General features: G+C 41.3%; 46 protein-coding genes and 3 pseudogenes (2 of these 49 cut by a window edge). 7 read left to right on the plus strand and 42 right to left on the minus strand.

Annotated features, from left to right (window positions below; all coding sequences use genetic code 11):
- From clpX to ACFPRA_RS03350, 11 genes and pseudogenes are all read right to left on the minus strand, one after another.
- Positions 1-367, minus strand: partial view of an ATP-dependent protease ATP-binding subunit ClpX gene (gene clpX / locus ACFPRA_RS03300; RefSeq protein ID WP_381430743.1) — the start only. 899 nt of this gene lie to the left of the window's left edge; 367 of the gene's 1266 nt are visible here — the first part of the coding sequence; it begins with the start codon at positions 365-367; its stop codon lies beyond the left edge, outside the window.
- Between the two features lie 148 nt (positions 368-515).
- On the minus strand, positions 516-1802 hold the full coding sequence (gene tig / locus ACFPRA_RS03305; protein WP_381430748.1) for a trigger factor: 1287 nt from the start codon (positions 1800-1802) through the stop codon (positions 516-518).
- Positions 1803-1912: 110 nt separating this feature from the next.
- On the minus strand, positions 1913-2887 hold the full coding sequence (locus ACFPRA_RS03310; RefSeq protein ID WP_381430751.1) for a tetratricopeptide repeat protein: 975 nt from the start codon (positions 2885-2887) through the stop codon (positions 1913-1915).
- Between the two features lie 55 nt (positions 2888-2942).
- A complete protein-coding gene (locus ACFPRA_RS03315) occupies positions 2943-3512 on the minus strand; it encodes a 5' nucleotidase, NT5C type (RefSeq protein ID WP_381430754.1) in 570 nt (189 codons plus the stop codon).
- Positions 3513-3524: 12 nt separating this feature from the next.
- On the minus strand, positions 3525-4628 hold the full coding sequence (gene ribD / locus ACFPRA_RS03320) for a bifunctional diaminohydroxyphosphoribosylaminopyrimidine deaminase/5-amino-6-(5-phosphoribosylamino)uracil reductase RibD (RefSeq protein WP_381430757.1): 1104 nt from the start codon (positions 4626-4628) through the stop codon (positions 3525-3527).
- Complete coding sequence (locus tag ACFPRA_RS03325) at positions 4625-5374, minus strand: GTP cyclohydrolase II (protein WP_381430760.1); 750 nt, start codon at positions 5372-5374, stop codon at positions 4625-4627. The genes ribD and ACFPRA_RS03325 overlap by 4 nt, the downstream gene beginning before the upstream one ends.
- A 526-nt stretch (positions 5375-5900) precedes the next feature.
- Positions 5901-6893, minus strand: a pseudogene (locus tag ACFPRA_RS03330) (quinone oxidoreductase family protein).
- A gap of 198 nt (positions 6894-7091) precedes the next feature.
- On the minus strand, positions 7092-7940 hold the full coding sequence (gene ypfJ, locus ACFPRA_RS03335) for a KPN_02809 family neutral zinc metallopeptidase (protein WP_381430763.1): 849 nt from the start codon (positions 7938-7940) through the stop codon (positions 7092-7094).
- Positions 7941-8141: 201 nt separating this feature from the next.
- Entirely contained in the window at positions 8142-10157 is a 2016-nt protein-coding gene (locus tag ACFPRA_RS03340) for an oxidoreductase (protein WP_381430765.1), read from the minus strand.
- 47 nt (positions 10158-10204) lie between these two features.
- Complete coding sequence (locus ACFPRA_RS03345) at positions 10205-11803, minus strand: sodium:solute symporter family protein (RefSeq protein WP_381430768.1); 1599 nt, start codon at positions 11801-11803, stop codon at positions 10205-10207.
- Positions 11804-11806: 3 nt separating this feature from the next.
- The gene (locus tag ACFPRA_RS03350; RefSeq protein ID WP_381430771.1) at positions 11807-11971 is read right to left on the minus strand and encodes a hypothetical protein; all 165 of its coding nucleotides are present in this window, start codon (positions 11969-11971) and stop codon (positions 11807-11809) included.
- 283 nt (positions 11972-12254) lie between these two features.
- Here ACFPRA_RS03350 and ACFPRA_RS03355 point away from each other — a divergent pair, with 283 nt between their 5' ends.
- Positions 12255-12824 carry a helix-turn-helix domain-containing protein gene (locus ACFPRA_RS03355; protein WP_381430774.1) on the plus strand — a complete coding sequence of 190 codons (570 nt, stop codon included), beginning with the start codon at positions 12255-12257 and terminating at the stop codon, positions 12822-12824.
- Positions 12825-13005: 181 nt separating this feature from the next.
- On the opposite strand, the gene nadA is transcribed toward ACFPRA_RS03355, so the two are convergent.
- Genes nadA through nadB form a run of 3 tightly spaced genes read right to left on the minus strand, consistent with a single transcriptional unit; the run spans position 13006 to position 16532 of the window.
- Complete coding sequence (gene nadA / locus ACFPRA_RS03360) at positions 13006-14115, minus strand: quinolinate synthase NadA (protein ID WP_381430777.1); 1110 nt, start codon at positions 14113-14115, stop codon at positions 13006-13008.
- A 16-nt stretch (positions 14116-14131) separates the two neighbouring features.
- Entirely contained in the window at positions 14132-14971 is an 840-nt protein-coding gene (gene nadC, locus ACFPRA_RS03365) for a carboxylating nicotinate-nucleotide diphosphorylase (RefSeq protein ID WP_381430780.1), read from the minus strand.
- Positions 14940-16532 carry an L-aspartate oxidase gene (nadB, locus tag ACFPRA_RS03370; protein WP_381430783.1) on the minus strand — a complete coding sequence of 531 codons (1593 nt, stop codon included), beginning with the start codon at positions 16530-16532 and terminating at the stop codon, positions 14940-14942. Before nadB ends, nadC begins: the two co-directional genes overlap by 32 nt.
- Positions 16533-16756: 224 nt before the next feature.
- Between nadB and ACFPRA_RS03375 the strand changes: the two genes are divergently transcribed.
- Positions 16757-17911 (plus strand): IscS subfamily cysteine desulfurase, encoded by a 1155-nt coding sequence (locus tag ACFPRA_RS03375; protein WP_381430786.1) that lies wholly within the window; start codon positions 16757-16759, stop codon positions 17909-17911.
- Between the two features lie 113 nt (positions 17912-18024).
- Here the strand turns inward: ACFPRA_RS03375 and ACFPRA_RS03380 are convergent, their stop codons facing one another.
- The 3 genes from ACFPRA_RS03380 to gabT are packed head-to-tail and all read right to left on the minus strand — an operon-like array spanning position 18025 to position 22135.
- Positions 18025-19434, minus strand: coding sequence for an NAD-dependent succinate-semialdehyde dehydrogenase (locus tag ACFPRA_RS03380; protein ID WP_381430789.1), 1410 nt, complete (start codon positions 19432-19434; stop codon positions 18025-18027).
- Positions 19418-20800: an APC family permease gene (locus tag ACFPRA_RS03385; protein ID WP_381430792.1), complete on the minus strand. Its 1383-nt coding sequence runs from the start codon at positions 20798-20800 to the stop codon at positions 19418-19420. The genes ACFPRA_RS03380 and ACFPRA_RS03385 overlap by 17 nt, the downstream gene beginning before the upstream one ends.
- Positions 20801-20833: 33 nt before the next feature.
- Positions 20834-22135: a 4-aminobutyrate--2-oxoglutarate transaminase gene (gene gabT / locus ACFPRA_RS03390; RefSeq protein WP_381430795.1), complete on the minus strand. Its 1302-nt coding sequence runs from the start codon at positions 22133-22135 to the stop codon at positions 20834-20836.
- A gap of 109 nt (positions 22136-22244) precedes the next feature.
- Here gabT and gabR point away from each other — a divergent pair, with 109 nt between their 5' ends.
- A complete protein-coding gene (gabR, locus tag ACFPRA_RS03395; protein ID WP_381430798.1) occupies positions 22245-23666 on the plus strand; it encodes a MocR-like transcriptional regulator GabR in 1422 nt (473 codons plus the stop codon).
- Between the two features lie 149 nt (positions 23667-23815).
- Here the strand turns inward: gabR and ACFPRA_RS03400 are convergent, their stop codons facing one another.
- The 7 genes and pseudogenes from ACFPRA_RS03400 to ACFPRA_RS03430 all read right to left on the minus strand — a co-directional run bounded on the left by ACFPRA_RS03400 (position 23816) and on the right by ACFPRA_RS03430 (position 33575).
- Positions 23816-25069 carry an ArgE/DapE family deacylase gene (locus tag ACFPRA_RS03400; RefSeq protein WP_381430801.1) on the minus strand — a complete coding sequence of 418 codons (1254 nt, stop codon included), beginning with the start codon at positions 25067-25069 and terminating at the stop codon, positions 23816-23818.
- Between the two features lie 229 nt (positions 25070-25298).
- Positions 25299-26594: pseudogene (locus ACFPRA_RS03405) on the minus strand (APC family permease); the annotation flags it as partial.
- Positions 26595-26700: 106 nt separating this feature from the next.
- The gene (locus ACFPRA_RS03410) at positions 26701-28041 is read right to left on the minus strand and encodes an APC family permease (RefSeq protein WP_381430804.1); all 1341 of its coding nucleotides are present in this window, start codon (positions 28039-28041) and stop codon (positions 26701-26703) included.
- A gap of 121 nt (positions 28042-28162) precedes the next feature.
- Positions 28163-29908 carry an amidohydrolase gene (locus ACFPRA_RS03415; RefSeq protein ID WP_381430806.1) on the minus strand — a complete coding sequence of 582 codons (1746 nt, stop codon included), beginning with the start codon at positions 29906-29908 and terminating at the stop codon, positions 28163-28165.
- 35 nt (positions 29909-29943) lie between these two features.
- The gene (locus tag ACFPRA_RS03420; protein ID WP_381430808.1) at positions 29944-30591 is read right to left on the minus strand and encodes a GNAT family N-acetyltransferase; all 648 of its coding nucleotides are present in this window, start codon (positions 30589-30591) and stop codon (positions 29944-29946) included.
- Between the two features lie 147 nt (positions 30592-30738).
- Positions 30739-32160 carry an NAD-dependent succinate-semialdehyde dehydrogenase gene (locus tag ACFPRA_RS03425; protein ID WP_381430811.1) on the minus strand — a complete coding sequence of 474 codons (1422 nt, stop codon included), beginning with the start codon at positions 32158-32160 and terminating at the stop codon, positions 30739-30741.
- 35 nt (positions 32161-32195) lie between these two features.
- Positions 32196-33575, minus strand: coding sequence for an aminotransferase family protein (locus ACFPRA_RS03430; protein WP_381430814.1), 1380 nt, complete (start codon positions 33573-33575; stop codon positions 32196-32198).
- A gap of 180 nt (positions 33576-33755) precedes the next feature.
- Here ACFPRA_RS03430 and ACFPRA_RS03435 point away from each other — a divergent pair, with 180 nt between their 5' ends.
- Positions 33756-34667, plus strand: a complete 912-nt coding sequence (locus ACFPRA_RS03435; protein WP_381430817.1) for a LysR family transcriptional regulator — start codon at positions 33756-33758, stop codon at positions 34665-34667.
- A gap of 176 nt (positions 34668-34843) precedes the next feature.
- Here ACFPRA_RS03435 and allC read toward each other — a convergent pair whose 3' ends face one another.
- The 4 genes from allC to allW form a co-directional block, all read right to left on the minus strand.
- Positions 34844-36076: an allantoate deiminase gene (gene allC / locus ACFPRA_RS03440; protein ID WP_381430820.1), complete on the minus strand. Its 1233-nt coding sequence runs from the start codon at positions 36074-36076 to the stop codon at positions 34844-34846.
- 109 nt (positions 36077-36185) lie between these two features.
- Positions 36186-37454 carry an MFS transporter gene (locus tag ACFPRA_RS03445; RefSeq protein ID WP_381430823.1) on the minus strand — a complete coding sequence of 423 codons (1269 nt, stop codon included), beginning with the start codon at positions 37452-37454 and terminating at the stop codon, positions 36186-36188.
- 49 nt (positions 37455-37503) lie between these two features.
- A complete protein-coding gene (locus ACFPRA_RS03450; RefSeq protein WP_381430826.1) occupies positions 37504-38832 on the minus strand; it encodes an allantoinase in 1329 nt (442 codons plus the stop codon).
- Between the two features lie 187 nt (positions 38833-39019).
- The gene (gene allW / locus ACFPRA_RS03455; RefSeq protein ID WP_381430829.1) at positions 39020-40468 is read right to left on the minus strand and encodes an allantoin permease; all 1449 of its coding nucleotides are present in this window, start codon (positions 40466-40468) and stop codon (positions 39020-39022) included.
- 901 nt (positions 40469-41369) lie between these two features.
- Here allW and ACFPRA_RS03460 point away from each other — a divergent pair.
- Positions 41370-41690 (plus strand): winged helix-turn-helix transcriptional regulator, encoded by a 321-nt coding sequence (locus ACFPRA_RS03460; protein WP_381430832.1) that lies wholly within the window; start codon positions 41370-41372, stop codon positions 41688-41690.
- A gap of 138 nt (positions 41691-41828) precedes the next feature.
- Complete coding sequence (locus ACFPRA_RS03465) at positions 41829-42212, plus strand: RidA family protein (protein WP_381430834.1); 384 nt, start codon at positions 41829-41831, stop codon at positions 42210-42212.
- A 93-nt stretch (positions 42213-42305) separates the two neighbouring features.
- On the opposite strand, the pseudogene ACFPRA_RS03470 reads toward ACFPRA_RS03465, so the two are convergent.
- From ACFPRA_RS03470 to ACFPRA_RS03500, 7 genes and pseudogenes are all read right to left on the minus strand, one after another.
- A pseudogene (locus ACFPRA_RS03470) lies at positions 42306-42647 on the minus strand (heavy metal translocating P-type ATPase); the annotation flags it as partial.
- A gap of 189 nt (positions 42648-42836) precedes the next feature.
- Positions 42837-43499: an anti-sigma factor gene (locus ACFPRA_RS03475; RefSeq protein ID WP_381430836.1), complete on the minus strand. Its 663-nt coding sequence runs from the start codon at positions 43497-43499 to the stop codon at positions 42837-42839.
- Positions 43496-44044, minus strand: a complete 549-nt coding sequence (locus tag ACFPRA_RS03480) for an RNA polymerase sigma factor (protein ID WP_381430838.1) — start codon at positions 44042-44044, stop codon at positions 43496-43498. Before ACFPRA_RS03480 ends, ACFPRA_RS03475 begins: the two co-directional genes overlap by 4 nt.
- Before the next feature lie 132 nt (positions 44045-44176).
- Positions 44177-44647: a COG4315 family predicted lipoprotein gene (locus ACFPRA_RS03485; RefSeq protein ID WP_381430840.1), complete on the minus strand. Its 471-nt coding sequence runs from the start codon at positions 44645-44647 to the stop codon at positions 44177-44179.
- Between the two features lie 84 nt (positions 44648-44731).
- The gene (locus tag ACFPRA_RS03490) at positions 44732-45514 is read right to left on the minus strand and encodes a substrate-binding domain-containing protein (RefSeq protein ID WP_381430842.1); all 783 of its coding nucleotides are present in this window, start codon (positions 45512-45514) and stop codon (positions 44732-44734) included.
- Positions 45515-46016: 502 nt separating this feature from the next.
- Positions 46017-47045 carry a type 2 isopentenyl-diphosphate Delta-isomerase gene (gene fni / locus ACFPRA_RS03495; RefSeq protein WP_381430844.1) on the minus strand — a complete coding sequence of 343 codons (1029 nt, stop codon included), beginning with the start codon at positions 47043-47045 and terminating at the stop codon, positions 46017-46019.
- Between the two features lie 101 nt (positions 47046-47146).
- Positions 47147-47959: a squalene/phytoene synthase family protein gene (locus ACFPRA_RS03500; protein ID WP_381430846.1), complete on the minus strand. Its 813-nt coding sequence runs from the start codon at positions 47957-47959 to the stop codon at positions 47147-47149.
- Positions 47960-48763: 804 nt separating this feature from the next.
- Between ACFPRA_RS03500 and ACFPRA_RS03505 the strand changes: the two genes are divergently transcribed.
- A complete protein-coding gene (locus tag ACFPRA_RS03505; RefSeq protein ID WP_381430849.1) occupies positions 48764-49678 on the plus strand; it encodes a LysR family transcriptional regulator in 915 nt (304 codons plus the stop codon).
- A 100-nt stretch (positions 49679-49778) separates the two neighbouring features.
- On the opposite strand, the gene ACFPRA_RS03510 is transcribed toward ACFPRA_RS03505, so the two are convergent.
- The 7 genes in view from ACFPRA_RS03510 to ACFPRA_RS03540 are tightly spaced (at most 31 nt apart) and all read right to left on the minus strand, a layout consistent with a single transcriptional unit that may run on beyond the window.
- Positions 49779-50669, minus strand: a complete 891-nt coding sequence (locus tag ACFPRA_RS03510; RefSeq protein WP_381430851.1) for an ABC transporter permease — start codon at positions 50667-50669, stop codon at positions 49779-49781.
- 17 nt (positions 50670-50686) lie between these two features.
- Entirely contained in the window at positions 50687-51691 is a 1005-nt protein-coding gene (locus ACFPRA_RS03515; protein WP_381430853.1) for an ABC transporter permease, read from the minus strand.
- A gap of 26 nt (positions 51692-51717) precedes the next feature.
- Complete coding sequence (locus ACFPRA_RS03520; protein ID WP_381430855.1) at positions 51718-52689, minus strand: ABC transporter ATP-binding protein; 972 nt, start codon at positions 52687-52689, stop codon at positions 51718-51720.
- Entirely contained in the window at positions 52634-53662 is a 1029-nt protein-coding gene (locus ACFPRA_RS03525; protein WP_381430857.1) for an ABC transporter ATP-binding protein, read from the minus strand. Before ACFPRA_RS03525 ends, ACFPRA_RS03520 begins: the two co-directional genes overlap by 56 nt.
- 31 nt (positions 53663-53693) lie before the next feature.
- Positions 53694-55286, minus strand: a complete 1593-nt coding sequence (locus tag ACFPRA_RS03530) for an ABC transporter substrate-binding protein (protein WP_381430859.1) — start codon at positions 55284-55286, stop codon at positions 53694-53696.
- Positions 55286-56755, minus strand: a complete 1470-nt coding sequence (locus tag ACFPRA_RS03535; RefSeq protein ID WP_381430861.1) for an amidase — start codon at positions 56753-56755, stop codon at positions 55286-55288. The genes ACFPRA_RS03530 and ACFPRA_RS03535 overlap by 1 nt, the downstream gene beginning before the upstream one ends.
- Positions 56756-56777: 22 nt before the next feature.
- On the minus strand, positions 56778-57671 hold the 3' portion of the coding sequence (locus ACFPRA_RS03540; protein WP_381430863.1) for a CaiB/BaiF CoA transferase family protein. The gene runs 333 nt beyond the window's last position; only the last 894 of its 1227 coding nucleotides appear in the window; its start codon lies off the right edge, out of view; its stop codon occupies positions 56778-56780.

The raw sequence follows: 57671 nt of genomic DNA on the forward strand, positions 1-57671 counted from the left end.
TTTTCCCGCTCCCAGTAGGTCCGATAAGAACAATATTCGATTTTGACAATTCGACATCATCAATCTTACTGTTCGAATTCACACGTTTATAATGGTTATAGACAGCAACGGCAAGTGATTTTTTTGCGCGGTCCTGCCCGATTAAATATTCATCAAGGATACTTTGTATTTCTTTCGGTTTCGGAACGTCTTTTAACTCGAACCCTTCTTCAAGTCCGACTTCCTCTTCTACGATTTCAGCACAAAGTTCAACACACTCGTCGCAAATATAAACACCTTGCCCTGCGACTAATTTCCGGACCTGTTCCTGGGATTTCCCACAAAATGAACAGTTAAAGTTATCGTTTTCATCATTAAATTTGAACATCATGCTCACCCCTATTCAAGTGACAATCTTACAAGATTCCCCGATTTTTATCAACTAATTAGTACTATGTAACCTTTGCGTAATTGTTCCTACCTTATGTTATGAAAAACAAGGTACGGTCTCCGTACCTTGTCCATATTGTTTATTATTATTCAGTGATTTTCGCGTTTTCAACAAGAAGTTCAACTGTTTTTGTGAAGCGAAGATCATTTTCAAGCATTGCCGTACCGCCAAGCGTTTTCTTGATTTGCTCGATGTCCATGCCGAATTGTTCGGACATCTTTTCAAGTTCAGCGTTAATTTCTTCATCTGACACTTCAACATTTTCAGCTTTGCCGATTGCTTCGAGTACCAATGATACACGTACGCGGTTTTGTGCGTCATCTTTCATCTGCGCGCGAAGAGCCGCTTCATCTTGCCCAGAGAATTGGAAGTATAGTTCCAAGTTCATGCCTTGCATTTGAAGACGTTGTTCAAATTCACCCAACATACGATCCACTTCTGTGTCAATCATCACTTCAGGGATATCGACTTCGGCGTTTCGTGCAGCCGCTTCTACAAGGTCATCACGAAGAGCTGTTTCAGAAGCTGATTTCTTCTCTTCTGCAGTCTTCTCTTTCAACTTCACGCGAAGTGCATCTAGGCTTTCAACTTCTTCGTCAATTTCTTTTGCAAGTTCATCGTCAAGTTCTGGAACTTCTTTTGCTTTGATTTCATGGATTTTCACTTTAAAAACAGCCGGTTTACCAGCTAGTTCAGCAGCATGGTACTCTTCCGGGAATGTGACTTCAACGTCTTTTTCTTCACCTTGCTTCAGGCCGACCAATTGCTCTTCGAAACCTGGAATGAATGAACCTGAACCGATTTCAAGGTCATACTGCTCAGCTTTTCCGCCTTCGAATGCTTCGCCATCAACGAATCCTTCGAAGTCCAGTTTCACTGTATCGCCGTTTTCAACAGCGCCGTCTTCTTTGACGACCATTTCAGCAAATGCTTTTTGGCGATCTTTCAATTGCTCTTCAACTTCTTCATCCGTTACTTCTGTTTCTTGACGTGTCACTTCAAGACCTTTGTAATCCCCAAGTTTCACTTCAGGCTTTAGCGTAACGACCGCTTTGAAAATGAGCGTTTTTCCTTTTTCCATTTGTTCGATATCGATTTCCGGACGATCGATCGGCTCAATGCCAGCTTCTTCAACCGCATTTGCATATGCTTCCGGAAGAATGAAATCAAGTGCATCATTGTAAAGTGATTCTACACCGTACATTTTCTCGAACAGCTGACGAGGCATTTTTCCTTTACGGAAGCCTGGAGCCTGTACTTGTTTCACTACTTTTTTAAACGCTTTATCAAGACCTGCTGTTACTTCTTCTGCAGGTACTTCCACTGTGAGCGTTCCAGTATTTCCTTCTTGTTTTTCCCATTTAACTGACATAATCAAATACCTCCGAATCATTTTGGCCAATATCTTTTCGTACGTATATACTTAATTGACAACCATTTTAGTATATCACAGTCTCTTCATCTTTCAACTGATTTCCTTCATCACAGGAGGTCCGAATCATTGTCGATTTGCTGAATGTAACAGGACAGTTCTGTTTCGGCAAAACTTTCCCCTGTGAATAAGTATTCTATGTAATTCAAGTAAGCTTCTGCTACTTCCTTCGGTTCATAGTTCCCCCAACCGAACGGAAAAGACGTGATTGTAAACTTTTCGATTAATCCTTTTGCCATTTCCAAACGAGACGGTTCTTTGAACAGTAACCGTTCAATCTCATCCAAAACTTCCAATGTCATGCTGTCCTGTCCAGGCATCGTCAATTCAGCAGGAATCACAACCCGTTCACGATTGAACTTTCGAATGGTCACTTTTTCTTCATAACCCGCTTGGTGTAATAAGGTCAATGCGAAAGTAAGAATAAGCGGTGCAACTTCGGGGAGTTCCACAATTCCTTTTAACAATGGAATCATGTCATTCAGATCCGTTCCTTCTAGCGACGCCAATGCGTATTGCTGAGTTAGCGTATCTAATTTCAAAAATTCCTCAAGTGTAAGCGGCTTTGTTTGAATTTTCGGCTCATCCTCTGCAAAACGCTCCGAAAGTCTTCCGTTCAGCTCTCTTAAATAACGGAATTTACTCAGCAATGCATCCGGTACAATGCCTTCATCAATCAAGGTCCCGATTGTCATTTCAACCTCATCGTATTGTTGCAACTGGATGCTGATCGTCAAATAAAGTTCCATCACATCGATGTAATTGGCAGTGCCACTATGTAAAAGCCTTGCAGCGATTTCTTTTGCACGTTCAAAATCTTTTGTCTCATAAAGGGCTACCGCGTAAGGACCTAGAAATTCCGGAAAGTCAGGTTCATAAACAATTGCCTGGTCAAAAGCTTCGACTGCCTGCTCAAACTCCCCTTTTTCAACGGAGGTCAACCCTTTTTCTACAAGTTTTTCAAATGTTCCAGGGAAGACGACAACATTCGCTTTTTTTCGCAGTCTTCCGTATTTCCTCCGCAATACGCACACCTTCTTTCATCATCCCTACTATAGCATAGCCATTTCCATTTTGAAATTAATCCCCGTTCTGGAGTAAGTCGTCTAATTCCGACCAATTGGTAATCCGGGGAATCTCTAAATGCTGATTATAGGATTGGCTCTTCGTGAACACTTTTATAGGGAGATTTCTTAAAGTTTCTATAATAATTGGCTTATCATCAAAATAATAATCCAGTTCCAACTCTTTAATAATATGAACTTTGTCCTCATCATTCATGCCATAATAAAAACGATCCTGATCGACGGGAAACTGATTGTCAATCATCCATTGCATGGTACGCTCCCCATAGGCTTCCGGTCTGGCGGTAATATAATAGATTTCATGGCCTTCGCTTTCCAATCTTTGCAAAGTCTCCACTGCGTCCGGATATGGCGGACATGATGTAAAGTAGATCTCCTCTAATGAACTGTTCCACATTTCACTCCCCTGTTGGGCCGTCATGTCAAAAAGCTCATGGATTTCAACTTTGTCTAGCTTATGAAACAGATCGACCTCAACATTCCGATTTAACTTGCGGTTATAAATATGAAAAGCATGTTCCCTCAAATTGATCAATGTGTCATCAATATCAAAACCGAATTTCATCATCCTACACCTTCAATCTAGTTCTCTTTTGTATTTCGGATAGCCCGTGAACTTGAAATCTTTCCCTATTTGCGTAATCTGGAGATTTTCCAAATCGACAGCATTTTGCATTAGATTGACGCCCGCACCTTCCAAAAATGTAGGAGCTTGTGTGCCTCCGACCAGCTTAGGCGCGATATAGATTTCCACCTTATCGACGAGCTGATTTTCCAAGAAAGCAGCATGTATTGTACCTCCTCCTTCAATCAGAACAGAGGAGACTTGGTTTTCCCCGAGTATACGAACGACATCTTTCGGATCCACATGCGTAATGCCTGATGTATGATAAATGGAAATTCCTCTTTTCTCCAGCTCATCCTTAGCCTTTTGGTCATACGTCTGTGCAGTAAATATCCACGTTGCTGCCTGTCCATCTGTCACCACTTTTGAATCCATTGGAATGCGTAAAGTGGAGTCCAAAATGATGCGAATCGGATTCCTCCCATTCGGAATCCTTGTCGTCAATTCTGGATTGTCCTCGATAACCGTATTGACGCCGACTAAAATGCCCATATGTTCATTGCGCAGATGATGGACATCTTCCCTTGCTTCGGCTGACGTAATCCACTTGCTGTCAGCGGTGTGCGTCGCAATTTTCCCGTCTAATGTGCTGCCGGCTTTCATCGTCATAAATGGTTGCTGTTCCACGATGAATTTGTTGAACACTTCATTCATCTTCCGCGACTCTTCTTCCATGACGCCAACGACCACTTCAATGCCCGCATCTTCCAAAATCTTCACGCCATTGCCTGCGACGATCGGATTCGGATCTAACGTGGCAATGACTACTTTTTGAAGTCCAGCCTCCACAATTGCCATCGCACAAGGACCGGTTCGTCCATAATGTGAACACGGCTCTAGCGTGACATAGATTGTGCCGCCTTTCGCTTTCTCTCCGGCCATCCGGATGGCATGGACTTCAGCATGCGGCTCGCCAGCCTTCAAATGCGTACCGATTCCCACGATGCGGTTCTCGTTGACAATTACAGACCCGACAAGTGGATTCGGATCTGTCTGTCCCTTCATAGCACGTGCATTCTCCAAAGCTAAGTTCATGTAAAATTCATGACTTGTCATTCGGGTGTCCCTTCTTCCCCCAAATGTCCGGACCGCAATATTTTCGTCTGTAAGTATTTCTCATTGTACTCAGATTTATCGCCCCATAGCGGTTCACGCCCGGATACCGGAAGTCCAGCTTTTTGGAGTGCTTCCAGTTTCTTTGGATTATTTGTCATCAGTGTAACGGGTTTTGCCCGCAGTGTCTTCAGCACACGGATAGCATCTTCATAATTTCTTGAATCGTCGACAAATCCAAGACTTTCATTCGCTTCCACCGTATCGTAACCATTTTCTTGCAATACGTAGGCCATCGCCTTACTGAACAAACCAATCCCACGCCCTTCATGATTGGCTAAATAGAAAAGAGCTCCCGTCCCATGATCTACAATATTTTGCATGGACTGCTTCAACTGATAACCGCAATCGCATCTTTTACTTCCAAAGATATCCCCAGTATGGCAAATCGAGTGCATCCGGATCAAAGCATCATCCGATTCTTCAAAGTCCCCGTAAACGAGTACGCTGGACTGTTGGTATTCCGCCAAATTAGCAGATGATAACTGATCGATAATTTCTTGATAATCTTCCGTAGCCTGGCAACGGTTCAGCCAGCAATACCATTGGAAGACGACCGTTTCTCCGTGTAGATTGACGGGCAATTTGATAGGCCCCACTAAGTAGATGGCACCTTCGTCCGTCTCGATCATTTGTATTTTCTCCTTCAAGACATCCAATACTTTTGTCTCCAATTTTGCATGTAACATACAATCATTCCTTCTATAGTTAAATGTGGTTAATTTTATCAATTACGCCTCGGTGTAATTGTGTCCAGATTTTGAATCGAGCTTGCTCGATTGACTCCTTTCAAAATCTGTGACATCCGCCGGAGGCCTTATCTTCGTTCAGCGGGCGCTTGAACACCCGTGGAGCAGGAAAACAAATCGCATTCATCTCTTCACCTTTAGAGGTGGGAGTTTTCCGCTGAATGAAGATAAATCAGGCCAATTCAATTCATATCTAAAGTCTAAGTGCGACATTTCCATAATAGCATAGGATTATGCGTTTTACGATTCATTGATTTTACTCGAAATACCCCATGTTTCATCAAATTCTTGACACACTCGACTTATATTGTATACGTATGAGTTTTCTATTCACTAACCACATCACTTTGCCTATCTCACATAATTTTTGCTTGTACCACGTCGAAGAAAACACATCAGCGTTCTGTAGAAGTAGAAATAGCCAAGCATTTTTGAAAATATGCTCGGCAACAGTATTGAATAACGGTCAATATCTTATTGTAGAAGTTTCTGGGATTAAGAGTATCTTCCCCGTACTTCCCCTCTCTTCCATCAACTTGTGCGCCTTGCCCGCTTCTTCCAGCGGAAACTTTTCCCCGATTACAATCTTTAAACTCCCATTTTCTAAAAACTCGAAGACTTTTTTAGCGGTATCGCGTACGGTCTCCGGCCGATGCTTTCGAGTTGTCCCGAAACTAAATCCCAATATAGATCGACAACTGGCAGTCAAATCTGTTGTTTGAATCGTAGCTGTTTCTCCGCTTGCGTTTCCAAAGTTAACTAATCTCCCGTATTTCGCCAAACATAATAAACTTTGTTCGGTTACTCTCCCCCCTATTGAATCTAATATCAAATCCACTCCCTTTTCTTGGGTGATTTCAAGGACCTTCTCCACAAAATTTTCTCTGGAAGTATTGATGGCAAAGTCGGCCCCTGCTTCAAGGGCAGTAGCCACTTTTTCTTCCTTGCTTACAGTTCCGATGACTGTACTGGCACCAAGAAGCTTCGCAAGTTGTATAGCCGTCGTCCCGATTCCACCCGCTGCCGCGTGAATGAGCACTTTATCTCCATGTGTCATTCGTCCTACATCTGCCAACAACTTGTAAGAAGTAAATGAAACGATCGGGCACGCTGCCGCCGTTGTAAAATCAAGAGTGGCAGGTATTTCAAATGTCAGATTTATATGGGCAACGACATATTCTGCATACGATCCGCCTTGTGGAAATGCAATCACTCGTTGCCCCTCTTGAAAACCTCCGCCCCCTTCTCCAACCTCCACGATTGTGCCTGCAACATCGAGACCCGGGATAAAAGGCGGTTGACGATCTTTATTTCAATAACGAGCCTTGATATCTGCAAAATTAACGCTAGTTGCTTCTACTTTTATTAATAAATGATTAGGTTTTACGAGCGGCTTCGTAACCTCAACATACTTTAATACTTCAGGCCCTCCAAATTCAGAAACAGTAATTGCGTACATCAAACAAGCCCCCTTCAAGTTTTCTATCTATTAATTCTCTTCTAAGTATACAGTAAAAAACTTCCCTACTGTCTATTGATTAAAAACCCGCTATGAACATTGATTGAATAATGTTCATAGCGGGTTTTTGCAACTTGGTACAGTGTGAAACAGTCTTTTTCTTTTATAATTTTTATTCAATTCCACACAACAGCTATACTATAAATTCGTAGCGTTGAAGGTATCGCCTCCGTTGATTGTTCCTTTTTCAAAGCCTTTCGAAAACCAACGTTTTCTTTGTTCAGAAGTTCCGTGTGTGAAACTATCAGGGACGACACGGCCTTGGGCTTGTCTTTGAAGCCGGTCATCACCGACAGCACTTGCAGCATTGATCGCTTCTTCGATATCCCCTTCATCTAGAACATTCAACTCTTTTTCATGATGCGCCCATACTCCTGCAAAATAATCGGCTTGTAATTCCAATCGGACCGAGTATTGATTGAATTCCTTTTCGCTTAACTTAGAGCGGAGCGCATTCACTTTATCACTCGTTCCTAAAAGAGTTTGAACATGATGCCCCACCTCATGGGCAATGACGTAGGCCATCGCGAAATCGCCCGGTGCTTGGTATCGATCACGAAGTTCCTCAAAGAAGCTTAAATCGATATACAATTTATGATCTCCCGGACAATAAAAGGGTCCAACTGCCGAATTGGCTGTCCCGCAAGCGGATTGAACGATGTCCGTATATAACACCAATTTAGGATTTTCGTAGGTCATCCCTTGCTCTTGAAATAATTCAGACCAAATGGCTTCCGTATCTGCAAGAACAACCGACACAAATTCAGCCAGCTCTTTCTCCTCAGCCGTTTCTTCATAAGGAACGGTGTTGCCAGTCCCACCGATTTGCGAACCATTTAACAATTCGCCAGGATCTCCTCCAAGAAAAGTGAACAGCAAGATAAGGATGATTCCTCCGATACCGCCTCCCGCAATCGCGACTCCGCCTTTCCTGCCTCCTCTTCGGTCTTCCACATTGGCGCTACCTTTTCGCCCTTTCCATTCCATACAAATCCCTCCATGCTACGATACACAATCATGATTTTCTTGAATGACGTCTCACTAATTATGGTATACCCAAAATTTCTGATGTCTAATTCTTCTAGTACAAGACTGCTCCAAAAGCTCAAAACAAGTTAAAAAGCCAAAGGGAATTTCAATTTCCCTTTGGCTTTTTAACTCATTTGACTGGATAATAAAAAACTGCCGTTAAATTTCAACCCCTTCTTCCACTTGCTTGGCCGTTTCAGTTTCAATTTGTAGCGCCGTTAACAATCCTTCTAATGTTGCTTCTTCAATAGTACGTGGTGCTAAGCAGTCTCCAATTTGACCTACAAATGGGGCCAGATTTTTTATCTCTTCATACAATTCAATGTTAGGTACACGTCCTAAAGACAAAACAATTATTTCATAATTATCCACTTCTTCTGTTGTATGTGTAAATAAATTTCTTATCACGACCTTGCCATTTTTAATACCGCCAAAATCATGATGCTCTTTAATAGCAATGTTTAATTCATAAAGTTTCTTCATATATTCATTACGAAGATATTGATGAACTTCCTCGCCCACATGCAGTCTTGCTGTAATAAGGGTAACCTCACAACCTTTTTCGGCCAAGTGAAGTGCCGATTCCGTCCCTGACCAATCACCGCCAAAGTCGAACACGACCGCATTGGCAGCTTTTTTGATATCTTTTTTGATATCTTTTTTGTTGAACAGATCGTCTACCGTAACAATCCGAGGATCGTCTATTCCTTCCACCTGTGGGAGATATGGTCTTGAACCAAGCGCACAAATAATCGCGTCTGGCGCTTCTTCAATTATTTTTTCAACGGTCATTTTCCTTCCTAACGCCACATTCACCTGACTAACCGCTAATTGCCTTGAATAGTTATCTAGCATCGATTCGGCCATTTCTTGGCGCATGGGGGCTTTGCGCATCGTTTTAAGCAAACCACCAATTGCATCACTTTGATCGACAAGTTTTACATCGTAACCTTGTGTATCAGCTGTAATAGCGGCTTCCATTCCAGCTGGCCCAGCGCCGATAACAAGAACAGATTTCTTATCATATTTTTGTGTTAACAACGGCAGAATCTCTGCTTCTTTACCTGCTTGTGGGTTTTGGATACAACTGATTGGCAAACCTTTATGATAATGGCCAATGCATGCTTGCAGACATCCAATACATGCGTCTATTAAATGAAATTCGCCTAGCCGCGCTTTATTAGGCATATCAGGATCAACAATCGTAGCGCGTGTCATTCCGACCATATCCGCTTTACCCGTACTGATGATTTGTTCCCCTTGAACGGGATCGACAACTCTTGAACCAACAAATACCGGAACTGCACCAGCCATCCGAATTTTAAAACTATCTGCTGACAGATAAGCTTGCTTTATTGGCGATGGAGGTACAATATGTGTTGACCCCGCAAATGTACTTGAATCTCCTGCAGTGACATTAATAAAATCAAGTCGAACCTTATCAACAAGGTACTCAACAATTTGTACAGCATCTTTAATCTTCGTTCCATCCATCGTCATTTCATCAGAACTCATACGAATACCAACTGTAAAATCTTCCCCTACTGCTTTCCATACGCGTTCAATGACTTCAACAATAAATCGCATGCGGTTTTCAAAAGAACCACCATATCGATCCGTTCTTAAATTCGTATGAGCTGCCCAAAACTGTGCAGGAAGATATCCATGTGAACAACAAATTTCCACACCGTGAAGGCCGCCTTCTTTTGCCAACTTAGCTGAAAGAGCAAATCCTTCAATTACTTTTTCAATCTCTTCCAGGCTCATTGGTTTCGGCATTGTGCTAAATCGTAAACTGGGAACAGCAGAAGGAGCCCAAGCAGCATTGCGGTAATCGCTTGAAACGACTTCTCTCCCTCCATGGAACAGCTGTGAAAAAACTTTCGTATCATATTGCTGCATTCTTTTAGAAAGTTTGGAATAAGCATCTACAACTTTCTGATCGAACCCTGCTATTGTATTCGTCGTCAGCATACCTGAAGGATGAACAGCTGCCGCTTCTAGAATAACTAAGCCAATTCCGCCTTTTGCACGAGCCTCATGATAAGCGATTAAGTCTTCCGTAGGAATACCATCAATGACATGGTTTGTTTGGTGCGCTGTGCTTAAGATTCTATTTTTAATTTCCGTATTTCCGATCTGCACTTTTGTAAATAAATGTTTAAATTGAGCCATTAACTATCCACTCCTCCACCTTTTAGCAATAATAAAATAGAAATCACTCAGCTTTGCGAAATCGGCCAGTAATAGAAGACAAATGTTATTACTATAATAATTACACCGCTCGCCATCAAGTATGCTGGATACCTACGCGTAATCAACATTTCTTTCGCTTCATTATCTTCAATAGGGCGTTGTAGCAATTTTGCTTGATAAGCTCTTTCAGCTGCGGTAATTTCTCCGAATCTTGAACCTATTATAAGAGTAATACCACTTAGAATAACCCCGATAATAACTGGGTTTAAATAGACCGGCAATGCAACAGCCATGCCTAATAGTTCACCAAAGATAACTCCAAAGAAGCCGACTATGATACTCCAAAAAGCACCTTCTTTTGTCACCGTTTTAGAAAACACACTGGAAAAAGCAACAGGTCCCCAAGATGCTGCAAACAATGTCGCTGCAAAATAACCAATCCACATGACAGACGGTGGCTGCCATAATCCTATTAATAAAATTACAATGCTTACGATAATCATAGAAATTCTACTAACTTTTAATAATTCTTTATCCGTATAGTGTTTTTTACGTGATTGTTCCAACATATCTCGAGCAACACTATTCCCTATTAACTGTAAAAACGTGGCACAAGAGGATAAAGCCGCGGCCATAATCCCACTAACAATAATGACTCCAAGCCATGTAGGCACAATATTCATCGCTGCCCATATAAAGACTTTTTCTGTTGGATTGATATCGGTTTTAATGTTGTTAATGGTTGTTATGCTAATATGCAAGAATAAATAAATCGTAAGAATTGAGATTGTTGCCCATACACCCGATCGAATCGCTACATGTTCATTTTTCGCCATTAAATAACGACTACTTTGCCATGGACTTATCGCAACTACTGAACCCCAAACTAATCCTAAAATAATAGCCCAGACGATTGTTTCAGTCGGAGTTCCCATATATGCACTAGGCCCACTGATTCCATGCCAGCTGAACAAATCGGGCTTTTCAATATTATTTGCCGCGTTAATAATCGCGTTCGGAAATCCACCAGTCGACTTTATAATAAATGGAAAGGAAATATAGGCTGCAATTGAAAATATAAAAAACATAATCGTATCGTTAACCATAACCCCTTTAGCACCTGAAAGAATGGTAAATGAAGCATACACAACCCACATCACCACCAGTGCCATTGCATAAGGTATTTTAAAAATTTCAGCTAAGAGAATTGAAGCGCCTTGAGTGACTGCAACTAGGTAAGCTGCAATACCAAGAACTGTCGTTACCGCAGCAACTATTCTCACTTTCTTAGATTGAAAGCGGTTACCAAAATATTCAGGGACAGTCAGTGATTTGCTTCTACGTAAATAGCGGCCAAATAAGAAGACCCCGAATATATAACCGCTGGCATTAAAAATAACGAGAACAAGTAATGGAATAGCATAGCCTTCATAGGAGAAACCAACTTCCCCCATAAAAGAAACTGTGCTCAAAAATGAGGCCACAAGTGTCCCGGTGATCATAAGGGTTGTCCCGCTTCTGCCAGAAACATAATAGTCTTCTGAGCTTTTGATTGTTTTCGATAAGACCACACCAATTAATACATAAATTAAAAAAGAAACAATGATTCCCACTATAAAAACCATTTGCTACACCGCCTTTTTATAGTTGTCATTATTTTTTAGGCCTTCAATGTTTTCAACACCTTCCGTCTGGCGAGCCTCTGCCTCCATTCTCTTTAGAAAAAATCGTGTAATGAATCCCATAATAATTAAAGCGCTTCCATAAGCAAAACTAAAAATTAATTCACCCATAAGAATCCCCCTTTTAAAATTGAGTTTTCATTTTAAAATATAGAGTTATCAATTTTCATCCTTGCCATTTAACAACTCGAATCTGTTTTCTTACAGACATCCTTTTGCTTACGCTTAACTGGCATTAATAATTTCGGCATGCTCACCTTCCTCTATTAACCTTTGATATACTGTAAATATATTCATACTCACTTAATTACATGCGAATTAATTAACTCACATTTAATTAAGTGTTAATTAATTATAGATTAATCTGAAATTTTATTCAAGGAGGTTTTTTAATTTGCAACAAAATAAGCAATCCATTGGTGAACAGATACGCTCGATCCGCAAAGCTAAGGGGATTACGATAAACGAATTATCTAGAATAACAGGGTTTACTGCTAGCTTTATTAGTCAGTTTGAGCGAGATATCACGAAAGGTTCAATTGCATCTATTCAAAAAATAGCAAGTGCATTAGATATAAATGTCTCTTCACTCTTTCATGGGTTTGAAACTGAGAATCAGACATTACAATCTGTATCCATTATTCGGAAAGAAAATAGAAGAGAAATGACTTATCCTGATGGGAAAACCATTGATTATTTATTGACTGAAATGAAGGGTAATTTAGAAGTTATTTATTCTGTAGTTGAACCCGGCGGAGGTAGTGGCGATCATTACTCTCATGAAAGCGAGCAAGAATGTGTCGTTATTCTCAAAGGACAAATGGAAATTTCCGTTGATCAGTCCACGTTTATTCTCAATCAGGGAGATACGATTAATTTTTCAAGTCGATTACCGCATGCTTGGAGAAATATCGGTAATGATTCTCTCGAAGTCATTTGGATTATTACGCCGCCAAGCTTTTAACGCATAGCGCTGTCATTTCAACCGATGATTCTAAAATCCAGATGCACTTGCACGAATAGAAGTTGAAACGGGATAATGCAGAAAAGTCGCTAATCAATCCGTAAATATCCGGACTAATTAGCGACTTTCATTTTTATGAATAACTTCCACAACTTATCCGTGATTTTTAGTATTTACCTCTTCATGCCCTCACCAACATCCTTTCCAATGCGTTGATCGCCTCTTTTGTCGTCTCTTCATCAACCGTGATAACGTTCACTTTTTCCCCGTTCACAATGCTTTCCAAACTCCATAACAAATGTGGCAGATCAATACGGTTCATAGTCAAACAGGGGCACATGCTTGGATTCAAGGATATGATCTGTTTATCTGTATGCTGCTGAATGAGTCTATTCACTAGATTCATTTCTGTTCCAATCGCCCATTTACTACCTGATGGGGCTTTTTCAATCGTATCGATAATATATTTCGTTGAACCATTGTCGTCAGACATTGCGACGACTTCGCGGGAGCATTCTGGATGAACGATAATTTGCATATCCGGGTGCTGTTGACGGACATCTACAATATTTTTCACCGTGAAGTTTTCATGGACAGAACAATGGCCTTTCCATAAAATCACTTTGATGTCTTCCAGCGCCCCTTCATAGACTAGCTTATCCTGAATGGGATCCCAAACAGCCATCTGTTCAAGCGGAATGCCGATATCGAATGCCGTATTGCGACCAAGATGTTGATCTGGTAAAAACAGAATCCGCTCTTTTTGCGTAAATGCCCATTTGACCATCGCATGCGCATTCGAAGATGTCACTGTCGCTCCGCCGTTTTTCCCAACGAACGCTTTGATAGCCGCCGTTGAGTTGACATATGTGAGCGGAACAATGGTTTCACCAAACATTGCTGTAAGTGCATCCCATGCACGATCCGTCTGAAAGATATCCGCCATATCGGCCATCGAACAGCCCGCACGCATATCCGGCAAATACACTTTTTGCTGATCATTCGTTAAAATATCTGCCGTTTCCGCCATGAAGTGGACACCACAGAAAACAATATGCTCGGCCTTTTCATTCGTTGCACAAAGTTGAGCGAGTTGCAACGAGTCGCCGGACACATCGGCAAATTGAATCACTTCTTCTTTCTGATAGTGATGGCCCGGGATGAAGAGCTTTTCCCCAAGCTGCTCTTTAATTTCCCGAATACGCGCTTCCATTTGCTTACGAGTTAGCTTCCTGTAATGCTCCGGCAATGTACCACTCTTTTTTTCTTCAAAATAGTGTAATATAGACATCCGAAACCCTCCATTATTATTCGCTAATCCTTACAATTGCACTTATATCTAGTGCCTTTACAGAATGTGTCAAGTAACCTAATGAAATATAGTCGACACCCGATTCCGCATAGGCACGAATCGTCTCATCTGTAATCATGCCAGATGCCTCGGTAATGATTGAATCCGGAACAATTTGCCGCCAATCCTTGATTGCCTCGGGCGTACAATTATCAAACATGATAATATCGGCTTTTGCAGCAATCGCTTCTTGTAATTGCTCGAACGTTTCAATTTCCACCTCAATTTTGACAGTATGTCCAAGCGACGCCCGCACCTTTTCAACCGCCCTCGAAATAGAGCCTGCAAAAGCAAGGTGATTATCCTTTAACATCACTGCGTCATATAAGCCATTGCGATGATTAACACCACCACCGGTACGAACTGCATATTTGTCGAGCATGCGTAAACCCGGAACCGTCTTCCTCGTATCACACACTTTCGTTCGGGTTCCTTCGATTTTTTGCACCACACGATTGGTCTCTGTTGCAATCCCGCTCATCCGTTGAATCAAATTCAAAATCACACGTTCACTTTTCAATAGACTACGAACTGATCCTGTCGCCGTCGCAATCAAGGTACCACTTTTAATCTTTCCGCCATCCTCTATATGACTGACAACTCTGGTGGATGAATCAACGACAGATAACCCTTCTTCAATCACTTTCCTACCGCAAAAAACACCTTCCTTTTTAGCGACAATCTGCAATTCCCCCGTTACTTCCTCCGGAAATAGAAAGTCGCTTGATACATCATTGTCTCCGATATCCTCTATGTAAAACTGCTCAAGCATGGACTTCAACTTGATCGTATTCACGATGTGGTACCCTCATTTCTATTCCCTTTTTTGATTGGACAATATGAATTTTCCGCCAACGCTCATCTTCATCCGGGAAGTCTTCCCGCTTATGTGCTCCCCTACTTTCCTCACGCAACAAAGCCGCATGGGCGATCAGTTTTGCCGTTTGAACCATGAACAACAATTGAATGTCCTCGCTGCTACTATCGTCTAAAGAAAAATCAATACGCCCAACAGAGTCATAGTCGTTTAACCATGCTCTTAGCTGTTCAAGCTCCAACTGACTTCTAATGATTCCCGCATACGCCATCATTTTTTCCCTCAGTTGCTGTTTATCAGGTAATGAATAGTTGGTGATAGTTGTACGCTTTGTCAAATCGATTTTCATCGGTTCCGACTGACTGTGCAACATTTGTTCATTTAGATAAGCTGCCAATTTCTTGCCGTAGTGGAGCCCCTCCAATAAAGAATTACTCGCAAGGCGATTGGCACCATGGACACCTGTTGCTGCCGTTTCACCAATTGCATACAATCCTTCAACAGTAGTTCGACCGACCGTATCGACTGCAATGCCCCCCATTAAAAAATGACACCCAGGCGCAACAGGAATTTTGCCATCCTCAATTGAGATCCCTTGTGCTTGACAGATGGCCGTAATCGTTGGGAATTTCTCTTCAATTGCATTGATCATCGAAATGTCCAGATAGACCTCTCTACCCATTGATCGTTGCTTAAACAGTTCTCCTGCAACTACATGGCGCGGTGCCAAATCGCCAAGCAGATGCACATCTTTCATAATTGCGTTCCCCTGCGCGTCAACAAGTCTTGCACCTTCTCCCCTGACCGCTTCAGAAATCAATCCTGCAGTTTGTCCATTGACATACAGTAAAGTCGGATGAAATTGGATAAATTCCATATCTAAAATTTCCGCCCCTGACTGGTAAGCAAGTGCGATCCCATCTCCCGTGATGGAGGGATCATTTGAAGTGAACAAAAACAAACCGCCTACACCGCCAGTGGCTAACACAACGTGGTCACTCCAATAGACCTCGTTATTGCCAAGATCATCTTTCAGCTTTACACCGATGCACTTTTTCGTTAACGGATGAATGACCAACTCATAGACCAGCCGATTTTCCAATACATCAATGTGGGAGCTGAGCGTCGTCATTAGATGATCCATGACATGTTTTCCCGTAGCATCACCGCCGCAATGCACAATTCGGTTTCGACTATGCGCACCTTCCATCCCTAAGGAAAATTGTCCAGTAGGATTTTCGTCAAATCGGAGTCCACTTTGCGTCAACTCATTAATGAGCGAAGGTCCCTTTTCCACAAGATCCAGGACTTCTTTTTCATTATGAAAATCACATCCTGCATGAATCGTATCCTCATAATGCAGGGATGGTGCGTCGTTCTTTCCAATAGCTGCAGCAATACCTCCTTGTGCACGATACGAATTGCTGGAACGTAAACCAGATTTTGTAATGAGGAGTATGGGAAACCGATTGCTGAGATGATTGGCAAGTTGCATAGCGGCAATGCCGCTTCCAACGATGATGCACTGATATCTTTTCACAAGTATCCTCCCTAGCTTTCTATATGTCTTGACACCTATCTTTACACAAAAAGCGAAATATGACAAGATAGATATATACTTTTATCTTCGTTCAGCAAAACCCGCTGAATGAAGATAAAGCCTAAGGCGGATGTCACAGATTTTGAAAGGAGTTAATTGAGCTTTGCTCAATTCAAAATCTGGACGCAATTACGCCGAGGCGTAATTGATTGGAGGAAAAAATCATGCATTATTTTGATTATGCGGCATCAACACCGCTTCATCCTGAAGCTTCCCATGTATTCGTTAAACTTTCCGAACAGTGCTATGGGAATACAAGTAGTTTGCATGATGTGGGAGGAGAAGCTCAAAACATGCTGGCACTTTGTCGTCAAGAATTTGCCGATTTGCTTGGCGTACAGACAGCTGGCGTGTATTTCACTTCCGGTGGAACTGAAAGCAATTTGCTGTCTATCATTTCACTCGCAAAAGCAAATCGCCATCGCGGCAATCACATTGTCACAACCGCAGGGGAACACCCTTCTATTGATTCGGCATTGGATTATTTACGACAAGATGGCTTCGCTGTCACAGTAGTGCCATTCGATCCATCCGGTCAGGTCGATCTTCAGTTTTTCAAAAAGGCGCTGCGAGAAGATACTATTTTAGCGAGTGTCCAGCATATTAACCCGGAAATCGGTGTGATCCAACCGCTGGAGAAAATCGCGAAATTGCTGAAAGGTCGCCAGATTCTTTTGCATAGCGACTGCGTCCAATCTTTTGGGAAGATGGACTTGAAACCAATAGCAAAAATCGTCGATAGCTTAACCGTATCGAGTCATAAAGTGTACGGTCCCAAAGGAGTCGGTGCCGCATACATCCATCCACGTCACCGGATTATTCCTGTCTTTCCCGGCTTTGTGCATGAAGCAGGATTTAGAGGGGGCACTGTCAATGTTCCTGGAATTGCGTCCTTTATAACCGCCGCTATATTATGTGCAAAGAATAGTTACGATACCAAAAAATATAAAGCACTCCGTTCTATTTTTATGGATGAGTTGAACAAACACTCTGAACTGTTCACTATCTATGAGGCGAGTACAGCAGAAACACAACTTCCCCAAATCATTGGGCTCGGCGTGAATAATGTAGAAGGTCAACTCATAATGCTGGAATTAAATCGCTATGGATTCGCGATTTCTACAGGCAGCGCATGCCAAGTCGGACAGCAACATTCCTCGAAAGCGATGCTCGCATTACAAGTCGATCCCCAACGAGCGAAAGAGTTTATCCGCATTTCATTTGGGCACAGTACAACGATAGAATGTGTACAGCAGTTAGTTGGTCAACTGATACAAATTGCGCTGCAAATCCGCCCTGTAACGATTGGGAAATTGTAATCGGTGTCGCAACAGCATTCCAAAGCTATAGCAAAAGCCGTCCGCTTCTTAACCACATTGGTCAAGAAGCGGACGGCTTCTATAGATAATGCTATGTTTTCAATACAAATTCATTATTGAGTCAAATTCCCGATCGACAAATACTTCGTCTCCAAATACGGCTCGATACCCTCGATGCCACCTTCACGGCCAATTCCACTTTCTTTCATACCGCCAAACGGAGCATGCGCGGCGGATGGTGCACCGTCATTCCAACCGATGATGCCAAAGTCCAGATTGTCATGTAAGTACGTTCCAGTCCGATAATCATTCGTAAAGAAATAGGCTGCCAAGCCATATGGCGTATTATTCGCGATTTCGACTGCTTCTTCAAGCGTCTTAAAACTCGTGATTGGCGCGATTGGACCAAATGTTTCCTCCTGCATGATCTCCATGCTTGCATCAACATTTTTCAAGACAGTTGGATGGACAAAATAATACCCTTTTTCCCGATCGATTTCATATTCATTCCCGGTTAGCACTTCTGCCCCTTTGTCAATTGCGTCTTGTACTTGTGCGACAATTTTGTCATACCCTTTTTCATTAATAATCGGTCCGACGTCTGTAGATTCGTCCAACCCGTTACCTACGTTCAGTTTGGAAACGGCTGCTGTAAACTTCTCCGCAAAGGTATCCACGACATTTTCGTGCACAAGAATTCGATTGACGCAGACGCAAGTTTGGCCCGCATTTCTAAATTTGGATATGATCGTTTGAGCAACGGCCCAATCAAGATCTGCATCTTCCGCAATGATTAACGGAGCGTGCCCCCCTAATTCCATCGTCACATGTTTAATCGTATCAGCGCTTCCTTTGATCAGCGCTTTCCCGACAGGCGTAGAACCTGTAAATGTAATTTTCCGCACAAATTGACTTTCTGTGAATAATCTTCCGACGACAGACCCTTTCCCATTCACATATTGGATAGCGTCTTTTGGAATCCCAGCTTCATGCGCCAGGTCTACGAGTGTCATCGTCGTTAACGGCGTTTCTTCTGCCGCTTTTACGATGAATGTACAGCCTGCCGCTAATGCAGGTGCCGCCTTTCGAGTCATCATCGCCGCTGGAAAATTCCAAGGCGTGATTGCCGCAACTAAGCCGATCGGTTGCCGGCTCACAACAATTCGTTTCGTTTCGGAAGATGCCGGAATGGTCCGTCCATAAATGCGGATCGCTTCTTCCGCATACCAATCGATATAACTCGTTGCATAGTCCACCTCGCCCAATGATTCACGCAAAGGCTTTCCATTTTCCATCGTCATCACTTTCGCGATTTCTTCTTTATTGTCTTGAATTTTCCGAGACCAGGCTTTCAACAATCGTGAACGCTCATGTGCATGGACTTTTGCCCATGTTTTGAAACCTTTATGCCCCTTCTCTAGTGCCACGTTAATTTCTTCTTCCGTGTGTCGCGTGACCTCTTGGATGAGCTCACCTGTAGCAGGATTATTTACTCTAAAAGCTGTTTCAAAAGTCGTTGACATTTGTTACCACTCCTTTAGTCGTTTCTTTAGGACGTATAAACCACAAACTAAGACCGATTAGAGACCAGACACCTACGATAAGCCACTCAATTGGCCACACAAGAGCGGAAGGCATGCCTGGCAAATAGAAGCTAATAAAAATAATACTTAAGAGTATGGCCATTATACCAACAAATCTATAATATTTGATTTTATAAGGCCTTTCTAAACCAACGTCTATTTTCCTCAATCTTAAAAATGCGATTGAGACAAGTAAATATCCGAAAACGATTCCAATTCCCCCTGCATTCACTATCCACACTAGTGCAGGTCGACCAAGAAATGGTGCCACAAATGCTAGTATCCCTAGGAAAACGATTGCATTTGTAGGTGTTTTATATTTCGGATGAATATATCCAAACCACTTCGGAATCATATTACGTGCGGACATCGCATACATGATACGGCTTCCACCGATGATAAACGCATTCCAACTTGTGACAATACCCGCGACACCGCCCAATACAAGTATTGTACCAAACCATTGACTTCCAAATAAATTCACCATCGCATCAGCTGTCGCTAACGAAGATAAAGAAAGCTCAGATTCTGTCAATCCGACACTTACTCCAAATACAATCAGTAAATAAAAAACAACAGCGCTAATGATTGAAATAATTAAAATACGGCCTATAATTTTGGGCGGTGCTTTAATTTCAGACGCCACTTGCGGAATAACGTCAAACCCTACAAATAGAAACGGGATCATAATTAGTACGGACATCGTGCCTCCTACTCCATTTCTAAATAGTGGCTCCATATTCGACATTTGGCCATTTTTTAGTGCACCAAATACTAAAAGAGCACCAACTACCACAATAGCAACTGTAAAGACAGATTGGAATATTGCAGCAGGTTTAATACCAAAATAATTTAAAGCGGTTAAAACAATTGCTCCACCAGATCCGATAAGTACCCACGTTAGATAAACGTCCCATCCTCCCAGGTTCCATAAAAACAATTTATGTTCAACTGGGATAACGTAATCGATAACGGTTGGTAATGCCACTGCTTCAAATGTGATGACAGAAACATAACCAAACAAGACAGCCCATGCTGCTACGAAGGCACTTCTCTTACCAAAAGCTCTCAAAACGAAAACGAGACCACCACCGGTTTCTGGTATCGCCGACGCTAATTCAGCATAAGTAAGGCCTATGAAGATGATCAACAGTCCACCTATTAAAAATGCGATAATACTTCCTAAAAATCCTGCTCCGGCAATCCATTCTCCTGAAAGAACTACCCACCCCCAACCAAGCATAGCACCCAATGCTAAGAATAAGACATCTCCGGTAGACATTGATTTTGAAAAATCCTTATTCATATATTAAATTCACCCATCCCTTAATCTAAGCTGTTAGTTAAACGCTTCTTCCAAAATGTCCAGTCCTTTCGATAGCTCTTCATCCGTAATGACAAGTGGCGCTAAAAAACGGATGACATTCCCTTTTAATCCTGCTGAAAGAAGCAGTAGACCGTTCGCATTTGCATATTGCACAATCTCACTCGTCTTTTCTTTATTCGGAAGCTTTTCCGTCCGGTTATTAACAATTTCAACTGCAACCATTGAGCCTAAGCGGCGAATTTCTCCGACATAACTATGCTTCTCAGCCAGTTCAATCAATTTTGACTCGATCTTTTGCCCAAGGATTTCCGATTTTGCTAACAGATTTTCTTCTTCGATAATATCAATGACTGCCAGCGCAGCGGCACATGCAACAGGACTACCCGCATAGGTACCACCTAACTCTCCCGGTGATGCAGCGTTTAAAATTTCAGCTCTTCCAACCACACCGCTCAATGGCAAACCTGCAGCCAAAGATTTCGATACCGTGACCAAATCCGGGACAACATCAAATTGTTCCATCGCAAACATTGTACCTGTTCGTCCAAAACCTGTTTGAATTTCATCGGCTACAAAAACAATACCATGTTCTTTACAGAATTCGCTTACCGCTTGCACAAATTTCTTCGGCGGGACAACGAAACCTCCTTCACCTTGGACAGGTTCCATCACAACACAAGCAACCGTTTCCGGTGCAACCGTTGCAACAAAAAAGTCTTTGAACTCTTGGATCACGCGGTCTACATATGCTTCTTCTGTCATTTCGCTCGGTTTGTGATACAAGTAAGGATAAGGAGCTTGGTAAATCTCTGGCGCAAAAGGCCCGAATCCAAATTTATACGGCTTCACTTTACTGGTCATCCCCATTGTCAAGTTCGTGCGACCATGGAATCCACGGACAAATGAGACGACCGCTTGTCTTCCTGTATATTTGCGTGAAACTTTAATGGCATTTTCGACAGCTTCTGCTCCTGAATTCAATAGAAGCGCCTGTTTCTCAAACGTTCCTGGTGTTATTGCACATAATTTTTCTGCCAGTTGAATATAGCCTTCATACATCATAACGTTAAATCCAGGATGCAAAAATTTTTCAATCTGTTGGTTGACTGCAGCCGTCACTTTCGGATGGCTGTGCCCCACATTCAATGTCCCGATTGCGGCCGCAAAGTCGATCCATTCTTTTTGATTGATATCTGTAATCGTCGCACCAGAGGCAGAATGTGCAATATTGAGATTTCCATTACTCACACCTTGTGGAACGTATTTTTTCCTCTTTGCTTGCAATTCCTCAGTAAATCCAGTTGTTAAAACCATCACTACCACTCCTTTTGTCAGAATTATATATTTAGTATCCTGTTTATCTGGTACAATAAAAAGAACCAGATTACAGTTTCTTTAGGTACCAGATACAAGGAGGAGTTTCATGTTCTTTTTAACTTTGGATAAAAGTAAAGGGGAAGAAAAATATATATACCAGCAGATCTATAGAGGTATCAAGAACGCCATTTTCGCAGGCGAGCTGCAGTCAAATGAAAAATTGCCTTCAAAGAGAAACTTGGCAAAAGAGTTGGATGTCAGTGTGAATTCCGTCACAAACGCGTATGAACAGTTACTTGCTGAAGGATATATTTATTCGTTGGAAAGAAAAGGCTATTACGTTGAAAACATTGCCCAATTCATCATTAAAGATGATCAACAGCAAAACAAATTACCACCAGACCTAAAAGAAAAGATAGCCGATAAAGAAGGATGGCTCTCTTTGTCCCATATGACAGCCGACATCTCCTCATTCCCTTTTAAAGATTGGATGAAATATCAAGAGAAAGCGATAAAAAACCATAAAATCGAGTTGAGCGAAATTACACATCCGCAAGGACCTTATCTCGTTAGAAAATCCATTGCCCGCTTAATTAAACTAACGCGTGGAATTCTTTGTGAACCCGAACAAATTGTCATTGGAGCAGGAACCCAATCATTAATCCGAAATGCCATGAGCATGCAAAACGCCGAAACGATTGTTGCCATCGAGAATCCAGGATACTCTCGTTTTTACAAGATGTTAAAGAAAATGGAATTCGATGTCCGCCCCATTCCATTGGATGATGAAGGTATTGACATTCAGCAAATTGAAGCGTCCCATGCGAGATTCGTCTTCGTAACACCTTCCCATCAATTTCCCACAGGAAAAATCATGCCTATTTCAAGGCGTATCGAGCTGCTCAATTGGTCTGTCCAACAAGAGAATCGCTATATTGTTGAAGATGATTACGATAGTGAATTCAAATATGAAACGGATAATATCCCTTCACTACAAAGCTTGGACCGCAACCAACGGGTCATATACACAGGCACTTTTTCAAAAACGATGTTACCCGGTTTGCGGATCAGCTATATGGTATTGCCCCCAGAAATGTTGAGGGAGTACCGCGACCACAATGCGGACCTCATCCAGGACAGTAACACGTTAGGCTTATACACACTACATTATTTCATCGAAAACGGGGATTATAACAGACATGTGAAAAGGATGAATCACCAGTATGAATTGAAAAGAAAGTTGCTGATCAAGCAGCTGCAAACTACGTTCGGCACCTCCGTCGAGATCGAGGACATCCCGGCAGGCCTCCACTTTCTTGCATATTTTCATACGTCACGAAGCTATGAGGAGATTATGAAGAGGGCAACACAAGTGAAACTGGAAATCTATTCGATGAAGCGATTCATGTTGTCTAAAAAAGAGTGCGCTACCGGCAGCATCGGTTTGGTCATCGGCTTTGCAAACATTCATGAAGATCAGATATCCGAAGCCGTGAAACGATTATCTAAAATTTTAGAACAAACTTAACAAATCTAGCTTGTCTTTTCAATTATCATTCCCGTTATTTCCAGGGAAATAAAGTCACCCACAAACGTTAAGACAACAACGTTTGTGGGTGACTATCTAAATCTCGTAAATAGAATTAAGACTGATTTCATATACGAAAAGACTCACGGTTAACTCTCAGTCCAACGAATTATATAGTTCGCCAACACATTCGTCACTTCTACTACGCTATCCAAATGAACACACTCATCTGGACCATGCATATTTTCACCGATTGGTCCAAAACAAAGGCCTTTTTTACCGTAATATTGGGTAAACCTGGCATCATTTGCAGAAGCCCGTCCAATGATATTGACTTTACGATCCATCACACTCTCCGCATTCTCAAGGAACAGTTGCACAAAAGGATCTTCCGGGTCTTGATACCATGGATCTGTGGACCAACCAAACCATTCTAGAAGCGGTGGATTTTCCTCCATCCACTTATCCCCTTCCACTGCTTTCTTAATCGTATCATGTATTAGTTCTTTAATCTCTTGGCGAGTTTCTCCAGGGATAAATCCGATTCGCCCTTCCAGCACCGCTTCCCCTGGAACAGTGGAGGCCCAATCTCCCGCATTCAAAACACCTAAATTCAAGTGGACGGATTGACCCGATCCTTTTTCATACAACTCAAATTTCACATTTTTAGCACGCCATTCGTTTAACTCTTCCAATGCACTGACGATTTTCATCATTTTGGAGATCGCGTTAACCCCTTCATGAGCCAAGCCCGCATGTGCAATCCTTCCTTTTACAAGAACCCGGAAATACATAATTCCCGCATGTGAAATTGTCAAATTTAGATTATGTGGCTCTGTTGAAATATAACCATCTGTTATAAAGCCTTCTTCTAAACAAGCTAAAGCTCCACCGCCTCCACCAGCTTCTTCCTCAATAACAGAATGAAGCTGAACATCCCCGGCAATTGGATAGTCTAAATCGATCAGCGTTTTCAAGGCGAACCAATTTGAGATAAGTCCCGCTTTCATATCGGCAGAACCACGGCCATATAACTTGTTACCATTAATATCCCCACACCACGGATCCATCGTCCAGTTCGATGACGGTTCCGGGGAAACAACATCTACATGTCCATGAATCGTTAAGGACTTCCCCTCTTTCTTCCCGTTGTAGATGCCTATCACATTTTTCCGATTCGCATACGGAATACCCGAGTCGATAAAGGCTTCATGACAAGAAATTTTCTCATACACCGGTTCAATTTCATACACAGTCAAATTGAGTTCCTCAAATTTCCTCTTCATATACGCCTGCATTTCATGTTCATTTCCAACAATGCTTTTGATACGGACAACTTCTTGAATGGTTGTAAATAATTCTTCTTTATGTTCATCAATATACTGTCGGATTTTTTTTTTCAAAATAATCTCTCCTCGTATTCTTTGGTGCTAAAAAAGAGGGGAATTTACTTATGAGTAATCTTCCTCTATACTCCTCTTTCACTCTTTGCCCTTATCTAGTTTTTATCACCCCATTATCTACGAACTCAACTCCTTCAATTGCTTCCAATCCGCCAAGTTCACTTGAGTTAATCGGCTCTTCATCCAGCGGCTCAACACTTTCAATAGTGTCCATACTGCCAAGTTCTTTTCTAAAGAATTTTGTAATGAATAGCATGTAGACGATTCCCACTACAATCCAAATGAGACCGCCAATAAATGCATCGGCATGCAGATGTGACCAGAGAATTCCTGTACTCAAAGCACCTAACGAAGGCATAATTAGGTATTTGAGCGTGTCCTTGCCTGACCGCCTTCTTTGTCTAATATAGAAATGGACAATGACCGATAAGTTAACGAATGTAAACGCAATTAATGCCCCGAAGTTAATGACTGAAGCAATTAATTCCAAATCCGGTCCGATTGCAAATAATGATACGACTCCTGTGAAAACAATCGTAAAGACAGGTGTTCTAAATTTGGGGTGTAAGTAACCAAACGATTTTTTCGGCAAAACACCGTTTCTTCCCATGACAAATAGTAAACGTGATACACTCGCATGCGAAGCTAACCCTGAAGCGACTGTAGCTCCGAATGCCCCTGCTATGAAGATCAGTTGGAATACCTTTCCACCAACGTATAGGCCGATTTCAGGTAATGTATCATCCAATGTGTTGAACATCGATAAATCCGGAAATAATGCTTGTGTGAAATAAGAAGCGATGAAGAAAATCAAGCCGCCAATCATCACGGTCAATAAGATCGCTCTTGGAACCGTCGATGCGTCTTTCGCTTCCTCTGTATACATCGTAATTGCATCAAATCCAATAAACGAAAACGCAACGACTGTTGCCCCAGTGAAGATGGCCACCAACTCCACATTCGCATTCGTCAACGGATTAATGGTAAATAGCGTGCCTTCCCCCATTCCATTTGTAAACTGGACAGTTGCAAGAATAATGAACATGACAATGAGGACAAGCGTGAAAACAACAAGGATCATATTTAAGCCTGATGTCGATTCCATACTGTAAACATTAATGGCCGTCACGACAAGAACATAAGACAGAACCCAGATCCATACCGGAACATTTGGAAAAAGGGACTCCATATAAATCCGAATAATTAAGGCGTTCACCATTGGCAGCAATAAATAATCTAGTAACGAAGCCCAGCCAACCAGAAACCCTAATCGAGGTCCCATTGTTTCCCGCGCATACGTGTAGGCTGAACCCGCCTGCGGAAACGCCCGCACCATTTTTCCATAACTGATCGCCGTTAATGCCATGACGGCCAGTGCAACAAGATACGCTGCCGGTACAACTCCATTTGTCAGTTTCGAGACAATTCCAAATGTATCGAAGACAATTGTCGGTGTCATGTAGCCTAGCCCTAGTGCAACAAGGGCCCAAACACCGAGTGAACGCTTCAACGTCGTTTTCTCCATCCTCCAACCCACCCCCGGATCTTTCACTACTATTTTGCAGTTAGATGAAATTGCTTTCATTCTATAAATTTTTTTCTCCATATTATCTACTGGTTTTGAGAGTAAGTTAAACAAGCTCATCGCTATTTAACAGGAGCGGCTGTTTTTTAAATCCTTTCGTCATGTAATATAGATAGCCAACACCAATTAAAAACCAAACTCCCCCGAGAACTTTGGAATATCCATCCAAATTTAAAAGTAGCCAGGTAGTCATTAATGCGCCTATTAAAGGAATCAGTAAATAACAGAAAACTCCTTTAAATGAACGTTCTTTTCTTTTCACAAAATATAATGCAACAACTGATAGATTTACGGCCGTAAACGCGAGCAGTGCGCCAAAGTTAATAAAAGATGCAACAAAGGTTAAACTTAAAAACAAAGCCGATAACGATAACACGCCAATTAGTAAAATGTTGTTCACTGGTGTTCTAGTTTTTTCATGTAGCTTTCCAAAAAAGCCAGTAGGTAATTGTCCATCTCGACCCATTGCATATAAAACACGTGCAGCACTTGCCTGCGATGCAGAAGCAGAACCAAAGACAACCAATGCAGTTATTGCTAAAAATGCCGCTTGCAACGCATTTCCACCAATCAAAAAAATGATTTCATAGGCAGCAGAATCTGGATCTTTAAAACCCATATAATTTGGCCAGACATTATGCGCCACATAGGATACAATGATAAAACATAACCCACCAATAATCGTTACTAGAAAAATTGCACGCGGTATATTTTTTTCCGGGTTCTTCACCTCTTCAGAAAAAGTAGAAACCGAGTCAAATCCTAAGAAAGAAAAACACAACAAGGCAGCACCTGCGACAATATATTTGAACGATTCTTTGGTATTAAAGAATGGTTCCAGGTTAACTAATACTCCTGTTCCCTCTCCCTGCACGATTGATTTAATCGATAATAGACAAAAAACGGCAAGAAATAATAAGGACAAACCAATCACTAGCATATTGATGCTGGCACCTAGCTTGACACCTCTAATATTTACAAACGTGACTACGATGATTAAAAGAAGTATCCACACATAGGATGGAACCTCAGGGATTGCCGCAGAGAAGAAAATCCCAAATAATAAAAAGTTGACCATCGGAATAAACAGATAATCCATTAAAATAGCCCAACCTACTAAGAAGCCCACATAAGGATGCAACGCTTTCTGTGCATACGTATATGCTGATCCGGAAACAGGGTATGCTTTTGCCATTTGACCGTAACTATAAGCCGTAAACATCATTACTACCAATGCTAGAACATACGATCCGGCAACCATCCCATGAGATATTTGAGATGCTATACCATATGTGCTAAATACCGTAGTTAAAGCCATAAAAGCCATTCCATATACAACTAAAGCGGTCAGTGAAAGTGATCTCGACAATTTAATGTTTTCGTTCATTCAACCAACTCCTCATGTATAGGCATTGAACAAAATAGCTGTTGCAAAATAACTCCAAATTAATTTAACGGAATATTCAGTAAATATAAATGAGCATTCTGCTTTGAAAGGCGGAAATAACCTATTGATTGGCGCTGTTAGTATAAATAACTTTTCCGTCCATCATCGTAAGTTCCACTTGAATTGTAGGTATCTGATCTACTGAAATATCAAATAGATTGCAATCTAACACAATGATATCTGCGAGTTTCCCTTTTTCTAAGGTTCCGAGTTCATTCTCTCTGAAAGAACTATAGGCCGCCCCTTGTGTATAAGCCCTTATCGCGTCAGCTAATGTCACTTGCTCTTTTTTATTCCATTTAGATTCCCCTGTGAAATCTAATCTCGTTACAGCATAATAAATTTCCTTAAACGGATTCAGCGTTGTAATAGGATAGTCCGTACCAAAAGCTATATGATCTACAGCGTCTTTTAAAGTTCTACAAAGATAAGTATAGGGATCTTTTTCTTTGCCAACACGCAATGTATGACTTTCTTTTGGCATGAGTGCTAAATGTGAAGGTTGTACAGAAGGAATGACACCTATTTCCTTAAATCTAGGAATATCCGTTGGGTGAATCACTTCGATATGTTCTAGCGCATGACGGGAATCTCTTATTCCATTTATTCGTTGCGCTTCCTCGAAAAGGTCTAAACCGAGTCTTACCGCCCCATCCCCAATCGCATGAAAACGAATTTGAAATCCTTCCCTATCAGCGGTTAACACCCAATTTCTAATTGTTTCTTCGGGAAAAGCGGGGTCTCCTTTCGTTTTGGGACGATCTAAATAAGGATCGAGCATGTAAGCGGTATGCCCTGTCACTACGCCGTCAATAAATTGCTTTAGCCCTGTAAACTTTAATTTTTCTGATCTATACTTATCACGCATCACTTTAGCCTCTTCGATATTCCCACTTAAAGCAGGATAAAGATGAATCCGCGTTGTTAATTTTCCTGCTTTATCATACTCGTGATACATGTTCAAATTTTTCAGCCGATCGAAACTGCTCGCATATAAATCATTAACCGATGTCACACCTAATCTCGCAGCTTGCTTCAAAAATGCCTCGAAAAGTTCTCGTTGCTTTTCCTCAGGCAGCGCAAGTGCGATATCCGCTACTAGATTAGTAGCTGTTTCAATGAGAATCCCCGTTAATTCTCCTTTATTATCTTTCTCAATCACTCCATAATCCGGATTCGTCGTCTTCTTCGTTACACCGCTAACTTGCAATGCTTTGCTATTCACCCATGTATAATGGCCTTCCGCATGAAAAAGAATCACCGGTCGGTCACTAATCGCTTTGTCTAATAAAAACCGATTCGGAAATTCTTTAACACCCCACTTCGTTTGGTCCCAACCATAACCAAAAATCCACTCATCCTCTGGCCTTTCATCGGCAAATTGCTTGACAAGAATAGCCACTTCCTCGGAAGAACGAGCGTCCGATAAATCAACACTTGCATGCGTAAAAAGACTACCGAGCATTAGATGAAGATGCGCATCATGAAATCCAGGCATAATCAATTGATTCCCAAAATGATACTCTCTCGTTTCCGGACCGATATATGATAGAATTTCCTCTTTTGCACCTACTGCTAGTATTTTGTTGCCTTTTATAGCAAGGGCAGCTGGTCTTGCTTCATTTTCTAATCCTGTAAACACTGCCTCGCTCAAAATTACTTTATCTGCTATCTCCATCATCAAGCGCTCCTTTTCGATCAGTTTCATGCCTAATTCAAATTGTAATGCACTCGAAAAGAAATCGCTTTCATTTCCAAGTACATTACAAGTGTAGATGAACGGTTTAGCCCATGCCTGTTTTTCCAAACTAAAGTAACCAGCGATATAGGTACAAACACGGATTAAGGCGTAAAATCCTCATTTTTCCATTCCATCAATGCTCCATATTCCAATGACTCTTCATCTTTAGGTAAATATCCGGCAATCACTTTATTCAGCTCGAACCCATTTTTCATTTGGAATGTTAAGACAGGATCATATATATTCCCTTTCATGACCTCTTGTGCGTATTCGTCTGCACTCATCTGTTCCGCATATTTATAAAAGAATGGCATTCGACCACCGATCAGGATACTATCTAAGTTCAATTCTTTACATATCCTTCTTCGTCCCTCATAGAGACGACGCCCCAACTGCATTCCTCTAAAATCTTCATTCACTCCGACTTCAATGCCATATAGATTGCGCCCATTCGGATTATGATTACGAATAAATCCTTGATCACAGATTTCATAATAAGTATGCTTTTCTCCGTAATCGTCAAAATTCACAATTAAACTTAAAGCCGAACCTACAATTTCACCTTTATACTCTAAGCAAATTTGACCTTCCGGGAATATTTCTAACTGACTTTCAATATGTTCACGTTTCAATGACATATCGGGCCCAAAACACTTCATCGAAAGCTCTGCAACAGCATCTAAATCTTCCTTTACAATATTGCGGATGACAATTTCCTGTATATGATTTGTCGAGTGTGCTTGTGTCATTCTAAATACTTCCTTTCTTTTGGGAAACTAAAAACTGAGTAGACTTATTCTCCATAAACCTGCTATTCTACTGGAAGATCTTCGTTGATGTAAATAAGTCTACTGCAGTCTATTTATGGTCCACAAAATGGTTCGTCTTTTTTCCGTTCATTTCATATTAATGGACACATATTTCTCTTCCAAATAGTCTTCAAGGCCATATTTGCCGCCCTCTTTCCCCATACCACTTTCTTTCACACCGCCAAAAGGAGCTTGCACGACTGCCGGAGCCGGGTCGTTAATACCGACAATTCCATACTCTAATGCACGCATCATGCGCAATCCCCGACTTAAATCTTTTGTATAGCAATAAGCGGCCAGGCCATACTCAGCATGATTGGCCCTTTCGACAACTTCAGCTTCCGTTTTAAAAGTATAGATGGGGGCAACCGGTCCAAATGTCTCTTCTGTCGTAATTTGCATTTGATCGTTTGCATATTGAATAACAGTAGGTTCAAAGAAGTAACCGCTGTCATTTTTATGTGTGAAAACATTGCCGCCTGAAATGAGTTTCCCACCCTGTTTCACTGCATTCTCTACATGATTTTCCACTTTTTCGAGGGCCGCTTTATTAATTAATGGACCAACATTTACACCATTCTTTAAGCCATTCCCTACGACTAACCTTGATACTTTTTCGGCTAATTTTGCTGAAAATTCCTCCGCTACAGTTTCCTCGACGTAAATTCGGTTTGTACTGATGCAGGTTTGACCCGCATTGACGAATTTTGATGTTAAGACGCCGTCAACTGCCGCTTCAATATCGGCATCTTCAAATACGATATAAGGCGCATGACCACCAAGCTCCATCGATATTTTCTTGACAGTATCCGCTGAATCACGTATCAGTTGCTTACCGACTCTGGTGGAGCCCGTGAAGGTAATTTTACGAACATCCGGATTACTCGTCATCTCATTACCGATTTCTTCAGCTGGTCCGATGACTAGATTGGCCACTCCGGCAGGTAATCCAGCTTCATGGAAGCATTCGAATACTTTAATTGCAGAAAGCGGCGTCACATCGGCCGGTTTCAAAACAACTGTACATCCTGCAGCAAGGGCAGGTGCAATTTTTCTTGTAATCATCGATAATGGGAAATTCCATGGAGTAATGGCTGCACATACTCCTACAGGCTCACGAAGTACCATTAAATGTTTATCCGGATCGGAGGCAGGAATTGTATCTCCATATATCCGCTTCGCTTCCTCCGCATACCATTCTAGAAACGCGATGGCGCCCGCCACTTCACGAGTCGCGTCCGGTAGCGGTTTACCATTTTCAAGTGTAATTGTTTCAGCTAATTCCTCAGACTTCTCTTTCATCAATTGAACCGTTTTGGACAAATAGTTGCTACGTACGTTCCCGGTCGTCTTGCCCCATGATCTGAACGCCTCTCTAGCGCTTTCGATCGCCTCTTTCGTTTCAACTTTTCCACCTGTCGCAACGTTTCGTATCACTTTGCCAGTTGCCGGATTGATCACATCCAATTTGTTCTCTGTCTCACGCCATTCACCGTTTATATAAAGCACGGTTTAAAACCTCCTATTGGAATCTACTTTATTAATCAGTTCAGTGTTTCTTTAAAAGCAGTAATCGCTTCGTCAATAATTTGAATCATTTTATTGATTTCTTCTTTGTTAATGATAAGTGGTGGAGCAATCGCAATTATTTGGTTATGCGCACCAAGTGCTCTTAAAATCAATTGTCGCTCAAAACACGCATCGACCACTGCGTTTGCCGGAAATACAGTCGGATCAAACAGCTTTCCACTAGCTGGATCCTCATAAAGTTCAAAGGCGGCCAATAAACCGATCGCTCTACAATTTGTAACGATACTATGCTTTTCTTCTAAGTACTTTAATCCTTTTTTCAATTCAAGTTCCATACTTTTCACATTACCAATGATTTGATCCCGCTCTATGATTTCCAGATTTTTCAATGCGATGGCACAGGCTGTTGGATGTCCGCTATATGTGAAACCATGTGGAACAACCGCATCAAAACTAGAAATAGTTTGCTTGATTTCATCATTTAGCATCACGCCACCAAGTTGACCATAACCACTTGTCAAACCTTTGGCAATCGACATCATATCTGGAACAACATCCCAATTGTTTACCCCAAACATTTTTCCGGTACGACCAAAACCACAAATCACTTCGTCTGCAAGAAATAGAATATTAAACTCATCACATAGTTGACGAACGGCTTGCAAGTAACCGTCTGGCGGAATGTTCACCCCGCCTGCTCCTTGAACAGGTTCAATAATTATGCCGGCAATCGTATCTGCCCCTTCCCGCTCAATCGTCGCTCTTATTGAACTTTCATAATTCGGGGCATTTTTATCACCTTTTTCACTATCCAATAGATAAGCTGTTGCACGAACAACCCCCTCAATATTGGATCCTGAGAAGTGGTGATATGCCGAAAGTCCCGTCGCCGTTTGTGCAGCTACCGTTACACCGTGATAGGCATTATTGAGTGCAATGAACTTTCTTTTTGCCGGTTTACCTTTTAGCTCCCAGTAAAAGCGTGCAAGTTTAATCGCTGTATCATTTGATTCCGACCCGCCTGAAGTATAGAACACACTATTTAAATCTCCAGGAGCTAATGAGGCCAACTTTTCCGCAAGGAGAATTGCAGGTTCATTGGAAAACGCTTTAAATTGTGAGGTACAAGCAAGCGTGGACAATTGTTGATTTCCTGCTTCAGCTAGCTCCTGGTTGCCATGTCCTAAATTGACATTCCAAAGCATGGACATGCCATCGATATATTCGATACCATCCGTACTTGTAACTGTTACGCCCTTCCCTTCTGCAAAAATAACAGCCGGTCCATTGTCGACTACAGCTTTCGGATTTGAAGCTGGATGAAGAAAGTGTTTTTTATCCAATTCAGCTAGTTTTGCAGTTTTAGATGATTGATGCGTATTTTTAGTAGTCATCGAGAAACCCCCATTATATTTTTTTAATTATCCAATTGAAAAGAAAGAAAAAACTTATTTCATTTTTTCTTAATATTCGTGATTGTGTAAATAGTATATCTTTACCTTTGTATAATGTAAAATATATATAATATATATTTACCATATATTTTGTGAATGCAAGAAGAGGAGGACGTTCGAATGAATCTACATCGTCTACGTTGTTTTATTAAAGTCGTGGAAGAAGGAAGTATTACAAAAGCGGCTGCTGCCCTACAGATGACACAACCGCCTTTAAGTATTTTAATAAGGAAATTTGAAGAGGAGTTAGAGGTTAATTTATTTAACCGCTCTGGCAAAAATCTAGAGTTAACGGCTAGTGGCAAGTTTTTATATGAACAAGGTAAGGAATTGCTTGACGTGTCGGATAATACAGCAAGGCAATTGGTCGAGTATCATGAAGGTATTAGAGGTACCGTAAAAATAGGCTGTATTACTTCTGCAAATTTGTTTATCATTCCTAACGTCATAAAAAGAATTCAACAAGACACACCTCACATTGTTACACATGTATGGGAAGGCAATTCTTCTTATATTCTCAACGAATTGAGGAGCCTCTCCATTGATATTGGTATTGTTCGGACGTCAGTTAGGGCAGAAGACATCCATACGTCAACATTACTCGAAGAACCTCTGCTTTTGGCTCTTCCTCCAAATCATCATCTATGGGAAAAAGACTCTATTGAAATAGCAGATCTTCAAGACGAGCGATTTCTTTTACCGACCACTTCACAAGGACTTGGAATTGCAGATGATGTGATCGAGGCATGCCAAAATAGCGGTTTTACGCCTAATATCGTTTATCGGGGAACAGAAATATTACCGATGCTATTGATGGTCATGAAAGGTGCAGGGATTTGTTTTGTACCAAGTTGTTACAAGCACTTCAATTCCCCGGATTTACCTAGTCTCCGTCCAATAGCTTCTCCCGTATTGCAGACCAAACTAAGTATCATTACCCTTCGGAACCGTTATATGTCATCGGTCTCCAAACGATTTTTAGCGCTTACTGAAGAGATTGCTGAGGAGATGATGAATGTATACAATGAATGATTACTCATGGTACGATGTCATCTACTTCCTGCGAATCCCTACACTTAAAGAAAGAAATCACCGAACTGTTGGAAATAGTTTGGTGATTTCTTTTCCGTAATAATCCAGCTTTACAGCAAAAATTACCACATAGCTGGATGATCTTACACTTGTCGGGGCCTTCACTTTGCTCTTGTTTATTCTTGATAGGCTAAAACATATAGTGACTCCATCAATGCTTGAACACCTGTTGCTAACTCTTCCGGGCTTGTATACTCCAAAGGATTGTGACTAATTCCATCGCGGCTTGGCACAAAAATCATCGCTGTCGGCACGATCGGCGCGATGATTTGGGAATCATGGCCAGCACCGCTATGCATCATTTTGTAATTCAATCCTTTTTCTTTCGTTTGTTTCTCAATGGCACCCACAATTTGTGGATCCATCGGTATCGGATTCTCGTCCATCCACATATCGATAGTCGTCTCTACACCGGAGGCAGTGGAAATACGATTGATAATTGTAGTGAGTTCCTCAGTAAACTTTACAAGTATTTCTTTTTCTGTATGCCGTACATCCAATGTGAATAAGGCATTACCCGGAACAACGTTAACAATGTTCGGTTTGACTTCGATTTTGCCTACTGTCGCAACAAGTGGATCGCCATATTCGATTGCCTTGTCGATCACACCTTGGATCATTTGGCTTGCTGCATAAACAGCATCCTTCCGATATCCCATCGGCGTTGTGCCTGCGTGGTTCGCTACACCTTTTACTTCAATTGTAAAACGTCTTTGCCCGACAATGCTATGGACAACCCCTATACTCTTCCGTTCGTTTTCCAAAACATTTCCTTGTTCAATATGAATTTCAACAAAGCCTTTTACATCAGTGCGCACCGGTTTCGACTCATCCCTAAAATTAAAACCAGCTTTTCTCATCGCGTCAACGAAGGGAACACCATCGAAATCCTCAATGTTTTCAACGTCTTCCTTTTTTGCAATTCCAACAAGGTTTTTCGAGCCCCAAAAAGCATATGGAAAACGGCTTCCTTCTTCTTCAGCAAATGATACAACTTCAAGGTTCCGGAGAGGCTGTCCATATTTTGCTTGTAAATGCCGCAGCGCTAAAATTCCGGCTAAAATACCAAATGCTCCGTCTAATTTTCCGCCATTTTTAACCGTATCGACATGAGAGCCCGTTAAAATGGTTTCTTCATTATACTTACTTCCTTCTAAACGTCCGAATAAGTTGCCGATATCATCATAACGAGTCGTCAAACCATCTTCTTGCATCGCTTTTTCTAACGCTTTTTGCGCCTCAACCCACTCGTTTGTATAGAGTAATCGCGTAACACCGCCTTCGGGATCCTTCCCAAATCCACCTAACCAATCGACGAGGTGAGCAACTTCACTTGTTAAGTCTTTCATATTCATCTGCCCTTTCGATTTTGATTCTAAATTATCACGGTTACTTTTTATTCTTCAAAATTCTGTATGTAACCTATTTACATCCTGAATGCGATTCCCTAGACGCTATTTATGCATCCTTCACTTTTACTTTCGGGACTTCTTTAAAGAACATCATAAGGACGAACCCTACGCCAAGAACGATCACCGCTGAGTAAAACCCAGCAGTCATGCTGCCTGTTTTATCGGCAAGATAGCCCACAAACCATGGGGCAATAACAGACGAGATCATCCCTATAAAATTATAGAGACTGAAGGCAACCCCGTACGCTGATTGGTGAACGTTTTCAGAAACAGATGCGATTAGAAGTGGGTCCAGCGCAATTTTACCAAATAGCCCATAAATCAATAATGCAGTGATCAACAGTGCTGTACTATGCACATAGACAGTTGCCCATAATGCGATCGCTGCAATTGGAATAAGTACAAAAGCGAAAGGTTTCTTCCGACCTAAGCGATCCGAAATATAACTTGCAACGAGGGCTCCGGGTATTGAAGCCAATGGAACCAAAGCCGCTATCAAACCGACTTGACTGCCGTGAAAGCCTCTTTCGGTCTCCAAAAACTTCGGCAACCATGTGACAACCACCGTAAAGCCATAAATGGAGCAGAATAAGACAAGAAAAGTAACCAGTAGATTACGGTTTTTAAGTAAAGATATTACCGACACTTTTTCTGTATTAACGGAAGTCTTCTCAAGTTGTTCCCTTTCTTCTATTGCTTCAGGATTTTTTTCTTTAACTAGTGCCGCAATCAGGATTCCGACAAGAACTGTTAGTATGCCGAAGATATAAAAGGGAATGGTCCATTTCATTCCCATATCCAGAACTAATGTGCTCGATAAGATAAACCCAAAAGCAATCCCGATCCCTGATCCACTGTTAATAATTGCACTGCCAACCGTTCTATGCTTTTCTGGAATCGCTTCGGAAGAAAGAGCGAATTGGGGGCCGTAATACGTTGCCGAAGAAAGGCCTGCAATTGCACGAGCTACCAAAAAGCCGGTGAAACCAGCCATGAGACCACTGACGCCCGTCAATATCCCGTATAAGATAAACCCGATGACGAGTAGTTTTTTTCTACCGAACTTATCACTGAACGCTCCAGCTGGTATTTGTGCGATCGTGTATGTCAGAAAGAAGATACTGTTGACGAGCCCCAGTTGGGAATTATTCAGATTATACTCCAAGCCGATGTTATCCAATATCGGGTTCAAGAAATATTTATTCGCATTGATAAACATCCATCCTAATGTAAATGCAAAAACTACCTTCCACCAATATGGAATCATGAATTTCTTTTTCTGCTGAAATTGAGGCTGTGCTTCCCTTGGCGCCATACTACCAATTCCCCTTCCCCTTTATAATAACTGCAGGAACGGACAGTTTTTATTCTTGTATTTCTCCATTTTCGAACACTGCTTTTCCGCCGACAATTGTCGTCTTCACGTTCCCTTTGAACGTCATACCGACATAAGGTGAATGTTGGTGACGATAAAACAGATCTTCCTTCTTTAGTTCAAAGCTTTCGTTCAGATCAGCAAGCGTCAAATCCGCATCATAATTAGCTGCAATCTTTCCTTTCGTTGTCAGTCCGAATATCTTTGCAGGATTTGTTGCAGTTAACTCAACAATTTTCTCCAATGGGAGATTTCGTTTGAAATGCCCTTCCGTCAAAAGAATATTCAACATGGACTGGGCGCCTGAAATCCCTCCCCATCCATCGAAAATATTGTCGCTGATTACTTTCATCGATGCCGGCGCCGGAGAGTGATCGGAGCCAATGGTATCGATTTCTCCGTTCGCGACTGCCGTCCATAAATCATCCACTTCTTCTTGATCTCTTAATGGAGGAGCACATTTTGCGATGACGCCTTGCTCTTCTAAGTCTTTTACGGTCAACGATAAATAATGAGGGCATGTTTCAACTGTTATATCGACACCTCTATGTTTAGCATCATTGATCACTTCCACGACTTTCCGGCTACTTGCATGTACAATATGAAGTTTACAACCCGTCAGCTCTGCATAGGAAAGTATTCTTCGGACCGCTTCAATTTCCGAAATGACTGGACGCGATTCGACGTAGTCTCTTGCCGTCACTTTACCTTGACCTATTCTTTCCTCTGCAAGTTGTTCACACATGACCGTACTTTCAGCGTGAACGGCTAAAAGGGATCCTAAGGATGCAATCTCTCTCATTCCCTTGTAAATCGTTTCATCATCAACATTATGGAAATCATCAATTCCACTTGGTGACATAAACGCCTTGAAGCCGATAACGCCATTTTCGTGAAGATCCTTTAAATCATCTAAGTTTTCTGGTACAAGCCCGCCCCAGTAATATGGATTTACTATGGATTTTTCCTCGGCAGCTGAACGTTTCAGTTCTAAATTCGCTTTATTGATGGTAGGTGGTGTACTATTCAGCGGCATATCAAAAAATGATGTCGCTCCACCTGCTGCCAAGCTTCTGCTTCCTGTCTCCAAACCTTCCCACTCTGTTCTGCCCGGCTCGTTAAAATGAACATGTGAGTCAATTACTCCTGGAAAAACATGAAGTCCTACCGCATCGATTTCTTTCTCCGCCGTCGCCTCCAAAGGCTTATCGACAGATACTTCCATAATTTTTCCGCCCTTGATAGCAATATCTCCTTGAACAATTGAATCTGCTGTAACGATCGTTCCGTTTTTTATAATTAAATCGTAAATAGTCATGTTTTATCCCTCCGGTAGATATTTTTCTAAAACTGTTAACGTCCGCTTCTGTAAAAATCGGACACGATTCTCAATAGACTCTCGCTTTGCGCTAACTTTTTCATCCCTTTCTCATATCATGACCAAACCCTCCCTGATAAAAATTCGATAAAAACTCGAAACCGAAATTTCCCTCAATAATGCTCGGCTATTTTTCTTCATTCGTGAACTGAGCATTTTTAATGTTCCGCATCTCCAGTACACTATAAAGAATAAACGCTGTAATAATTCCTACGAACCATGACATATCATAAAGTGGTTCAAAGAATGGGACGAAATTACCAATTAAGCTTAGTACACCGGCGACGGCCGTTGTAATGAGGGCATTTACATTAAAACCATTCTTATAATTGTATTTTCCTTTCTTGGAATACAATTCACCCAAGTCAAGTTCTGTTTTCGACACGACAAAATAATGAGCCAGCATAACACCTGCTACAGGAGCTAATATGCCGCCAACGATACTTAGGAATGTGAAAATACTTGTCGAGTTCTCCATCAGTTTCCAAGGCATGACGAGAATTCCGATGACAGCAGCAATCATTGCACCCGATTTAAACGTGAGTTTCTTCGGGAAAAGTGATGCTAATTGGTAACCAGCAGGAACAATATTACCTGTCACGTTCACCGATAATGTGGTTAAACAAAGTGTAAGTACAGATATTCCGATTGCAAAAGCACTATCAAATCGAGCCACAACATCCAATACATTCCAAATGGGTGTACCAAAGGCAATTTCAGAGCCTACAATAATCGCAATACTAGCGATGGCAAACAATAAATACGTCACAACCAAACCTAAAGTTTGTCCGATAGCCTGAGCCTTCGTAGAACGGGCCAATCTTGTAAAATCAGATACGTTGACTATTGGGGCAGCCCAAGCAGCAATTACTGCGGTCATACCTGCTACAAAGAAAACGATTTGATTTTCGCTCGTTCCTGTACCTGTATAAGCTAAGATTGGACCAATTCCGCCAGCTAACCGAATGGCCCAAATCGCCATACCACCAAAAACAATGTAAACAAGTGGAGAAAGGATATTTGTAAATTTCCCCAGGAATTCCAATCCACCATAAATTAAAGCAACATTAAATAACCAAAATAATAAAAACGATATTAACGCGGGTAATGTTAATCCCAAAAGGTTCCAATCCCCACCTAACGTTAAAAACGTAGGCCAAAGTTTTCCGATGAGAATGATTAACGCTTGGCTTCCTGCATAGGTTTGAAATCCAAACCACATAATCGCTGCAATAACCCCTCGTAAAATCCCCGGAATCATTGCACCTTTCGTACCGTAAGAGGAGCGTATCAGCATTGCAAAAGGTAATCCATATTTAGATCCCGCATGACCATTCAGAACCATCACGATCGCTAATACAACGGAAGCTGCCATAATGACGGCGAACACTTGTCCAACAGACATTCCTAAAGCAAACAATCCGCCGATTGCAATATAGTTCGGGATATTATGCACTGACCCCATCCATACGGTTGCATAGTTTCCGACGTTCCAATTTCTAGCTTCCGGCTTCGTCGGCAATATATCTTCGTTAAAACCCGCTTTCTTTAGTTGTTCTCGATTGATTTGTTTCAATCGAAACCCTCCTTGATCGTATCGAATTAGCCTTTCAATCAATTGCGCCACGGCGTAATTGCGTCCAGATTTTGAATTAAGTCAGCGAATGTTTTTATACTGAAAGCGAAGCGTCAGCTACAGGAGTTTGGACTCCCTATAATTGAAATACATGCTATTATTCAGCCCGCCGAGCACTCGTATGTTAACCGATCCGCCTTTATTTATTCAAAGTTCTTAAACCTTTACATCCAGTATGAAGACTTCCCCTATTTCCATTTCTTTCAGGTTTTTTTAAGGAACTGTTTTTCTTACCTCTCTATTTTCCCAAACTTTAGTTTGTTCAAACGAAATTTGCATATCGGACACCTCGATGTACTTCTTTAATTTGTACAAGCACAAGGCTTTACTCTCCTTTCTATACTTAAGATATACAAATTACTTTTAGTAACAATAAAATCTTATATACAAATCGTATACCTTCGATTACCATTCGTATATATAATTGTGACCATTTTGTCAAAAACGCAATACATCCACCCATCACATTTACTTTTAGCCAAGATTGAGGTGTCAAATATTCTTCCATATCCTTTACCCCAATTTCCCAGCCGGTAAGCCTTTCCAGCCAAAACGCTTATTCCACCGAATTTCAAGATCATTAATACATTTAAGGATGCTCCATCACCCATTGTCCTCGCCATAAATTCATGTCGAGAAACAAAAACTGATGCCTTGATGAGGCAACATGGAAATATGGATCTCCGTGAAAACATCCTAAGCATATTCAACATACACATTTTTATGGTATGATAAATGAAAATATATAAATTTTATTTTAAATGGCTTCAGTGTAGAGTTACTAAAAGTTAAAAGGTAATCAATAATATGTATATCATCTGTAAAGTAAAGGAGTGAAAAAATGGGAGAAGAAATGCAACGGCCGCCTTTATGTAATAAAGTCGAACATTCTTATCAATTAATCGGTAAGAAATGGATAGGCCTTATCATTCATTCGCTTCTCGAGGAACCAAAACGCTTTAGTGAGATTCACGCTTATATTCCAGATTTGAGTAAGCGTGTGCTCAATGAACGCATTAAAGAATTAGAAGAATCGGGCATCATTCTCCGCAATGTAATTGCAGATCGACCCGTGCGTATCGAATATTCCTTAACAAGGAAAGGAAATGAATTAGGGAAAGCTCTCAAAGCTGTGGAATCATGGGCTGAAAAATGGCTTTAAGTCATCAAGGGGCTGACCTCCCTCCAGAACAATCCAGCAATCTAAAATTAATGCTTTCTATTAATCTTGGATTGCTGGATTGTTCAAATTCATTTCACACATTGGACAATCAGCTTATCTATAAAAGGAGGAATAACAATGGCAAGAAAGACTTATAACATAAAGGGTGCAACGGCATCAGGTCCTTATTCACACGCGGTAGATGCAGGTGATTTAGTTTATCTATCAGGACAGACTGCAATGAATTCCGTTTCGGAGGATAATATGGCAGGTGACATTGGGTTCCAGACAAAACAGTGCTTCACTCATTTGTTCGAGGCGTTGGAAGCAGCTAATCTTACACCGGATGATGTTGTAAAAGTAAATGTATACCTAACGGATATGAATAATTTTTCCGCAATGAACGAAGTATACGCAACGCAGTTTTCAGAACCTTATCCTGCGAGAACATGCGTAGCCGTTTTAGCGCTACCACTTGGAGCGGACGTAGAAATCGAAATGATCGCAAAACGACCAAACTAAATTAGAACACGTCTTTCATGGCAAATTTAAAGCAACATATGAATTAGAAATAGCCTATGTCAACTTTAAAAAAGTCGGCATAGGCTATTCTTGTCAATTTTTTGTGTTCACTTTCTGTAAATGTAAAGCATTCACCACTACGGATACTGAGCTAAACGCCATCGCAGTACCTCCCCCAAATGCGCTAATAGACCGATTGCTGCAATTGGAATTCCGACGGTGTAGTAGAAGAAAGCGAAAAACAAGTTTTGTTTAATATTGCGCATTGTTTTTCTACTCATAATAATGACATCCGCCACATTATTTAAATCACCACACAAGTATAATATCTGACGCTTCAATGGCAATGTTTATATCCTTTCCAACAGCCATTCCAATATTCACCGTTGCAAGTGTTGGAGCGTCATTAATTCCATCCCCAACCATCGCCGCTTTCCCTTCACTTTCAAATGCAAAAGGACATTAGCACAGAATACGCCGTCCATTTTAATTTTCTTAACTTTTCTAGCATATGCTTAAAGAAACGATCGGCAAGTGACAAACGACCTTGAGGACAGGAACTATTTGCCATGATCGAGACACATATCTTTTCGACTTCCGTTTTACATCCAGAGTGAAATGCCATCAGCCCGTTCCAACAATTTTCTTCCCTCTCGGCTGCTTACTTGTTGCATCCGGTTCTAATGTAATTCCGATCGTGTCAAATGCGTCTAGTTTTGACGTATCCACTGTCAAAACACCGAACCCTTCTTTATCCGACTTGAATACACCTGCACTTTGTCGACGACCGTTATCAATCATCCATACTTGGTAGACTTCCTTCCCTTGTATCTGGGGAAAATCATATACATTAATGATGAGCTCCTCTTTGCCATTTTTATTTATAAGAAACGCATACCCATATGCTTCCCCTAACTCTTCATCCACAGCATTCAATTTCATGGATGCGACAATCTCATTGACCCCTATTCCTGGTTGATGAATCGGAAAGACCAATAGGACGATGCAAAGTAGCATTACTGTGCAAAAGCTCGCTGTAAATGGTGTAAACTGCTTCCATATCGACTTGATGTGAAATCCTTCTTTTTCTGTTTGCTTGTTGTCCCCACTTTCTTGATTAAACACAAAGTTCAGAACCTCTTCTTTCAATCCAGAAGGTTCCTCAACACTTTCAAAATCAAAATGCATCGCTTCCCAAACTCCCATTACCTCTCCTTGGAGATCGTGTTCGAATGTATCATTAGATAAAGAAGATTCTGCAGGTCGCTCGTTTTTTCTGTTTTTCATTCCCTTCCACCCTCTCCTATGTATAAACGTAGCTGTTTCAAAGACTGATGAAGCCTGCTCTTCACAGTTCCGATCGGCTCTTGCTCAATTTTAGCGATTTCCTGGAGCGTACAGCCCTTCCAATACAAAAGATCAATTAATCGTTGCTGTTTCACCGTCAACTTCATTTTTGCCTGTTGGATAAACTGTTTGTTGATATGTTCTTCAATTTCATTTTTCGGATTTGCCATATGCTCAATCGCAATTCTATCGTCCTGCTGATTGTGTCGCTGTTCCTTTTTCACATAATCAAGACAGATGTTTCTTGTAATGGTCAAGAGCCAATTGATGAATTTCCCTTTTGAAGCTTCATAGCTACTTCCAGTCGTCCATAACCTCAGATAGACAAGTTGTGTAATTTCTTTCGACATGTCGACTTGTTTATTCGAAAATTTATAGGCATAACTGAATACGACCTTTCCATACCGATCATACAATTCCTCAAGTGCACCACGATTTTTCTTTCGAACTAATTTAAAAAGCTCTACATCACTTTTTGTATGCATACAATCGCACCCCTTTCTTTTAGAATGTTCCTACTTTTCCATCTTAACAACAAGAATATATTCTGTGAACAGATGGAAGGGTTGACAGACAAAAAACAGGAGAAACCCTTCAAGTTTCCCCCGTGAACTCAATTATTCAAATTCCGTCTCGTTATTCACAATATGCCATACACCCTTGACGCCTTCCCCATTCATATCACCTTGCGACTCATCTTTCACAAAATAATAAAGGGGATGCCCTTTGTATGTCAGTTGATCCTCACCATTATCTTCTCGGGTGATTTTTCCGAAATCGGCTTTATCATATCCTTCTGGCACTTCGTAATCACCGGCTTTTACAAGTGGCCAATTGGCAAGACAATCATCGACACAATTGCTCTTGCCCTCCACATCATTTTTGAAATAATAAATAGTCATTCCTTTATCATCCGCTAAATACTCGTCAACCTCATCGGCCGATAAAACTTGCAAAGCCGGTCCAGCAGTTCCAGGAGATACCTCGACCTGATCTTCGACCTGACTGTCAGCCACGTCACCATTTCCACATGCAGCTGACAGTGCAACAACCATCATCAACAACAATCCAAGAGACCATTTTCGCATCACTTCTTCCTCCTTCATGTTTTAGCTGTTCACTACAGGTAACGACGGAAATTCAGTAACGGTTTTAGCTGTTTTCAAACTTTTCTACTTCCAACCCCATTTACGGAAGACGTCATGGGCTTCTTCCGTTTGTAAAAACGCTAAAAATTTTTCCGCCTCTTTATTTTTCGATCCTTTTACAGTTAATGCGATGGGTGTTCCCCTATATAATTTATCCTCCTCCTTCAACATAACAAGGTCCGTTATATCTAGAAGACGATAATGCCACGATTCGTACGTGATCCATGCGTCAATCGTCGGCTCTGAATTCCATAACTCAATTGCTTCAGCACTTGTTTTCACCGAGGCTACCATGTTCTTTCGAATACCGGGGATTACGCCTTCCCTGCCAGCCAAGTCTTCCCAAAGTCCGAGTTGACCGGCTCCATTCACGTCAACAATTTGTATATCGTCTTTTGCTAAATCTGTAATCGATTGAATATTTTTGGGGTTTCCTTTCCTTACAAGGATGCCCGCAGGTCGGGCATATAGCTCGGTCCACGTCTCTTCATCTAACAATTCCGGGTAGGAAAACGAGAAGTTCCGTAACATATATGAAGACCCTCCGTAAATGATGTCACCATCCTGTTTTGCCTGTTCAATCCACTTCCCTTCTGGTCCCGCGGTGACGTAAACTTGAATACCTTTTCCCTTTGAATAACGTTTCGCCAGTTCTTCCATCGGCCCAAGTGGACCACCAGGACCATACACATAAACGGTGTTTGGTTTCTTTTTCGCCTCGATCTCATTCTCATTTGTCAAATCGATTGTCATAATCAATCCAGAGAGTAGCATAACCGCGAACAGTAAATTACCGATTTTCTTCATTTCAAAACCTCCCTTGAAATAAATACCTACACTAAAGCTAACGAAAAAAATGTTCAAACGGTTTGAAAATTTATTTTTTGAGGCGCAAAATCTTTTTGCGGAAATTGAAATAATCGCAAAAATACCTAACTAAAGGAAAATGTACCTTCTTTGGTTAAAACTACATTATAAAAGTACAGGACCAAAGAGAAAAAGCTGTCCAGAAAATCAGTTTTCACTGACTTGCTGAACAGCCCTGTCTATTTTGTTGACTTATGGGATAGGTTCCTCTTTTTTGCTGATAGAGCGAGCTTTGGCAGGATCGCTTTTTCTTTGTAATCGTGTGGACTGTTGTCCCTTTCTCAACTAAAAACGCGCTAATGCCTCTGGCGCCTGGTACGGTGTAAGGCTCTTTTTTTGCGAGCACTTACAGTAAATGACCAACAACTTCACATCGACGCTAGTCGAATACCTGCATACCAGTAAAGTTTGGATCTTTCTTGTGCCAAGTGAAAATCGGTTATCATCGTTCCTTCAAACGAGGTGTGTCCTTCAATTCCTGAATCGTCTGAGCCCCGATTCCGAACATCGCCATCCGAAGTTCCATTTCCCGGATTTCCATCATTTCTAGGACCGCTTCAGGACTTTGGGTTGCTTCTTTGAGGATGGCTCGTCCAAAACCGACCAGGTCAGCCCCTAACGCAAGCGTTTTGGCACCATCCAATCCTGTCTGCATTCCGCCGCTAGCAATGAACGGACGGTTTCCAATCTTCCCGCGAACCAACCTAATGGATTCTGCAGTCGGAATGCCCCAATCGCTGAATGCTTCGGCGGCAACACGACGGATCCGGTCATTCGCTCGAAATTTTTCCACCTGACTCCAGGAAGTGCCTCCCGCTCCGGCTACATCGATAAACGCCACGCCAGCCTCAACTAACTTTTCAGCGATCTGACCATCGATTCCCCATCCCACTTCCTTCACCCCAACAGGAACTTCTAGTGTATGGCAGAGCTGCTCAATCTTTTTTAATAAACCTTTAAAATTTGTATCTCCATTTTCCTGAATGACTTCTTGAATACTATTCAAATGTAGGACAAGCATATCCGCCTTGGTTTTCTTGACAATTTCCCTACATTCGTCGCCACCGTATCCATAATTGAGCTGTACAGCGCCCAAGTTGGCGATGATCGGGATATTAGGGGCATACTGCCTCATCAAAAATGAGGAGGTATGGCCATCACTGTCGAGCAATGCTCGAGTTGAACCGAGCGCAAGTGCCCAGCCCCTTTCTTCCGCCGCTACTGCCAGATTCCGGTTAATCGTCTCGGCAAGGGCTGTCCCGCCTGTCATGGAACTAATGAGAAACGGTGCTTTGCATGTAAAGTCGAGAAACGTGGTTTCAATAGAAATTTCGTCAAATGCGATTTCTGGAAGTGCATTATGGAGAAACACATACGACTCCAACCCTGTGGAAATCGACTCGCCCGTAACCTTTTCGTTCAACGAAATTTGAATATGTTCCGACTTTCTTTGCTCAATTGAATTGGCCAATGCCAACACCTGCCCTTACCCTCAATATTCTTACAGCTTTCTGTTTCAGATGGCTGTTTAACAATGTTCAAACTCTCTATCCACACAACATATCGATAGATTTATTTGATTTGAACTTCCTCCACTGTTTGTTCGACTTCTGCACGTGTCATCTTTTCGCGTCCTTCTTTCATCGCGGCTAATGTTTTATGCGCAAGAGCGAGCGGCAGACGACAGAATAATATAATGTTTTTCTTACTAAGAGATTTCATATATTCATCTGCTTTTGACAAGTTTTCCTCTGCATATTTGAATAGGTCGGCACGACTCCATCCATCAGGTACAAAGCTTACACCACGCTCATCCAAGTCTTCCTGCTGATTGCGTAGAATGTTTACAGCCTGAAGCCCACGTCCATAACCGATGGCAAGTTCCCGATCGGTTTTCGCTTCACCATAATGCTCCCAAAGATCCGAAAGCATCACCCCAACAAGCCCCGCAACGTAGTATGTATAATCATCCAACTCTTCACGCGTATGGATTTCCCAATTTGCTTTTGACCACTTCGCCATCCCAATTGCCATTTCGCGCGCAGCGTTCGTCACGATTGGCAGCACATCTTCGGGACAAGCTTGCAGCCATTCTACTAAGCGAATTGTGACTGCTGGCATTTGTACATTAGTCTGCCCCAGAATTTTTAAATACTCCTCGTTATCAAAAGTTTTGTTAAATAATTCGCTTACCTGCATTAAAATTGTATATTTTACGTTATTATCCAATTGCTCATGATCTTCAATCTCATCAATTGCCCGAAATACTAAATAAGCGGATGCAACCGAATACTTTAACTCCTTCTGCAAAAAAGTGATCGGAATATAAAACGTACGACTCGTCTCTTTTAACATACGCATTGCATCTTTCGGAAACTTACTCATTCTAATTACGTACCTCCCAATCTAAATCTGGCTATACTCATCGTAACTCAATTTTTTAAAAAGTGACACTAAAAACAATAAAATATTGGGTGAACAAACGAACATTTGATGACAAGCACTTCCGCTTTCCCTTAGTCTAATTTTGACGGCCTAACCATTTAGCACAATTTCAAAACAAAAACGCCTGAAACCTTGAGTTGAAAGGGTTCCAGACGTTTACAAACCAATTCTCACCTAATTGTTTTCCGTTAACATCCTGTACCAAGCGTTTATGTGCAAATCAGGGTTTTATCGAAGATTCAAAAGCCGTTTGTGTACTTATAGTATACCATAAATCATGAGGTGAACCCTTGTTTATTGACAGGCATTATAAGTACTTTACCTAAAATTATTAAAAATATACTGGTTAACCAGGTAAATAAACCAAATTCAGAGATTAAGAAGTTGATGCCCGCACTTAAAAAGAGGAAGTAGTGAAACATTATTACTACGATATTTTCAGAAAACTTATGCCTCATTAACTTAAAACATAGGAAGATCAATCTGATATTAACAAATATGATCAAGAGTCCCAAAATATCTTGTATAAGATAGTGAAAGTGAAAGTGAAAGTTCATAAATCTGCTAAGGAATTCCGTCGAATCCTATCCATACAGATGCTTATAGCAATTAAGAATCTATTATGTATAACGCTCACTATGGTACCATGAGATTCCATCCACTATAATGATAGGATGAGACAAACTTAAGTACTGGTTGTTATTTCCGACAGAATTAAAGTTACTATAGGCGGGAGGAAATGTTGTGCGAATAGAACAACTTGAATATATCGTTTCCATTGCAAAAACCCATTCATTTTCTAGAACTGCTCAAGATTTACATATCTCACAGTCGGCTATTAGCCAATCCGTGTTAAAACTGGAGGAGGAGTTAGGAGTAACCATTTTTGAACGTTCATCCTTAGGGGTGAAGCCGACAGATGAAGGGGACATTCTAATCAAAAATGCTTCAGAAATCTTATTGGGTCTTGAAGAACTAAAAAACAACGCAAAAAAGTTCAGAGAATTAGATCAAGAAGAGCTAAAGATTGGACTAGTTTCAGGTTTGCACCTGCCTTTTCTCCCTAAAGTTTTATCTCAAATAAAAAAAGAGTTCCCTTATCAGTCTATTACGTTTCGGGAATTGAGCTCAGTGGAAATCGTTAAATCCACAATAAATAAGGAACTTGATATCGGTATTTTGGTTATTTACGAAAACACGTTAAACTACTGCAATACGATTGAATTTCGCAGTTTTTATGAAATCAAATTCTTTATCTTCGTTGACAAACACTCGGCTTTGGCCTCTTTCAGCTCTTTAACGCCACAAGACTTATTAAATCATACCTTGGTTATGTACAATGGCGAATTTATGAATTGGTTTTTCGAAAAATTCAATAAAAGGTTCGGACCCTTTGAAGTTTTATTTAAGACTAATAATAATGAAACCATTCGGGAAACCGTCAGAAAAGGATTAGCTATCGCAATCGAGACAGAGGCCGAGTTGCTTAATAATCCATACATCAAAAGTGGTGAATTAATCGCAATTCCTTTGCGTATAAATATTCCAGACAAGGGCTACTTAGGATTAGCAAAAATCAAAAACAAAGCAATTTCCGTTGAAACAACTACATTCATAAAATCTTTTGAGTCTCATATTCAAGAGATGTTTAACAGATAACCAGATTTCAGACTAATTCGAAACTGGATGCATTCACGTATTATTACGCGAGAGGGGATACCCCCCTCGCTTCCCTACCCAAACACTGTGAAGAAATCGCTTATTTCATCTTCGGATCTAAAGCATCGCGTAACCCATCCCCAAACATATTAAATCCGATAACAGTCACCATAATTGCAAACCCTGGAAACAATAATGTCCATGGAGCTACTGTAAGAAATTGTCTTGAATCCGCCAACATCTTCCCCCACTCCGGTTCACCAGGTTGCGCTCCAAGTCCAAGAAATCCTAAAGCAGCGGCTTCTAGAATTGCAGTCGCTATTCCTAATGTTCCTTGTACAATAATTGGCGTGATAGAATTCGGAAGTATATGGAGGAACAAAATGCGACTATTAGACATCCCAATCGCTTTGGCGGACATGATATACTCTTCTTCTTTCACGCTCAGTACACGGGAACGAATCAATCGCCCGTATGTAGGGATATTTATAATCGCAATCGCAATCAAAGCATTAAATAAGCTCGGTCCTAAAATGGCAACAATGGCTATTGCCAGAAGAATACTTGGAAAAGCTAGCATAACATCGAAAAAGCGTGAAATAATTGAATCTGCCCATTTACCATAAAATCCGGCAACTAGACCAAGTAAGCAGCCGACGATGATTGAGCCAATAACCGAGAAAAAACCAATCCAAAGTGAGATTCTAGCCCCATATAATATTCGACTGAAAATATCTCTCCCTTGATCATCGGTTCCAAACCAGTGATCCGCATTTGGTGGTATTAAGGTTTTTTCAGGATTAAAACCATCAAATGGGTGCGATGTAAGTAAGGGAGCTAAAAGGCCTATTAATATAAAAAATAGAACGACTGCTAAACCTATCATAGCTGTACGTTGTTTTCTCAACCTTTTCCAACCTTCTAGCCATAAACGTCTCTTGAAAGATTTAGCTTCCCCTCGTCCAGCTACCGCTTTTGCCGAATATTGCATAATCCTCTCCCCCCACCTTAACGATATTTTATACGCGGATCTAAACGTGCATATAGTAGATCAACAATCAGGTTCACGAAGACAAAAATTGTTGAAATAATTAAAATCCCAGATTGGATAACAGGATAATCCCTAGAACCGATCGCATCATAGATATACCGACCAATACCTGGCCACCCGAAAATGGTTTCTGTTAAGACAGCCCCACCAAGTAAAAGTCCCACTAACATTCCAATAATCGTCAAAACAGGTGCAAATGCGTTTTTTAACGAGTGCTTATAAAGTATTTTCAATTCTGATAACCCTTTAGCACGGGCAGTGCGAACATAGTCTACACTTAAGACTTCTAGCATGCTTGAGCGTGTGATTCTTGCAATGATCGCCATCGGTATCGTCCCAAGTGCTATTCCAGGTAAAATTAAATGTTTCAAAGCATCCCAAAAGCCAGCCCAATTCCCTTGAATTGTCGTATCGAGCAATAATAATCCAGTAATTGCTTCAACCGGTTCTCTTGCATTTATTCGTCCTGTCGAAGGTAGCCAACCAAGCTTTTCCGCAAAAACCCATTGCTCCATTAAACCTAACCAGAATACGGGTACAGAGACACCGACCAATGCGATTAACATCGCCCCATAATCAAACCACGAAGCTCTTCTCCAAGCTGCTATTATTCCCGCGTTCACCCCCACAACAATTGCGATAATCATACTGATGAACATCAATTCGATCGTTGCGGTCAAATAGGGAACCACTTCTTCCAAAATCGGTTTTTTAGTTCTTAGTGACGTCCCTAAATCACCTGTCATTATATCTTTCACATAGGAAAAATACTGCGTAACGATTGGCTTGTCTAATCCCATTTCAGCTTTTAAATCTGCGACTGCTTCAGGAGTGGCATGATCTCCCAAAATCACAGTGGCTGGATCCCCGGGAATAGCATGGATGATCGCAAAGACAACGATTGACATTCCAATTAAAACCGGAATCAATTGAAGTAAACGGCGAGCAAAATATGATTTCATGTTGTACAGCCACCTCCATTAATTGACTATTCGTTATAAAGATGACAGGCAACATAATGTCCGTCACCCACATCCCGTAGTTCGGGTTGTACTGTTTTACATTTCGATGTTGCTGCAAAGCACCTTGGATGGAAAGCGCAACCTTTTGGGGGATTCGCAGGACTTGGCATATCACCTTTAAGTACAATTCTTTCCTTCCGATTTTCAGCTTTAATACTCGGTGAGGCGGAGAACAAGGCTTGTGTATAAGGATGAAGCGGCTTTTCGTATAGACTATGCTTAGTGCCTTGTTCAATTATCCTTCCTAAATACATGACGCCAATTCGATCGCTAATATGCTTGACAACACTTAAATCATGGGAGATGAATAGATAGGTTAAACCAAATTCTCGTTGTAACTTTCGTAATAGGTTCAAGACTTGGGACTGGATTGATACGTCTAAAGCGGATACTGCTTCATCAGCGATGATTAATTTGGGGTTTAATGCAAGAGCTCGTGCAATTCCAACACGTTGTCGTTGTCCTCCTGAAAACTCGTGAGGATATCGTGAGGCATGGTAAGCATTTAAGCCTACCACTTCCAACAGTTCAGCGACTCTTTCTTTTCTTTCATTAGGCGTCAAGTTACTATTGACGATTAATGGTTCTTCAATCAATTTACCAACTGTCATCCTTGGATTAAGCGATGCATACGGGTCTTGGAATATAAGCTGCATATCTTTATAAACTTTTCTCATTTCTTGACGGGAAATCTTGTTAATATCTTTTCCTTTAAAAATCACTTCTCCAATAACAGGTTCAATCAAACGTAAAATCGCCTTTCCCGTTGTTGATTTTCCACAACCTGATTCTCCAACAAGTCCGAAGGTTTCATTCTCGTAGATTGTAAAGTTTACGCCATCAATCGCCTTCACTACACTTTCCTCTTTACTTAGGAATTCTTTATCTGTAGGAAAGTGAACTTTCAAGTCTTTCACTTCCAGTAATGGCATCTTCATTTTTAACCTCCTCTGCTAAAAAACAACGTGATTTTTGTCCATCTCCAATATCCAGTAATTCGGGTTCTTCCACTGTACATCTCTCGATTGCATATTGACATCTAGGAGCAAATTTACAACCTATTGGCATTTCGGAGGGAATAGGTACGTTTCCTTTTATCGTCTTTAGCCATTCCACTTCCTCTTCAAGAGAAGGCATCGAATCAATTAAACCTTTCGTGTATGGATGGGCAGGCGATTCAAAAAGGGTTGTGACATCCGCTTCCTCGATAACTCGCCCCGCATACATCACAATTACCCGATCACAGATCTCAGAAACGACTGCAAGATCATGCGTGATCATGAGAATGGAAGTATTACTCTCTCTTTTTAATTTCTGAATCAATTCAAGAATCTGTGCTTGGATTGTCACGTCAAGCGCAGTTGTCGGTTCATCAGCTATAAGTATTTTCGGGTTACATGCAAGTGCCATGGCAATCATCACGCGTTGACGCATTCCGCCTGAAAGCTTGTGAGGATATTCATCCACCATCTGCTCGGCGCCAGGAATCCCGACTTCTTTTAGCAATTCCACACTTCGCTTCTTAGCTTCTTTACGACTCAATTTTTTATGCAATCTAATGGCTTCGCCAATTTGGTTGCCTATTGTGAAACCAGGATTCAAGCTTGTCATTGGTTCTTGAAAAATCATCGCAATATCGTTCCCGCGAATTTTCCGCATTTTTTTTTCGGTTAGTTGGACAAGGTCTTCATTTCCGAACATAATACTGCCATCCACCACCTTACCGATCTTATATGGCAATAAGTGCATAATGGAAAGAGCTGTTACACTCTTTCCAGACCCTGATTCTCCAACAATACCAATCGTTTCCCCTTCATTTACTGTAAATGTCACCCCATCAACAGAACGGACAACACCATTATCAGTAAAAAAATGAGTGTTAAGATTTTGAACGGTAAGCAATGGTTCCATCTTACAAACCTCCTCTTCCTGTTCCGAATTCTCAATCCTCAATATATACCTCTGCTAAACTTTCATAGCCAATCGCATGTGGTATATATCCTTTTACAGATTTACCACCGGCCATGGCACTTTCTACATAAGCAAGTGGAATTGCAGGTGCATCATCGTGTACAATCTCTTGTATTTCTTTATAAAAAGCGGTACGCTCTTCTCTGTCTGTTGAACTCTGTGCCAAATCCAAAAGCGCATCTACCTTATCATTGGCATATCTAGACAGATTAGAAGCAGAGGTAGAATAAAGCATAGTATATAAAAAGTTATCTGGGTCTCCATTCTCACTCAGTCTTCCGATTGCAGCAAACCCATGTTCTCCATTCATTAATTTCGACAGATATGTTGCCCATTCAAAGGTAACAATTTTTACATCAATTCCAATTTCTTTTAAATTCATTTTTACTGCTTCTGCTACTTTCTGGGGTTGAGAGAAATATACTCTATCCGTTGACATTACCCAAAGTTCTGTTTCAAATCCATCAGGAAAACCTGCTTCTTCCAGTAATTTCTTGGCTTTATCCAAATTGTAGTCATAATCTGTAATTTCATCGTTATAACCCCATATTACAGGCGGCATCATATTTTTAGCTGGAATCGTAAATGGACCATAAAACGCATCAATGATACCTTGTTTGTCAACTGCGTGACTGATTGCTTGACGCACTTTCACATTGTCAAAAGGGTGTTTTGTAATGTTGAAAGTTAAATAACCTAGATTGGCGCTAGGTCGCTTGAAAAGTTGTAACTGCTCATTACTGTCAATCTCAGGTAAATCCGTTGGATTAAGGCCTTCCATTAAATCGATTTCATTATTTTTTAGCGCTGTTAATCTAGCGGAGTTATCAGGAATAACTTTAAAAATCACTTTGTCCAATTTGGGGAGATCATTTTCCCAGTATTCTTCATTCTTTAATAATGTTAATGTATCGTTTTCTTTCCAAGAATCGTACACAAATGGCCCCGTTCCTACAGGATGCTGATTGATATCTTCCCCATATTCTTGTAGAGCTTTAGGGCTGATCATTCCAAATGTCGTAATCCCGATGTTTGGTAAAAATGTAGCATTGGATTCGCTTAATCTAAACTCAACGGTATGTGTATCAATAGCTTGTACCTCTTCAACAATTCCTTTAATTGTCCTGCTGGGAATGGAAAATTCACCGTGATGCTGTGGATGGCTTTCATCCATCATTCTATTAAAGTTGTAAACCACTGCATCTGCATCAAAGGTAGTACCATCATGGAACTTTACGTCTTTTCGCAATTGAAAAGTCCATATTTTTCCGTCTTCACTTGTACTCCATTCAGTGGCTAACTTAGGAACAACATCTGTGCCTTCTTTTTCGTAATCAATTAGAGTTTCATAAACATTTTTCGCTATTCTGGATGACTCTGCATCAATAATATTATGCGGATCTAACGTCACCGTATCAGTGCCCCGTCCATAAATTAAAGTGCCGTTGGCCGCAGTCCCTTTGTCTTTACTATTATCATCTGAGCTAGTATCTCCAGCACATCCTGCAAGTAGTAATACACTTAAAACTGCAATCAACAATAATAATCTCAATAACTTTTTCATTAACCCTCCCTCCTTGAATAGTGTTTAACTTTTGCATTCAACAAACGAGTTTTTTTGTCTATCCACGGCTGTGCTTCTTCTAATTGAAATGCTAATTGAAACAAGGTCGATTCATCTGCGAATCTTCCAGCGAATTGCATACCTATTGGAAGTCCTTTACTGCTCCAGCCAAGAGGTAAGCTTATTGCCGGCTGTCCAGTAGTATTAAATAAGTTTGTAAATGGCGCATAAGCCATCATTCTTTCCGTCCACTGTTTTGCATCCAAGTTAGGATCATTCGCATTGAGCTTTCCAATTTCCCATGGTAATTGAGCAATCGTCGGAGATAAAAGCACATCGTAATGGGTGAAAAATTCACCAACTGTTCTAGCTACTCTATTATTTATCTCAAAAGCTTCTAGTAAATCAAAGGCCTTCAGTGTTTGACCGTACTGGTAGAGTGCCCAATTCGATGCCTCCAAGTTTTCTGGAGAAGCAGTTCGATTTAACCCTATTTGTAATCTATCTATGCTTCTACTAATATTTGCAGCCCAAATTCGAAGTGTAGCTTGAAATTGTTCTTCGGCATTGATCTGTGGGGTAGCTTCAACAAGATCATGCCCCAGATCCTGACATAGCTGAACCGTTCTATAGAGCGCGTCAGTACATTCTTTATCCACAGATGCTCCATTGATTGGTGCTCCCATCCAAGCAATACGCAACCGTTTAGGCTTATGTTCTTTTTCACTTAAGTATGTGCGTTTCGGTGATTCTGCCCAAGAGCTTGCTCCTATATCTGCTCCAGCGATTTCATCTAGCAATACTGCAGAATCTCTCACACTTTTTGTGACGGCAAATTCATTACTGAGCCCGCTCAATATCTCGCCTCGAAACGGGCCGTGTGGAATGCGACCGCGAGTTGGCTTTAATCCAACGAGACCATTAACTGCTGCGGGTTGCCGAATAGAACCCGCACCATCATTTGCATGAGCAATGGGTACAATCCCGGCTGAAACTGCGGCAGCTGCTCCTCCACTAGAGCCGCCAGCACTTAAATTTGTATCCCATGGATTTCGAGTCGGTCCATAAAGAACTGATTCAGTAGTAAAGTTGAATGCAAATTCAGGAGTAGTAGAAGTTCCAACCGTAACAAAGCCAGCTTGGCGAAAACGTGTCATTAGATTTGTATCCTGTGAGGTTGTAACCCCAACTCCAAAACGACTTCCTAAATTTACAGGGACACCAATAGCTTGTGCACTTGACTCTTTTATGAGAAAAGGTATCCCTTTAAACGGCCCCTCTGGTAGACCAGCCTGTATCTCTTTATCAGCTTGTTCTGAAAGCGTACTTACTACTGCGTTAATTGTCGGATTGAGTTTATCAATCCCCTCCAAAGCAACCTTTTTCAATTCTTGTGGTGTGACCTCTCTATTCTTTACTAGCAAGGCAAGTCCCACCGCATCAAATTCGGAGTACTCCGAAAATTCCATGTGTAAGTAACCCCTTTACGATTTATTGTTCACTGTAAATGATTCCTGTCGACTTTAATTTCTCAATCTCCTCTTCGTCAAATCCAAGCATTGATTGGAGAACCGAAAAGTTATGCTCGCCTAGCTGTGGCTCGATGGGGGTATCCCCATTTCTTAGTCCGATTTCCTTATCAAAAAATTTGATAGGCAAATTAGGAAGTTTTACTTTACCCAGTTTCGGATGCTCGACGTCCACGACCATATTCCTGCCTTTTAAATGAGGGTCTTCAATTAGTCCTTTCACATCTTTCACTTCTCCGGCAGGAATGTGCAAATCATTTAAAAAAGTTAACAATTCTTCAGCGGTTTTATCAATTGCCCAATCTGCAAAGTATTTGTTCAAGTCATCCAAGTTTTCTGCTCTTTTTTTCATCGCTCCGATATCTTCGCCTTTATATTCCTCTACAAGATCTACACGGCCAATTCCGGTAAATACTTTTGCAAATCTATCACCGCCGGAGGCACATACGATTACCCATTTTCCGTCTCTTGTTTGGAATGCATCCCAAGGAGCGCCGAGAGGATCTTTATTGCCGCGTGCAGCTAAAGATTCTCCCGTCATACTTGTTCGAATTACGGATTCCTCAAGTACTGAAAAAACGCTATCCATCATACTGACTTCCAAACGCTGGCCTTTTCCGGTATTATTCCGATCAATGATTGCACTTAGTATACCTACCGTTAAATAGACACCTGATAGTGCATCGGCAACAGCCGGACCCGTTTTCAATGGTTGTCCATCTTCCAATCCATTTTGACTCATCAGTCCCCCCATCGCTTGAGCGATTCCGTCAATGCTCGGAAGATGCGAATAAGGACCTTCGCTGCCAAAGCCATTCAGTGAGGCAAAAATGATTTTCGGGTTCACTTTTTTTAC

It is taken from the genome of Sporosarcina soli (genome assembly GCF_042655805.1).
Taxonomy (GTDB): Bacteria; Bacillota; Bacilli; order Bacillales_A; family Planococcaceae; genus Sporosarcina; species Sporosarcina soli.

Bases quoted from the DNA above. Each gene is read 5' to 3' on its own strand.
- ACFPRA_RS03460 (WP_381430832.1), top strand. From the start codon at position 41,370: ATGGGAGAAGAAATGCAACGGCCGCCTTTATGTAATAAAGTCGAACAT.
- ribD (WP_381430757.1), bottom strand. From the start codon at position 4,628: ATGACAAGTCATGAATTTTACATGAACTTAGCTTTGGAGAATGCACGT.
- ypfJ (WP_381430763.1), bottom strand. From the start codon at position 7,940: ATGGAATGGAAAGGGCGAAAAGGTAGCGCCAATGTGGAAGACCGAAGA.
- gabT (WP_381430795.1), bottom strand. From the start codon at position 22,135: ATGGTTTTAACAACTGGATTTACTGAGGAATTGCAAGCAAAGAGGAAA.
- ACFPRA_RS03380 (WP_381430789.1), bottom strand. From the start codon at position 19,434: ATGTCAACGACTTTTGAAACAGCTTTTAGAGTAAATAATCCTGCTACA.
- ACFPRA_RS03420 (WP_381430808.1), bottom strand. From the start codon at position 30,591: ATGACACAAGCACACTCGACAAATCATATACAGGAAATTGTCATCCGC.
- ACFPRA_RS03345 (WP_381430768.1), bottom strand. From the start codon at position 11,803: ATGGTTTTTATAGTGGGAATCATTGTTTCTTTTTTAATTTATGTATTA.
- ACFPRA_RS03375 (WP_381430786.1), top strand. From the start codon at position 16,757: ATGCATTATTTTGATTATGCGGCATCAACACCGCTTCATCCTGAAGCT.
- allC (WP_381430820.1), bottom strand. From the start codon at position 36,076: ATGAAAGACTTAACAAGTGAAGTTGCTCACCTCGTCGATTGGTTAGGT.
- ACFPRA_RS03315 (WP_381430754.1), bottom strand. From the start codon at position 3,512: ATGAAATTCGGTTTTGATATTGATGACACATTGATCAATTTGAGGGAA.
- ACFPRA_RS03350 (WP_381430771.1), bottom strand. From the start codon at position 11,971: ATGGGTGAATTAATTTTTAGTTTTGCTTATGGAAGCGCTTTAATTATT.
- ACFPRA_RS03435 (WP_381430817.1), top strand. From the start codon at position 33,756: ATGAATCTACATCGTCTACGTTGTTTTATTAAAGTCGTGGAAGAAGGA.
- ACFPRA_RS03510 (WP_381430851.1), bottom strand. From the start codon at position 50,669: ATGCAATATTCGGCAAAAGCGGTAGCTGGACGAGGGGAAGCTAAATCT.
- ACFPRA_RS03490 (WP_381430842.1), bottom strand. From the start codon at position 45,514: ATGAAGAAAATCGGTAATTTACTGTTCGCGGTTATGCTACTCTCTGGA.
- ACFPRA_RS03515 (WP_381430853.1), bottom strand. From the start codon at position 51,691: ATGAAATCATATTTTGCTCGCCGTTTACTTCAATTGATTCCGGTTTTA.
- nadA (WP_381430777.1), bottom strand. From the start codon at position 14,115: ATGTCTATATTACACTATTTTGAAGAAAAAAAGAGTGGTACATTGCCG.
- ACFPRA_RS03480 (WP_381430838.1), bottom strand. From the start codon at position 44,044: ATGCATACAAAAAGTGATGTAGAGCTTTTTAAATTAGTTCGAAAGAAA.
- ACFPRA_RS03530 (WP_381430859.1), bottom strand. From the start codon at position 55,286: ATGAAAAAGTTATTGAGATTATTATTGTTGATTGCAGTTTTAAGTGTA.
- ACFPRA_RS03525 (WP_381430857.1), bottom strand. From the start codon at position 53,662: ATGGAACCATTGCTTACCGTTCAAAATCTTAACACTCATTTTTTTACT.
- ACFPRA_RS03535 (WP_381430861.1), bottom strand. From the start codon at position 56,755: ATGGAATTTTCGGAGTACTCCGAATTTGATGCGGTGGGACTTGCCTTG.
- gabR (WP_381430798.1), top strand. From the start codon at position 22,245: ATGTTCTTTTTAACTTTGGATAAAAGTAAAGGGGAAGAAAAATATATA.
- tig (WP_381430748.1), bottom strand. From the start codon at position 1,802: ATGTCAGTTAAATGGGAAAAACAAGAAGGAAATACTGGAACGCTCACA.
- ACFPRA_RS03430 (WP_381430814.1), bottom strand. From the start codon at position 33,575: ATGACTACTAAAAATACGCATCAATCATCTAAAACTGCAAAACTAGCT.
- ACFPRA_RS03325 (WP_381430760.1), bottom strand. From the start codon at position 5,374: ATGTTACATGCAAAATTGGAGACAAAAGTATTGGATGTCTTGAAGGAG.
- ACFPRA_RS03450 (WP_381430826.1), bottom strand. From the start codon at position 38,832: ATGACTATTTACGATTTAATTATAAAAAACGGAACGATCGTTACAGCA.
- ACFPRA_RS03410 (WP_381430804.1), bottom strand. From the start codon at position 28,041: ATGAACGAAAACATTAAATTGTCGAGATCACTTTCACTGACCGCTTTA.
- ACFPRA_RS03485 (WP_381430840.1), bottom strand. From the start codon at position 44,647: ATGCGAAAATGGTCTCTTGGATTGTTGTTGATGATGGTTGTTGCACTG.
- ACFPRA_RS03385 (WP_381430792.1), bottom strand. From the start codon at position 20,800: ATGAATAAGGATTTTTCAAAATCAATGTCTACCGGAGATGTCTTATTC.
- ACFPRA_RS03340 (WP_381430765.1), bottom strand. From the start codon at position 10,157: ATGGCTCAATTTAAACATTTATTTACAAAAGTGCAGATCGGAAATACG.
- ACFPRA_RS03475 (WP_381430836.1), bottom strand. From the start codon at position 43,499: ATGAAAAACAGAAAAAACGAGCGACCTGCAGAATCTTCTTTATCTAAT.
- ACFPRA_RS03445 (WP_381430823.1), bottom strand. From the start codon at position 37,454: ATGGCGCCAAGGGAAGCACAGCCTCAATTTCAGCAGAAAAAGAAATTC.
- ACFPRA_RS03500 (WP_381430846.1), bottom strand. From the start codon at position 47,959: ATGAGTAAGTTTCCGAAAGATGCAATGCGTATGTTAAAAGAGACGAGT.
- ACFPRA_RS03520 (WP_381430855.1), bottom strand. From the start codon at position 52,689: ATGAAGATGCCATTACTGGAAGTGAAAGACTTGAAAGTTCACTTTCCT.
- ACFPRA_RS03465 (WP_381430834.1), top strand. From the start codon at position 41,829: ATGGCAAGAAAGACTTATAACATAAAGGGTGCAACGGCATCAGGTCCT.